Origin of the sequence: Streptomyces sp. AHU1, from assembly GCF_045343905.1 — a bacterium.
GTDB lineage: Bacteria > Actinomycetota > Actinomycetes > Streptomycetales > Streptomycetaceae > Streptomyces > Streptomyces triticiradicis.
Window position 1 is genome coordinate 7826903 of sequence record NZ_CP174283.1, and the last position, 56255, is coordinate 7883157.

The 56255-nt window shown below is 69.0% G+C and carries 54 protein-coding genes, 1 tRNA gene and 5 pseudogenes (1 of these 60 cut by a window edge); 34 read left to right on the forward strand and 26 right to left on the reverse strand.

What is annotated here, in order from left to right:
- Positions 1–48: 48 nt before the first annotated feature.
- Complete coding sequence (locus tag ACICHK_RS34540) at positions 49–1995, forward strand: AMP-binding protein (protein WP_406839977.1); 1947 nt, start codon at positions 49–51, stop codon at positions 1993–1995.
- Here ACICHK_RS34540 and ACICHK_RS34545 read toward each other — a convergent pair.
- Entirely contained in the window at positions 1922–3718 is a 1797-nt protein-coding gene (locus ACICHK_RS34545; RefSeq protein WP_406839978.1) for a GNAT family N-acetyltransferase, read from the reverse strand. The genes ACICHK_RS34540 and ACICHK_RS34545 overlap by 74 nt on opposite strands.
- A gap of 256 nt (positions 3719–3974) precedes the next feature.
- Between ACICHK_RS34545 and ACICHK_RS34550 the strand changes: the two genes are divergently transcribed.
- Positions 3975–4670 carry a hypothetical protein gene (locus ACICHK_RS34550; protein WP_406839979.1) on the forward strand — a complete coding sequence of 232 codons (696 nt, stop codon included), beginning with the start codon at positions 3975–3977 and terminating at the stop codon, positions 4668–4670.
- Between the two features lie 159 nt (positions 4671–4829).
- Positions 4830–5183: a hypothetical protein gene (locus ACICHK_RS34555; protein WP_406839980.1), complete on the forward strand. Its 354-nt coding sequence runs from the start codon at positions 4830–4832 to the stop codon at positions 5181–5183.
- A 28-nt stretch (positions 5184–5211) separates the two neighbouring features.
- Here ACICHK_RS34555 and ACICHK_RS34560 read toward each other — a convergent pair whose 3' ends face one another.
- On the reverse strand, positions 5212–5772 hold the full coding sequence (locus ACICHK_RS34560; protein ID WP_406839981.1) for a nitroreductase family protein: 561 nt from the start codon (positions 5770–5772) through the stop codon (positions 5212–5214).
- Positions 5773–6015: 243 nt separating this feature from the next.
- Between ACICHK_RS34560 and ACICHK_RS34565 the strand changes: the two genes are divergently transcribed.
- Positions 6016–9048: a BTAD domain-containing putative transcriptional regulator gene (locus ACICHK_RS34565; RefSeq protein ID WP_406839982.1), complete on the forward strand. Its 3033-nt coding sequence runs from the start codon at positions 6016–6018 to the stop codon at positions 9046–9048.
- Between the two features lie 179 nt (positions 9049–9227).
- Here ACICHK_RS34565 and ACICHK_RS34570 read toward each other — a convergent pair whose 3' ends face one another.
- The 4 genes from ACICHK_RS34570 to ACICHK_RS34585 all read right to left on the reverse strand — a co-directional run bounded on the left by ACICHK_RS34570 (position 9228) and on the right by ACICHK_RS34585 (position 13927).
- A complete protein-coding gene (locus ACICHK_RS34570; protein ID WP_406839983.1) occupies positions 9228–9653 on the reverse strand; it encodes a peptidoglycan-binding protein in 426 nt (141 codons plus the stop codon).
- Between the two features lie 428 nt (positions 9654–10081).
- The gene (locus ACICHK_RS34575; protein WP_406839984.1) at positions 10082–10534 is read right to left on the reverse strand and encodes a hypothetical protein; all 453 of its coding nucleotides are present in this window, start codon (positions 10532–10534) and stop codon (positions 10082–10084) included.
- 186 nt (positions 10535–10720) lie between these two features.
- On the reverse strand, positions 10721–11842 hold the full coding sequence (locus ACICHK_RS34580; RefSeq protein WP_406839985.1) for an aminotransferase class V-fold PLP-dependent enzyme: 1122 nt from the start codon (positions 11840–11842) through the stop codon (positions 10721–10723).
- 372 nt (positions 11843–12214) lie between these two features.
- Positions 12215–13927, reverse strand: coding sequence for an MFS transporter (locus ACICHK_RS34585; RefSeq protein WP_406839986.1), 1713 nt, complete (start codon positions 13925–13927; stop codon positions 12215–12217).
- A 270-nt stretch (positions 13928–14197) separates the two neighbouring features.
- Here ACICHK_RS34585 and ACICHK_RS34590 point away from each other — a divergent pair, with 270 nt between their 5' ends.
- Positions 14198–14968 carry a TetR/AcrR family transcriptional regulator gene (locus ACICHK_RS34590; RefSeq protein WP_406839987.1) on the forward strand — a complete coding sequence of 257 codons (771 nt, stop codon included), beginning with the start codon at positions 14198–14200 and terminating at the stop codon, positions 14966–14968.
- A gap of 42 nt (positions 14969–15010) precedes the next feature.
- Here the strand turns inward: ACICHK_RS34590 and ACICHK_RS34595 are convergent, their stop codons facing one another.
- A complete protein-coding gene (locus ACICHK_RS34595) occupies positions 15011–15757 on the reverse strand; it encodes a TIGR03943 family putative permease subunit (protein WP_406839988.1) in 747 nt (248 codons plus the stop codon).
- A complete protein-coding gene (locus tag ACICHK_RS34600; protein ID WP_406839989.1) occupies positions 15754–16773 on the reverse strand; it encodes a permease in 1020 nt (339 codons plus the stop codon). Before ACICHK_RS34600 ends, ACICHK_RS34595 begins: the two co-directional genes overlap by 4 nt.
- A gap of 477 nt (positions 16774–17250) precedes the next feature.
- Between ACICHK_RS34600 and ACICHK_RS34605 the strand changes: the two genes are divergently transcribed.
- From ACICHK_RS34605 to ACICHK_RS34635, 7 genes are all read left to right on the forward strand, one after another.
- A complete protein-coding gene (locus ACICHK_RS34605; RefSeq protein ID WP_406839990.1) occupies positions 17251–20220 on the forward strand; it encodes a carbohydrate binding domain-containing protein in 2970 nt (989 codons plus the stop codon).
- Between the two features lie 209 nt (positions 20221–20429).
- Positions 20430–20843, forward strand: a complete 414-nt coding sequence (locus ACICHK_RS34610; RefSeq protein ID WP_151468945.1) for an SseB family protein — start codon at positions 20430–20432, stop codon at positions 20841–20843.
- A gap of 195 nt (positions 20844–21038) precedes the next feature.
- Positions 21039–21914, forward strand: a complete 876-nt coding sequence (gene pqqB / locus ACICHK_RS34615) for a pyrroloquinoline quinone biosynthesis protein PqqB (RefSeq protein WP_406839991.1) — start codon at positions 21039–21041, stop codon at positions 21912–21914.
- Positions 21911–22378, forward strand: a complete 468-nt coding sequence (locus ACICHK_RS34620) for a hypothetical protein (protein ID WP_406839992.1) — start codon at positions 21911–21913, stop codon at positions 22376–22378. Before pqqB ends, ACICHK_RS34620 begins: the two co-directional genes overlap by 4 nt.
- Positions 22379–22541: 163 nt before the next feature.
- A complete protein-coding gene (locus tag ACICHK_RS34625; protein ID WP_406841396.1) occupies positions 22542–22715 on the forward strand; it encodes a hypothetical protein in 174 nt (57 codons plus the stop codon).
- A 9-nt stretch (positions 22716–22724) separates the two neighbouring features.
- On the forward strand, positions 22725–23351 hold the full coding sequence (locus ACICHK_RS34630) for a hypothetical protein (RefSeq protein ID WP_406839993.1): 627 nt from the start codon (positions 22725–22727) through the stop codon (positions 23349–23351).
- Between the two features lie 308 nt (positions 23352–23659).
- Positions 23660–24109 (forward strand): hypothetical protein, encoded by a 450-nt coding sequence (locus ACICHK_RS34635; protein ID WP_406839994.1) that lies wholly within the window; start codon positions 23660–23662, stop codon positions 24107–24109.
- Positions 24110–24445: 336 nt separating this feature from the next.
- On the opposite strand, the gene ACICHK_RS34640 is transcribed toward ACICHK_RS34635, so the two are convergent.
- The 3 genes from ACICHK_RS34640 to ACICHK_RS34650 form a co-directional block, all read right to left on the reverse strand.
- Complete coding sequence (locus ACICHK_RS34640) at positions 24446–24598, reverse strand: hypothetical protein (protein WP_406839995.1); 153 nt, start codon at positions 24596–24598, stop codon at positions 24446–24448.
- Between the two features lie 1596 nt (positions 24599–26194).
- Entirely contained in the window at positions 26195–26905 is a 711-nt protein-coding gene (gene lepB, locus ACICHK_RS34645; protein WP_406839996.1) for a signal peptidase I, read from the reverse strand.
- A gap of 235 nt (positions 26906–27140) precedes the next feature.
- On the reverse strand, positions 27141–27563 hold the full coding sequence (locus tag ACICHK_RS34650) for a hypothetical protein (protein ID WP_406839997.1): 423 nt from the start codon (positions 27561–27563) through the stop codon (positions 27141–27143).
- A 122-nt stretch (positions 27564–27685) separates the two neighbouring features.
- Between ACICHK_RS34650 and ACICHK_RS34655 the strand changes: the two genes are divergently transcribed.
- From ACICHK_RS34655 to ACICHK_RS34675, 5 genes and pseudogenes are all read left to right on the forward strand, one after another.
- On the forward strand, positions 27686–27913 hold the full coding sequence (locus ACICHK_RS34655) for a hypothetical protein (RefSeq protein ID WP_406839998.1): 228 nt from the start codon (positions 27686–27688) through the stop codon (positions 27911–27913).
- 827 nt (positions 27914–28740) lie between these two features.
- The gene (locus tag ACICHK_RS34660; RefSeq protein WP_406839999.1) at positions 28741–28947 is read left to right on the forward strand and encodes a phosphotransferase; all 207 of its coding nucleotides are present in this window, start codon (positions 28741–28743) and stop codon (positions 28945–28947) included.
- Between the two features lie 86 nt (positions 28948–29033).
- Positions 29034–29198 (forward strand): hypothetical protein, encoded by a 165-nt coding sequence (locus ACICHK_RS34665; protein WP_406840000.1) that lies wholly within the window; start codon positions 29034–29036, stop codon positions 29196–29198.
- A gap of 568 nt (positions 29199–29766) precedes the next feature.
- Positions 29767–30658 (forward strand): annotated as a pseudogene (locus tag ACICHK_RS34670) (IS3 family transposase).
- A gap of 686 nt (positions 30659–31344) precedes the next feature.
- Positions 31345–32112, forward strand: a complete 768-nt coding sequence (locus tag ACICHK_RS34675; protein WP_406840001.1) for a hypothetical protein — start codon at positions 31345–31347, stop codon at positions 32110–32112.
- Between the two features lie 250 nt (positions 32113–32362).
- Here the strand turns inward: ACICHK_RS34675 and ACICHK_RS34680 are convergent, their stop codons facing one another.
- Entirely contained in the window at positions 32363–32659 is a 297-nt protein-coding gene (locus tag ACICHK_RS34680; protein WP_406840002.1) for a hypothetical protein, read from the reverse strand.
- Positions 32660–32849: 190 nt separating this feature from the next.
- On the opposite strand from ACICHK_RS34680, the gene ACICHK_RS34685 reads away from it, so the two are divergent.
- On the forward strand, positions 32850–33113 hold the full coding sequence (locus tag ACICHK_RS34685) for a hypothetical protein (protein ID WP_406840003.1): 264 nt from the start codon (positions 32850–32852) through the stop codon (positions 33111–33113).
- A 311-nt stretch (positions 33114–33424) separates the two neighbouring features.
- Positions 33425–33694: a hypothetical protein gene (locus tag ACICHK_RS34690; RefSeq protein ID WP_406840004.1), complete on the forward strand. Its 270-nt coding sequence runs from the start codon at positions 33425–33427 to the stop codon at positions 33692–33694.
- Between the two features lie 108 nt (positions 33695–33802).
- Here the strand turns inward: ACICHK_RS34690 and ACICHK_RS34695 are convergent, their stop codons facing one another.
- Positions 33803–34471 (reverse strand): alpha/beta hydrolase, encoded by a 669-nt coding sequence (locus tag ACICHK_RS34695; protein ID WP_406840005.1) that lies wholly within the window; start codon positions 34469–34471, stop codon positions 33803–33805.
- Between the two features lie 337 nt (positions 34472–34808).
- Between ACICHK_RS34695 and ACICHK_RS34700 the strand changes: the two genes are divergently transcribed.
- Positions 34809–35105 carry a barstar family protein gene (locus ACICHK_RS34700; protein WP_406840006.1) on the forward strand — a complete coding sequence of 99 codons (297 nt, stop codon included), beginning with the start codon at positions 34809–34811 and terminating at the stop codon, positions 35103–35105.
- Positions 35106–35126: 21 nt separating this feature from the next.
- Here the strand turns inward: ACICHK_RS34700 and ACICHK_RS34705 are convergent.
- A pseudogene (locus tag ACICHK_RS34705) lies at positions 35127–35452 on the reverse strand (IS5/IS1182 family transposase); the annotation flags it as partial.
- 834 nt (positions 35453–36286) lie between these two features.
- Here ACICHK_RS34705 and ACICHK_RS34710 point away from each other — a divergent pair.
- The 3 genes and pseudogenes from ACICHK_RS34710 (at position 36287) to ACICHK_RS34720 (ending at position 38603) form a co-directional block, all read left to right on the forward strand.
- Positions 36287–36601 carry a hypothetical protein gene (locus ACICHK_RS34710; RefSeq protein WP_406840007.1) on the forward strand — a complete coding sequence of 105 codons (315 nt, stop codon included), beginning with the start codon at positions 36287–36289 and terminating at the stop codon, positions 36599–36601.
- Between the two features lie 73 nt (positions 36602–36674).
- A pseudogene (locus ACICHK_RS34715) lies at positions 36675–37672 on the forward strand (IS5 family transposase).
- A 79-nt stretch (positions 37673–37751) separates the two neighbouring features.
- Positions 37752–38603, forward strand: a complete 852-nt coding sequence (locus ACICHK_RS34720) for a DUF4253 domain-containing protein (protein ID WP_406840008.1) — start codon at positions 37752–37754, stop codon at positions 38601–38603.
- Between the two features lie 203 nt (positions 38604–38806).
- Here ACICHK_RS34720 and ACICHK_RS34725 read toward each other — a convergent pair whose 3' ends face one another.
- Positions 38807–38947, reverse strand: coding sequence for a hypothetical protein (locus tag ACICHK_RS34725; RefSeq protein ID WP_406840009.1), 141 nt, complete (start codon positions 38945–38947; stop codon positions 38807–38809).
- 106 nt (positions 38948–39053) lie between these two features.
- Between ACICHK_RS34725 and ACICHK_RS34730 the strand changes: the two are divergent.
- A pseudogene (locus ACICHK_RS34730) lies at positions 39054–39215 on the forward strand (conjugal transfer protein TraS); the annotation flags it as partial.
- Positions 39211–39642: pseudogene (locus ACICHK_RS34735) on the forward strand (tyrosine-type recombinase/integrase); the annotation flags it as partial. The pseudogenes ACICHK_RS34730 and ACICHK_RS34735, both read left to right, overlap by 5 nt.
- Before the next feature lie 55 nt (positions 39643–39697).
- On the opposite strand, the gene ACICHK_RS34740 reads toward ACICHK_RS34735, so the two are convergent.
- The 3 genes from ACICHK_RS34740 to ACICHK_RS34750 all read right to left on the reverse strand — a co-directional run bounded on the left by ACICHK_RS34740 (position 39698) and on the right by ACICHK_RS34750 (position 41263).
- Positions 39698–39771, reverse strand: a tRNA-Val gene (locus ACICHK_RS34740).
- A 212-nt stretch (positions 39772–39983) separates the two neighbouring features.
- Positions 39984–40289, reverse strand: coding sequence for a hypothetical protein (locus ACICHK_RS34745; protein ID WP_406840010.1), 306 nt, complete (start codon positions 40287–40289; stop codon positions 39984–39986).
- A 233-nt stretch (positions 40290–40522) separates the two neighbouring features.
- Entirely contained in the window at positions 40523–41263 is a 741-nt protein-coding gene (locus ACICHK_RS34750; protein ID WP_406840011.1) for a GAF and ANTAR domain-containing protein, read from the reverse strand.
- A gap of 265 nt (positions 41264–41528) precedes the next feature.
- Between ACICHK_RS34750 and ACICHK_RS34755 the strand changes: the two genes are divergently transcribed.
- From ACICHK_RS34755 to ACICHK_RS34785, 7 genes are all read left to right on the forward strand, one after another.
- The gene (locus ACICHK_RS34755; protein WP_406840012.1) at positions 41529–41753 is read left to right on the forward strand and encodes a hypothetical protein; all 225 of its coding nucleotides are present in this window, start codon (positions 41529–41531) and stop codon (positions 41751–41753) included.
- Between the two features lie 352 nt (positions 41754–42105).
- The gene (locus ACICHK_RS34760) at positions 42106–42249 is read left to right on the forward strand and encodes a hypothetical protein (protein ID WP_406841464.1); all 144 of its coding nucleotides are present in this window, start codon (positions 42106–42108) and stop codon (positions 42247–42249) included.
- Between the two features lie 9 nt (positions 42250–42258).
- The gene (locus tag ACICHK_RS34765; RefSeq protein ID WP_402258013.1) at positions 42259–42405 is read left to right on the forward strand and encodes a hypothetical protein; all 147 of its coding nucleotides are present in this window, start codon (positions 42259–42261) and stop codon (positions 42403–42405) included.
- Between the two features lie 36 nt (positions 42406–42441).
- Positions 42442–42834, forward strand: coding sequence for a peptidoglycan-binding protein (locus tag ACICHK_RS34770; RefSeq protein WP_225860375.1), 393 nt, complete (start codon positions 42442–42444; stop codon positions 42832–42834).
- 166 nt (positions 42835–43000) lie between these two features.
- Positions 43001–43860 (forward strand): IS5 family transposase gene (locus ACICHK_RS34775; RefSeq protein ID WP_406840013.1). Its coding sequence is split into 2 segments (ribosomal slippage): positions 43001–43361 and positions 43361–43860, totalling 861 coding nucleotides; the frame shifts between segments, so codons are not numbered across the junction.
- A 293-nt stretch (positions 43861–44153) separates the two neighbouring features.
- Complete coding sequence (locus ACICHK_RS34780; RefSeq protein ID WP_406840014.1) at positions 44154–44711, forward strand: hypothetical protein; 558 nt, start codon at positions 44154–44156, stop codon at positions 44709–44711.
- Between the two features lie 546 nt (positions 44712–45257).
- Positions 45258–45392: a hypothetical protein gene (locus ACICHK_RS34785; RefSeq protein WP_406840015.1), complete on the forward strand. Its 135-nt coding sequence runs from the start codon at positions 45258–45260 to the stop codon at positions 45390–45392.
- A gap of 957 nt (positions 45393–46349) precedes the next feature.
- Here ACICHK_RS34785 and ACICHK_RS34790 read toward each other — a convergent pair.
- Positions 46350–47033 carry a hypothetical protein gene (locus tag ACICHK_RS34790; RefSeq protein WP_406840016.1) on the reverse strand — a complete coding sequence of 228 codons (684 nt, stop codon included), beginning with the start codon at positions 47031–47033 and terminating at the stop codon, positions 46350–46352.
- Positions 47034–48326: 1293 nt separating this feature from the next.
- Here ACICHK_RS34790 and ACICHK_RS34795 point away from each other — a divergent pair.
- Positions 48327–48728: a DUF4234 domain-containing protein gene (locus ACICHK_RS34795; RefSeq protein ID WP_225860447.1), complete on the forward strand. Its 402-nt coding sequence runs from the start codon at positions 48327–48329 to the stop codon at positions 48726–48728.
- Positions 48729–49050: 322 nt separating this feature from the next.
- Here the strand turns inward: ACICHK_RS34795 and ACICHK_RS34800 are convergent, their stop codons facing one another.
- The 7 genes from ACICHK_RS34800 to ACICHK_RS34830 all read right to left on the reverse strand — a co-directional run bounded on the left by ACICHK_RS34800 (position 49051) and on the right by ACICHK_RS34830 (position 55745).
- Entirely contained in the window at positions 49051–50403 is a 1353-nt protein-coding gene (locus tag ACICHK_RS34800; RefSeq protein ID WP_406840017.1) for an SMI1/KNR4 family protein, read from the reverse strand.
- A 119-nt stretch (positions 50404–50522) separates the two neighbouring features.
- Positions 50523–50915 (reverse strand): MarR family winged helix-turn-helix transcriptional regulator, encoded by a 393-nt coding sequence (locus tag ACICHK_RS34805; RefSeq protein WP_151468935.1) that lies wholly within the window; start codon positions 50913–50915, stop codon positions 50523–50525.
- 143 nt (positions 50916–51058) lie between these two features.
- Positions 51059–51409, reverse strand: coding sequence for a VOC family protein (locus ACICHK_RS34810; protein WP_406840018.1), 351 nt, complete (start codon positions 51407–51409; stop codon positions 51059–51061).
- A gap of 163 nt (positions 51410–51572) precedes the next feature.
- A complete protein-coding gene (locus tag ACICHK_RS34815; protein WP_406840019.1) occupies positions 51573–52604 on the reverse strand; it encodes a LacI family DNA-binding transcriptional regulator in 1032 nt (343 codons plus the stop codon).
- A complete protein-coding gene (locus ACICHK_RS34820) occupies positions 52601–53506 on the reverse strand; it encodes a carbohydrate ABC transporter permease (RefSeq protein WP_406840020.1) in 906 nt (301 codons plus the stop codon). The genes ACICHK_RS34815 and ACICHK_RS34820 overlap by 4 nt, the downstream gene beginning before the upstream one ends.
- On the reverse strand, positions 53503–54426 hold the full coding sequence (locus ACICHK_RS34825; protein ID WP_406840021.1) for a carbohydrate ABC transporter permease: 924 nt from the start codon (positions 54424–54426) through the stop codon (positions 53503–53505). The genes ACICHK_RS34820 and ACICHK_RS34825 overlap by 4 nt, the downstream gene beginning before the upstream one ends.
- Positions 54423–55745: an extracellular solute-binding protein gene (locus ACICHK_RS34830; RefSeq protein ID WP_151468930.1), complete on the reverse strand. Its 1323-nt coding sequence runs from the start codon at positions 55743–55745 to the stop codon at positions 54423–54425. Before ACICHK_RS34830 ends, ACICHK_RS34825 begins: the two co-directional genes overlap by 4 nt.
- A 310-nt stretch (positions 55746–56055) precedes the next feature.
- Between ACICHK_RS34830 and ACICHK_RS34835 the strand changes: the two genes are divergently transcribed.
- Positions 56056–56255 carry the start of a beta-galactosidase gene (locus ACICHK_RS34835; RefSeq protein WP_406840022.1) on the forward strand. The gene runs 1822 nt beyond the window's last position, so the window shows 200 of its 2022 coding nt (coding positions 1–200); the start codon lies at positions 56056–56058; the stop codon falls past the right edge of the window.

The window sequence follows — 56255 nt, forward strand, 5'->3', positions numbered from 1 at the left end:
ACTTGTCAGCATAATTCTGCCAACGTGCTTGGTCACGAGGGGGGTTCGATGTCGGTGGAACATGTGCAGGTCGGCAAGCAGCGCGTGGACGGGCTGGTGGCCGGATGGGTGGACGCGACGCCGTCGGCCGAGGCGGTCGTGTGTGGTGTCGAGCGGATCACCTACGGGGAACTGGGCCGCCTCGTGGACATCGAGGCCGACCGTCTGCGCCGCGCGGGTCTGGGGGACGGCGGGCTGGCCGCCGTCGTGCTGGACCGGCCCGTCGCCGCTCTGGTCGCCATGCTGGGTGTCCTCAGGGCCGGGGGCGCCTACCTGCCGCTCGACCCGACCGTGCCCCAGGAGGAACTGCGGCGCGCCCTGGCGGACGCCGATCCGACCGTCGTGCTCACCCGTGAGCTGTACCGGGTGGCGGTCGAAGACGGTCCGCACCGGCGGGTGGTGTGCGTCGACGCCGAAGCGGGGCCGGCGGGCGAGGACGGGGCACGGCCGCACGCGGATGACGCACAGGACGTGCCGGCCGCCCGTGGCGCCACCGCGTGCGTGCTCCTCACCGCGGGGACGACGGGGCCGCCCGGGCTCGTCCCGGTCGGCCACCACGACCTCGTCACGGCCCGGAACGCCTGGGAACAGGTCTACGGCTCCGACGCCCACGACCGCCACGTGCACACGGCCCCGCCCGAATCCGCGGGGTTCACGGCGGGCTGGGTACGGGCTCTCGGTTCCGGTGGCACCTTGATCCTCCCCGACGGCGACGAACACCACGACCCCGCGGCCCGGGGCGCGGCCCTGCGACGGCTCATCACGGACGAGGAAGCGACCGTGCTCGCCTGCGGTGTGCCCACCGCGCGGCTGCTGACGGCCCAGGAGCCGCCCCGGACGACGCGGCTGCGCCTGGTGACCGTCACGGGCGACACCTGGTACCTCGACGAACAGCGCGCCCTGAAGGACAGGCTCGGCGGCGACGTGCGCGTGGTCAACGCCTACACCGTCACCGAGGCGTTCGGCGCCGGCGCCCGTTTCGAGCTGCCGGAGACGCGGCAGCCGTCGGAGTCCGGAAGCGAACCGGTCTCACTGATCGGCGTCCCGCTCCCCGGGACCTATCTCGCCGTCCGCGGATCCGCTCCCGGCGAGCGGGGGCCCATCGTCCTGAACGGCGTCGACACCGGCGACGACGGGCGGATCCGGGACGACGGCCTGCTGGAGTTCCTGGGCCGGCGGCAGGGTGCGTACGCCGCCGCCGAACGCGCCCTGCACGGCCACCCGGACGTGCGCGAGGGCCTGGTGGCCGAGGTCGAGACCGAACCCTCCCGGGACGTCGAGGTCGTGGCCTACGCGGTACCCGTCGAGGGCCGCGAGCTGGACCCCGTGGACGTCCACCGGCACGTGTGCCGCACGGTGCCAAGGGACGCGCAGCCTCATGCGGTGGTGTCCGTCAGGTCGCTGCCCCGCACCCGGGCCGACAAGGTCGACCGCAGGAATCTTCCCCTGCCCGTCGGCCCGGGGCCGCTCCTCGGCGGCAAGGGAGGGACCGCGGGCCCCGCGTCGCCGGAGATGCCGGCAGGGTGCGCGGTGGCCGGGATCCTGGTCCTCGTAGCGCTCTTCGCACTGCTGGCCTGGGTGTTCACCGACCTTCTGTGGCCGTACTCGACGGACCTGTCGGACGTGCCCGCTCCGTACGCGGACCGCTTCCGCTTCCTCTACTTCTGCGAGAACGTCGCCTTCGGCGCGGGCGTGGCCTTCCTGCTGGTGGGGCGGCCGGGCATGGCGCGGGTCGGGCACAGCGGCTGGTTCACCACGGCGGCACACCTGTCCGTGGTCTGGCTGCTGGCGGCGTGGTGGCCGCAGGACAACTCTTATCGGCTCACCGCCAAGACGGACTGGCCGGCGCAGGCCGTCCTCGTCTACGCCTTCAACGTGTCGCTCATGATCGCCGCAGTCGTGGTCGCCGCCTTCGTCGCCGTGACTCCCAAGTGGCGCCGGAGGCTGGGCCGGTGAACAGGCCGCCCAGCGCGCCGTTGCCGAACCGGACCAGTGCCTCGGCCTCGTCGAGTGCCTGACGCGACCGTGCGGCGAGGGCGACCCCGACGTACGGCACGGGATCCAGTCCCGCCGTGGGGATGGTGGTGAGCAGAAGGGCGCCCAGAGCTCCGCACCGGCGGGCCAGGCCGTCGCAGTGTTCGAGCAGGGCGGGGGCGGGCAGCCGTGCGCCCAGGGGGAGGCGGTCCAGGGTGCGCACCAGGTGGCGGCCTCCCCGCACGCCGTCGAGGCGGCTCTGCAGGACGAAGGCGACGGCGGGGCCGGTGAGCCGGAGATTGATCTCGGTGGGTGCCGGCCGTCCGGCCATGTCGGTGACGAAGTCCACGTCGTACCAACCCCGATAACCCTCCGCCGACAGGGCCTCTCCCACGGCCGTGCCGAACGCGGTCGCGGTCGCCGCCAGTGCCCCGGGCAGGACACCCGGGCCGACGGTGACCCCTTGGTAGGCCGTTCCGGTGACCTCCATCAGTCCTGTGCCGACGGCGTGGACGGTCCCGTCCCGCGCGACCACTCCGTCGAAAGTCGGGTTCCGGTACAGGTCGGCGCCGGGCACGTACTCCTCCACCAGCAGGCCTGCGCCGAAGAGCCGCCGCGCGGCAGCCCGCGTGCCGCCGCCCGACAGCACGTCCTCGGGTGTGAGGACGGCGGTGGCCGAACCGCCGACGCCGTACTCGCCCTTGACCACGCTCGTCAGCCCGGCCGCCGCCCGGTCCGCCAGCACCCGTGCCAGCTCGCGCCGTGAGCGGACCGGCTCCTGAGCGGGAACCCGGATGCCGGGGTGAGCGGCGGCGAGCCGTCGGAAGAGCCGGTGGGAGGCGGCTTTCGACTCGTGGCCGAGCCGGAGGGGCGGCCCCGGCACGAGCCGTTCGGACGCCTCGGTACGTCCCCAGGCCAGCACCGGCAGGCCGGAGTCCCGGATGCGCCGCGTCAGCGCCGGCCGGTCCAGGAGAGCCTGGGACAGGGTGCCGCCGGGGGCGTCCACGCAGTGCACCTCCACCTCGTCCCACTCCAGCTGCCGTGCCAGAGCACGCGTCCAGGCCGCTTCGACCGGCAGCGGCAGGACCACCAGCGCGGGATGCGGGCCGGCGAAGACGGAGAGGCAGGCATAGTGCGGGACACCGTCCGCGGGCGCGCCGCCGGGGAACTGGGCGTGGAACTCCGCCACGTTGCCGAGGTGGACGGAGCGTCCGCCTCCCGTCCACGCCCGCACCCAGGAGGAAGCGGCACCGGCCGGCCACGCCTCCATCCCGACCAGCCCTCCCGAGGACGGCGAGGTGCCGGTGCGGCGCGCGCCCATGGCCAGGTAGAAGGGCTCGGCGTGCGCGTCGGCGGTGATGGTCACCCTGTCGCAGCCGATCCGTCCGGCCTCCGCGAGCATGTGCCGGTAGAGCGACCGGCCCACTCCCCGGCCGATCGACGGCGGATCGACGAAGAGCATGCCGAGCTCCGCGCGGGGAGGCTCCCCGTCCAGAGCGGCGACCCCGAGGACCCGGCCGCCCGCCGTGGCCACCTTCACCCTGCGACCGGCCATGTCTCCCGGGGCCAGCCGGAGTTCGTCCGCGCAGGCCGCCAGGTACGCGTCGTCGTAACCCCAGTGGGCCTTGGAACGCAGCACCAGCGCGCTCAGCGCGGCGGCCTCCTCGGGCCGTCCCGCCCGGACGCGGATCCCGTCGGTGGTCATGGGGGGATTGTTCCAGCCCGACGAGGACGGGACGGGCGCTCGGAGGTCCCCCGCGGTGCCGGGTTCGCCGCCGTCGTCCGGAAGCCGTCCGGAAGCCGTCCGGAAGCCGTCCGGCCCACCCGCCGAGCGACGTGACGGCCTCCCCGCACGGACAGTCCGGGGAGGCGGGAACCGTGTGGCCGGAAAAGCTCGTCACTGATCGTGGTCGCCGCCCGGAGCGGCGACGAACATCGTGAGCTGAGCGGCAGGGAATTTCATGAAGCGTGCATCCGCGACAAGAGCGGGCCTGACGGCCGTTGTGGCACTGGCGATCCTGACGGTCGGTGGCTGCAGGACGGAGGAGGAGGGCCTGCCCGCCGCTTCTGCGAGCGGACGCGCCTCCGGTTCCCCGGCCGGCCACGCCTCCGGTTCCCCGGCCAGACACGCCTCCGGTTCCCCGGCCGGACACGCCTCCGAATCCGTGTCGCCGACGCCCACCACGGAGCCCAGTGGCCCGCGCACCTTGAAGGACGCGCCCACGGCGGGCGGTCTGGACAAGCTGACGGGCGGCAGGGCCCTGACGGACGTGCCTGTCGACCCGGGCGAGATGCGGGACGGCATGAAACTGGTCACCGGCAATTACGGCGACGCCGACGGGAAGGGCACGCCGGTGCTGTTCGAGGGCGTCGATCACGTGCCCGAGGACACCAACAAGCGCCGTGAGCACCTGTTCCGGGGCATGCTCGAGCACATCCAGTGGGATCCGGAGCTGGGGAACCCGCAGGCGGAGCCGGTGGAGGCGGGACCGCTCGGCGGCTCGGTGGAGTGTCTGCTCGCCTCGCTCAGCGAGGACGGCAATGTCATCTGCGGCTGGGCCGACGAGGGCACGGCAGCCGTCGCGCTCTTCGAGAACAGCACCCTCGCCGACGCGGGGAAGCTCTTCGTCGCGATGCGCGCGGACCTGGAGCACTGACCCCTTCCGCCGGACCGCCCGGCCGCATGTCTCCGAGGGGGCGGCGTCGGGCAGGTCACGGCCCGAACGGAAATCACGTAGCCGCCGAGTTCAGGGGGCCGGTATCGTCCGGCCTCCCGACCCGCCGTACCGGCGGCCCGTATCCAGAGAGTGACGCAGATGACCAGCCGGCAGGCAACGACGACCTTGTGGCGCCCCACCGGTCCCGAGGAGCTGGATCTGGTCCGGGAGCTGAACTGGCGTGCCTGGCCGCCCCGGCTGCCCGAGCAGCCGATCTTCTACCCGGTCCTCAACGAGGACTACGCGGTCAGGATCGCGCGGGACTGGAACGTGAAGCACAGCGGCGCCGGCTTCGTCACTCGTTTCGAGGTCGAGTCGGAGTTCTTGCGCCGGTACCCCGTCCAGCAGGCCGGTGGGCGGACGATCCTCGAGCTCTGGGTCCCGGCCGAGGAGTTGGACGACTTCAACGCCCATATCGTCGGCGAGATCCAGGTGGTCCACGAGTTCCGCTGAGGACACCGTGCTCGTCACGGCTCGGCTGCTACTCCGCCGGTGACCAGGGGGCGGAGCGCAAGTGCGCGACGCTGCGCCGGGCACGGCCCTCCGGAGGGCCGCCGACCGCCTTGCCCACCGCGACCATGGAGACGATCGTCCAGCCCGGGTTCGGGTCCAGCTCCTTGGCGAGCCCTTCCAGGTCGAAGGCCCGGAACTGGTGCGCGGCCAGCCCCATGGCCTGGGCCTGAACGGTCATGTGGGCGACGGCCTGGCCGAGGTCGTAGTCCGCGAACTCGGAGTAGAGCAACTGCGTGTCATCGACGTGCCGACGCGTCAGCGTGACGACGAGCAGGCCCGCGTCCGTCGCCCAGCGGGCAGAGCTCGGCGCGAGGTGAGGGAGCACCCGGTCGTGTTCCGGTTCGCCGGGCCTGCCGACGAAGAAGCCCCACGGCTGGGAGTTCCCCGCCGACGGTGCCCACCGCGCGGCTTCCAGCAGCAGCCCGAGGGCGTGGTCGTCGACAACCGCCGACGGGTCGAACCGGTAGGGGCTGAAGCGCTCGGCGAGCAGCGGGTGCATGCCGCTGGGCGGCTCCTGGGGATGACGCATGTTCCGCTGCAACCGGCGACCGTGAACGCGTATTCCAGCCGGTGCGAGGGTGAACACCGCCCACGCCGGACGATCTGCCGGAACGAAGAAACCGGGAGGCGAGCGTACGAGCGAAAGAGAGTGCTGACGTGCGGTGTTGACGGAGCGTGCGGCTTTGGGGCTGTATTCTGACGGTTGTGCCAAGTCGCCCGCGCCCCACCTCGGCGAGGGTGCGCCGCACGGGATGAGTGGCCGGGGGGCTCGTTGCAGTACGGAATTCTTGGCTCGCTGGAGCTGCGCGTCGAGGGGCGACGGGTCGAACCGACCCGCCCCAGGGTCCAGGCGGCACTCGCCTTCTTCCTGCTGAACTCGGGCGAGCTGGTCACCATCGACGCGTTGATCGACGGTCTGTGGGGTGAGAACCCGCCCAAGACGGCCCGGGCGCAGGTCCACACGGTCGTGTCCGAGGTCCGCCGTCTCCTGCCGGCGCCCGACCACGTGGCCCGGGAGTCGGCCGGCTACCGGCTGAACCTCCAGCAAGGAGTACTGGACTCCGCGCGGTTCGAGCTGCTGGTGACCGAGGCGCAACGGCACCTGTGCTCCGCGGAGCGCGAACGAGCCGTGGGACTGCTGCGCGAGGCCCTGGCCCTGTGGCGCGGTGAGGCCTTGTCGGGGATCGGCGCGCCCTTCGCGGACGCGGCCCGCGCCAGGCTGCGTGAGCAGCGGTTCCGGGCGCACATGATGGTCGCGGACGCGGAGCTGGCCGGGGGCGACTGCTCCGCTCTGATACCCGAACTGTCCGCCCTGTCCGCCGAGTTCCCGGAACGGGAGGACGTGGCCGAGCGGCTTGCCCGCGCCCTCTACTTCGCCGGCCGGCAGACGGAGGCGCTTGCCGTCCTGCGCACCGTACGAGCCCTGCTGGCCGAGGACTACGGGGTGGACCCCGGCCGGGAACTGGTCGCCCTGGAAGGCGCCATGCTTCGCGGTGACCTCGTCCGGGAGGCGCCGTCCGGCGTTCGGCCGTCGCCCGGCGCGCACCAGCCGTCCCGGGCCGTCACCCCGTCCGGCCCGGCGCCGTCCGGCCCGACCGGGGCCCCGCCGTCAGCACCGGCCGGACCCGCGCCGTCCGGACCCGTACCGGCCGGACCCACGCCTTCCGGTGCCGCAGCCGCACCGGGAGTCACGCGGGCCGTTCTCGCGCCGTCCGGTTCCGCGCCGCCCGCTTCGGCGGAGGACCAGGTCGCGTCGGCCCCGTCGCCGGGGAGTCCGATGCTCCGTCAACTTCCGCACGATCTGACCGACTTCATCGGCCGGGAGAAGGAGATGGCGACCCTCCTCGAGACAGGGACGGCCGACCGGTCGCCGTGCTCGGCTCCGAGAGTCGTCGTCGTGTCGGGGATGGGCGGGGTCGGCAAGACGGCGCTCGTGCTGCACGCCGCCCATCGTCTCGCCGCCGCCTTCCCCGGCGGTCAGTTGTACGCCGACCTGCGTGGATTCGGCGCGGGCGAACCCCGGACGCCGTTCGACGTCCTGGGCCGGTTCCTGATGGACCTGGGCGTCAGCGGACGTTCGCTGCCGGAGGACGTGGACGACCGCGCGGCGCTCTACCGGGCGGTCCTCGCCGATCGGCAGGTCCTCATCGTCCTCGACAACGCGCGCGACACCCACCAGATCGGTCCGCTGCTGCCGGGAAACGGCAGCAGCGCCGTGCTGGTCACGAGCCGCCGGGCACTGGCCGGTCCGCACGGAGCGACCCGCATAGCTCTGCATCCGATGGCCGAGGACGAGCAGCACCGAATGCTGGAACGGCTCTGCGGCGAGGACGCGCTGCGCACCGATCCCGAGTCGGCATCGCTCGTCCTCGACGCCTGTGCGGGTCTCCCGCTGGCCTTGCGCATCGCCGGGGCGCAGCTGGCCACCCGGCCCACCTGGTCGCTGGACACGCTGGCTCGGCGCCTCTCCGGCAGCGGCAGTCGCCTGCGAGCGCTCGCCGTCGACCACCTCGCGGTGCACGACACCTTCGTGCTCGGCTACAACGGCCTGCGCGACAGCCGGCACCCGATGGAACGAGAAGCCGCCCGGGCCTTCAGGCTCCTGGGACTGTGGCCCTCCCACCCCGTGGCCCCCGAGGCCGCGGCGGCGTTGCTCGGCGAGTCCCTCGCCGACACCGCCGACGTGCTCGATCTGCTGGCCGACACGCATCTGCTGCAGGCCACCGACACCGGCCGATACCGCTTCCACGACCTCCTCGGGGAATTCGCCGAACAGTGTGCCCTGACGGAGGAGCCCGAGGCCGAGCGCGAGGCCGCGCTTCTGCGGCTGGTGACGTGGTACAGCGCCGCCGCCCACAGGGCGAACAGTCTGACGGCGCCGCTCGCTCTGTTCGACCCCCCGCAGGCCTCGGCTCCCCTGCCGGACTTCCGGGACGGGCGGGACGCGCTCGCCTGGTTCGGGCAGGAGATGCCCTCTCTCAAGACGGTCATCGAACTGGCCGGCGACACCTCCGAACCCGAGATGTCCTGGCGGACCGCGTACGCGATGATCGGTTACGGGCACGCCTACTGGTGGGCCGGTGAATGGACGCAGTGCCTCACGGCGGCCATGAACAGTGCCCGCCGACGCGGGGACCTCGTGGGCCAGGCCCACATGCACAACGCGCTCGGGGCGGCCAACGGCATGGCCGACCGCAACGAGGAGTGCCTGGCGCACCTGCGGGCGGCGCTCGCCCTGCACCGGGAGACGGGGGACCGCGAGGGGCAGGCGAGCGTGCTGGGCAATCTGGCCCTGGTGCACCGGCAGGCGGGCCGGCTGGCGGAGGCGGTCGCCGTCCTGGAGGAGACCCAGCGGCTGCGCCGGCAACTGGGGCACACGGAGGACTCGGTGATCACCTTGTCGCTGAAGGGCAATGTCCTGCACGCGAGCGGTGACGCCGCGGCAGCCCTCGAGGCACACACCCAAGCCCTGGCGATCTTCCGTAGACAGGGGCTGGATCAGTACATCGCCGGATGCCTCTACAGCATCGGCGAATGCCACCGTGCCCTCGGACAAGCGGCAGAGGGGTTCGCGGCGTACGCGGACTCGCTGAAACTGGCCAGGAAGATCGACGATCAGGACGCCGTCGCCGACAGTCTGCACGGTGCCGCACAGATGCACCTGTGGGCCGGTGACGTCGAGCAGGCGCGTGCGTGCTGGGAAGAGGCTGTCGCGGTCGCGCGCGAGCACGGTCTGCAGAAGGTCCTGGAGGAGAGCGAGGAGGCGCTCGCTTCCCTCCGGGAGGGCATCGGATCCACGCCTTGAACAGGGCCGCGCCCGGGTGGACGAAAACCGTCGGGTGAGCGAGCGCGTCACCGGAGCGCCCGGCACCCTCCGGCGGGGCCGGGGACGCCGGGCGCCTCGCTGCCGGATCGGACGGGAGCCGTGCAGGCCCCGCCGAAGCGGGGCCTGCGGATTGTTGCGGTACGACTGTCGGCCGCCGACTACCAGCTGGTGGGGATGTAGCTGTAGCAGTAGGCGGACTTGGTCCCTTGGTGCCAGGCGTCGTTGGGCATGTTGGAGCCGGTGTAGTACGGGTCGCCGTGCGACATGATCGCGTTGCCGGTCTTCGGGCCGACGACGCCGTCCTGCGGCAGCCCCATCTCGCCCTGGAACTCCCTGATGGCCGCCTTGGTGGCAGTACCGAACTTGGAGTCCTCGCCGGTCGTCGGGGCGTCGGAGCCGGACGTGACGAGCCAGTAGTTGATGTTGTGCTGGACGCACCACACCGCGGCGCCGCTGTTCGGGTAGCCGGAGCCGATGTAGGAGGCATTCGTGCTGGCGCCGGCCGAGGTGGCGATGCTCATCAGCGCGGCACCGGTCATGGCGGCGGCTATACCGCCCTTGAGGATCGTGGAATTGAAGCTCATCAGGATTCCCCCGTGCGTGAGTCGTGAGTGTGCGGACATCGCACATCTCCTTGGGTGAGCAGTGGAGCGATGGAGCGGTGGGGCATCGGAGAACGGCTCACGCGGGAGGTCTTCGCCGCGTGAGCCACTCCGGTGACTCCCTCCACCCACTCTGGGCGGCTCGCCTATCCGGCCCCTGTCCCAGCGCTCTTCGTCCGCTACTCGGGGACCGCACACGCCGGACGAGCGGGATCCGGGACGGGGTGCGATCCGGGCGCGGGGGTGCGCCGATGGCGCGGGCGGGGATCGACCCGGGCACATGGCCGGCGGCGGCGCTGCCGACCGACAGGACGTGAACCCCCCGCCGCCCGGGGCCGCGCGGCATCCGCCCTCCGGCACACGCGACGGCTTCACGGCGGGCACCGGCCCGGCCCTTCACGGGCCCGGCGTCACCTCGACGAGCCGGAGCCGGTGACCGTGAACTCTCCGGTGGTAGGGGCCGCGCACACGGTCACGTCCGTCTCCTCGCCCGCGGCCCGGCCCGCCTCGCACAGCCGGCCGCCACTCTCGCGCAGGTCGAGGCGGAAGCGCGTGGCCTTGCCGTCCTGCTCGAGGCCGTGGATGCGTTCGTCGATGTACCCGAGGCCGTTGAGGGTCTTGCGGACCTTGGCGGGGGTGGGTTCCCGGACCGCCTGCAGCGCCTGGACGATGCGCTGTTCGTGCTGGACGCTCGCACACCAGTCGCGGGCGTTCAGCTCCGTCTCGGGTCCTGTCGGGGCGCCGGGTTCGATCGGATCGGTCGGAGGGGTCTCCCCGGGAGGGACGCTCCGCTCGTCGGCCGGAGTGTCATGCGCGCAGTCTCCGATCCGCCCTCCGCGTCTCGCATGAGTACACGTACTCATGCGGGATGAGCAGTCGGGAAGGTTTGTCCTGTCACACGGAAGTAGCCCAACTCCGCTTGTTCCAAACGTGGTTGTGGAACCGATCGGACCTGATTCACCGTCCGCATCGTTCCTTGCTGCTCCTGCAGGGGTGGCGGGGGCCGCGCCTTCGGTCGCATCGCCCGCCGCGCTCGTGCCCTGGTCGGCTCACCGACGTGCCCCTTGGAGCGACGACAAGGCCGCCGCCACCCGTTCCGTCGCCTCCGGAGGAGTGGAGGCGTGCGGGGAGAAGCGGAGTGAGTCGGCGCGCACCGTCGGGGTGACGCCCTCGGCGTGCAGCGCCTTCGCGACGACGGCCGGATCGTGGTCCGGCATGGTGAAGGACAGGATGCCCGCGCGGAGTGCCGGGTCGGTGGGGGAGAGGACGCGGCCGCCGTGTGCCATGACGGTCTCGGTGAGTCCGGTGATCCGCTCGGCGACGGCGGTCTCGATCGCGGCGACCGTGTACCGCTCCACGAGCTCCAGCGCGGACGCGAACGCGGCTGCCGTCACCGGGCTGAGATTGGTGATCGACCACCGCTGCGCGCCCGCGGCGGGCGGGTGCTCGGCGCCGTCGAACAGGCCGACGTCCTCGACGCCCGTCCAGCCGGTGAGGACCGGTTCCAGCGACTCCAGCGCGCGGTCGGACAGCGCCGCGAAGCCGGTGGACCAGCCCGCGCGCAGCCATTTCTGACCGCCCGCCACCACCACGTCGGCCGCGTCCCAGTCCATCGCGGCCACGCCGAACGCCTGGATGGCGTCCACGATCAGCAGCCGGTCCGGTCCGACCGCCTCGCGCAGCGCCGCCAGATCGGCACGGAATCCGGTGCGGAAGTCCACGGCGCTGACGGACAGGGCGACGGCGTCGTCGGTCAGGGCGGCACGCACCAGATCGGCGGTGACCCCGCCGCCGGGCTCCGGGTCGAGCCAGCGCGGTGTGGCCCGGCCCAGGCCGGCGGCGCGGCGCCACGGATAGTGGTTGGCCGGGAAGTCGGTGCGCGGCGCGAGGACCACGCCCTCCCGGATGCCGAGGGCTGCGTGGAACAGGCCGGTGGAGGCGTTGGGCAGCAGCACGGTGTGCCGGCTGTCGGTGCCCACGAGGCGAGCGGCCGTGTCCCGCGCGAGTGCCTCCGCGCGCATCAGGCCGTCCACGGTGGTGTGATCGGCGCGGGCGGATTCCTCCATGGCTCGCGCGGTGGCGGCCACGGCGTCCCGCGACGGGGGACCGAACCGTGCGAAGTCGAGGTACCCGGAGGGTGTGTCGAAGTGGGCTGCGTACGACGTGAGCACGGGGCTCGTCCTTCCGGGACGGGACGGGACGGGGCGGTACGGGTCGGGTCGGGCGGGGCGGCCGTGACGGCGGGCCCGCCGGGTGAGCGGGTGGTGCGGCGGAGCGACGGACCGCTTTTCGTCGTCCCGGGCGCGTCCTGCCCGCCTGCACGGTACGCGGCACGCTCCGCACGGACCGGCGCGGGGTGCCGGCTGGGGGTGTCGCGGTCCGGGGCTTCGGCCCGCACCGGGTCTCGGCTCGTATGGCGGCGGGCCCGCGCGGGGAACGGGACGGCCGGACACCCCTGAGGTGCCCGGCCGTCCCGTTCGCCGAAGCCGAAGCCGAAGCCGAAGCCGATGTCGATGTCGACGCGGCTCGTGAAGAAGCCGGGCTCAGTGGCCGGCGGATTCCTCGGGGCGGGCGTGGCGCGGCAGGAGGAACGCGAGCAGGAACGTCAGGGCCAGCATGCCGTCGACGACCCAGAGCAACGTCTGCATGACGGAGCCGAAACCGCTCCGGAAGGCGGACGACGCGGTGTCCTGCAGGGCGGCCGGTATCCGGGCGCCGGCCTCGGGCGAGGTCACGGCGGAGCGGGTCTCCTTCTCCAGGCGGGCGCAGGACGCCGGCGTCGCGGCGGGGTCCTTGGCCGTGGCGCGGTCAGAGGCGCAGGTGCGCAGGCCCGCGACGATGCGGTCCTGGGCCTCGGGCGCGACGTGCGCGGCGGTCAGCTGTTCCCGGAGGTGGTCCGAGCGGTGGTCGACGGCGGTGGCGATCCCGCCGCCCACCAGGCCGAAGAACACCGTGCCGAGGACGGCCACGCCGAAGGCGCCGCCGAGCTGCTGTATCGCGGTCATCGTGCCGGAGGCCGAACCCGTCTCGTGCTGCTCGACGCTGGCGAGCACGATGTCGAAGAACGGCGCCATGAGCAGGCCCATGCCGATGCCCGTGACCAGCAGGGACGGCAGGAGCTGCCAGGGGCCGACGCCGCTGCCGGTCATGTCCAGGGTCAGCCACACGCCGAACACGCCGAGCGCCATGACCAGGGTGCCGCCCTGGAGCACGGTCCGTCCGAACTTGGCGACGCCCTGGGCGATACCGAAGCCGACGATCATGCCGCCCGACCAGGGAACCATCACCAGGCCCGCCTTGAGCGGCGAGTAACCGAGGCCGATCTGGGTGTAGAGGTTGAAGACGAGCATGAAGCCCTGCATGGCCGAGAAGAAGACCAGTCCGAGGATCATGCCGCCGCTGAAGCCGCGCTTGCGGAAGAGGCTCGGGACGACCAGCGGGTCCTGGCCGGCCTTGCTGCGGCGCGATTCGTACAGGGCGAAGGCGACGAAGACGACGACGGAGGCGCCCATCATCAGGAACGTCCACACGGGCCAGTCGTACTCACGGCCCTGGACCAGCGGGAAGATGATGAGCAGCGCGGCCAGGGAGACCAGGATCATGCCGGGGATGTCCAGGCGCGGCTTGCTCTCGGACCGGCCCCTCGGCAGGTAGCGCACGGCACCGAGGATCGCGGCGGCACCCAGCGGCAGGTTGATGAGGAAGATCATGCGCCAGCCGGTGCCGAAGTAGTCGGCGTCCACCAGCCAGCCCGCCAGGATCGGCCCGCACACCGCGGACAGACCCATGACCGGGCCGAACATGCCGAAGGCCTTCTGCGACTCCTTCGGCGGGAACATCTCCTTGATCATGCCGAGGCCCTGCGGCAGCATCACCGCGCCGAACAGTCCCTGCACGACCCGCGCGCCGATCAGCATCCCGGGCGACACGGACACCGCGCACAGCAGTGAGCCCAGGGTGAAGCCGGCGGCGCCGACCAGGAACATCGTGCGGCGCCCGTGGATGTCCCCGAGCCGTCCTCCGGTGACGAGCCCGACGGCCATCGAGAGGGTGTAGGCGGCGGCGAGCCACTGCAGCGTGGAGGCGCCGCCGCCGAGGTCGGCCCGCATGGAGGGGCCGGCGATGTTCGTGACGACGGCGTCGAGGAGGTCCATCACCTCGGCCGCGAGGATCACGAACAACGCAGCCCAGCGCCACCGGTAGGGCGCTGGTGAGTCGATGGGCGTCCCGGCGGACGCGACACCGGTGGTGGACATCGGGAACTCCTCGGAAAGAGGCCGCGCCGGGTACGACCGGAGCGCGGTGCGGCGGATGTGTGACTGCCCGGTTTGCCGTCATGGAGGGAGGAACAGGGACCAGACGCTGGAGAACGTCGTTCACTTTAACAGAACACTGCTCACCACGAGAACGGCGTTCATTAAGATATAGCGCAACCTGGCGAGGGAGACAAGATATATCGCGTTGACGCCGGGTGAACGCCGCTCTCTCGGAGAGAACACTGCTCTCCACGCGCCTACACTGTGCTCATGAGCGACGCGGCCGCCGGCACCCCCGAATCACCCCCGCCGTCCCCCTGGGAGCGCGAGCGTCCCGTCCGTGCTCGCGTCACCCCGGCGCGCGAGCCGCTGTCGCGCGAGCGCATCGTCGAGGCGGCCTTCGTCGTGCTGGACCGGGCCGGTCTCGACAAGCTGTCGATGCGTCAGGTGGCGGCCGAACTGGAGGTCGCGGTCTCCGCCCTCTACGCCTACGTCCGCTCCAAGGACGACCTCCTGGAGCTGATGTACACCCGGCTCTTCGCCGGCTTCATGCTGCCCGAACCCGACCCGGAACGGTGGCAGGAGCAGGTGAGGGACTACGCGCGCTCCTGGCGGTGGCGGCTGCTGTCCCATCGCGACATGGCCAGGATCTCCATGGCACACGTCCCCTTCACCGCCGAACTGCTGCCGTACGTCGAGGCGTTGCTCGCCATCTTCCGTACCGCCGGGCTGCCCGACCGCATCGCCGCCGAGGCCGGTGACCTCATCTCCACCTACATCGACGGGTTCGTCCTGGAGGAGGGCATGTGGCAGGACCGGGCCGCCGAGCAGTCCGGGGGCGGCTCCCTGGCCCGCCCCGACTGGCGCGAGATGGCCGACGAGATGCAGAACTACTTCGCGTCCCTGCCCGAAGGGGACTTCCCGCATCTGCGGGCCCTGTCCGGGGTGATGGTGACGGACTCCTCCGACGAGCGGTTCGACATCGGCCTGGAGATCATCCTGCGGGGCCTCGCGAGCTATCTGCCGGACCGCGAGGCCTGAGCCCGGGGCAGACCGCAGTGGAACTGCCCCGCCGCCTTCGGCTCAGTTGTTCCAGCTCTCGTCGTACGGATCGTGCGGCGCCGGGACCGGCTTCGCCGTGCTGACCTCGAGGTAGGGGATGACGCCGCCGTTGACCGGGTCCGTCGTGCGCCTGGCGGTGTAGCGGCCGGTGACCTCGAGCCAGGTGTCGGGCCGCAGGACGGGCGGGATCCGCCCGGACAGGCCGACCTTGACCGGCTGGGCGTCGGCGGCACAGCAGTTGAGGGCCATGCGGACGAGATAGGGGGCACCGGCGCTGTCGAGCGCGACGAAGCCGGTGATCCTGACCTGCCGGCCGCCGAGGGAACGGCCGTGGCCGTACGCCGCCCTGCCCGCGTAGTCGACCAGGCCGAGGGGGACCGGATCACCGGCGGGCAGTTCGGCGTAGCCGAAGGGGGCCTGAAGTGCCGTACCGGTGCGCATCGCGCTGTAGGAGCCGAGGGCCGGCGGGGCGACCAGGATGAGCGCGAGCAGCGGGAGGACGAGGAGCCACGCGATACGCGGCTCACGATGCCCGTGACCATGCCCATACCCGTGTTCGTCGCCGGACCGGTCGGCGGAGGCCTTCCGGTGCTCGCGCATCTCGTACCAGACCGTGGCGAGGGCCGTGACGATCAGCACCACGCCGGCCGCGAGCAGCAGGGGCCGCAACCCGGCCTTGACGTACCGCAGATAGAGGTCCGTGACGCTCGCGTGCAGCACCGCGGCGCCGACGAGGAAGAGCACGGCGGCCTGTGCCTGCCGGTTCACAGCAGTACCGCCCCGGTCAGTACGGACAGGAGGATCGCGAGGGCGAAGGTGGCGGGCGCGAAGCGTGCCGCGAAGCCGCGGCCGAACGTGCCGACCTGCATGGCGAAGAGTTTCAGGTCGATCATCGGGCCGACGACGAGGAACGCGAGCCGGGCGGTGAGGGAGAACTGGGTCAGCGAGGCGACCACGAACGCGTCGGCCTCGGAGCAGATCGACAGCAGGACGGCGAGGACCGCGAGGGCCAGGACGGAGACCACCGGATTCCCGGCCGCGGCGTGCAGCCAGCTCGCGGGCACGACCGACTTGAGCGTGGCCGCCGCCATCGCGCCGAGCACGAGGAACCCGCCCGCGTGCATCACATCGTGCCGAACCGACCCCCAGAACGCCGCGCCCTTGCCGAGGCCGTCGTGCGCGGGGCGGTCCGGCGGGCGCAGCCAGTCGGTGCGGCCGAGGCGCTGCCACAGCCAGCCCATCGCGCAGGCCACGAGGAGGCTGGCCACGAAACGGGCGAGGACCATCTCCGGGTTCCGGGGGAAGGCGACGGCGGTCGCGGTCAGCACGATCGGGTTGATCGCCGGGGCGGACAGCAGGAAGGCGAGGGCGGCGGCCGGGGTGACGCCGCGGCGCACCAGCGCCCCGGCGACCGGTACGGAGGCGCACTCGCAGCCGGGCAGGACCGCCCCGGCCATCCCGGCGACCGGCACCGCGAGCGCCGGCCGCTTCGGCAGCGCGCGGGCGAAGAACGTCGGCGGGACGAACACCGCGATGACCGCGGACAGCAGGACGCCGAGCACGAGGAAGGGCAGGGCCTGGACCACCACCGCGACGAACACGGTCATCCAGCTCTGCATCACCGGCGCGGACAGCGCCCCGCGGATCGGCCCCTGTGCCGCGATGACCAGCAGGAGGAGCATGGTCAGGGCGAGCGGGGAGTCGAAGTTCCAGCCCTGCCGGCCCTGACGGCCGTCCTCGTCCCGCGGCCGGACCGGCGGTGGGGCTTCTTTGGTGGTGGTCACGCTCGAGGTACCTCCGGTCGGGGAAGGGCGTGGCTGCGGATGCCCTTCCGCCTTGGATACGCCGGTCCGGCCACAGCTTCTCACCAGGCGTCGGAGGGTTTGCCCGCGCCCGGGGGATTCTTGACCTTCGAGGGACCGCCCGTCGTGACCGAGGGGCGTCGGCTCGCGCTCCCGGCCGCCGTGAGCGGCGGATCCATCTTCCACGGAGCCCGTCGGGACGGCGCGGGCGGGTCCCTTGGCCGTCGGCGCGGCAAGGGCGTTCACTCCGGCGCCCCGGTGCCCCGCCGAGGCGAACGGAAGTGCACCGGCCCGATCCCGCCCGGCGCGACGGCCGTTCCTCGCGCGGCGGTCGTTGTCACATCTCTTTACGTCGCTGTCATGTACCTGTAGCTTCCCGGGCTGCAAAGGCTTTCAGGAATTTACCGGTTCTTCTTGCAAGTCAACTCCCCCTCCCCGCACCCGTATTGGAGCCTCCCCATGAACCGAAGACGTCGACGCCCGCCGCTGAGAGCCCTGGTGGCGCTCCTGGCGGTGACCGGACTGTTCGGACTGAACCCGCCGGACACGGGGTCCGTCCCCCTGGAGAACACGGCCGCCACCTCCACGACGGCGACCGTCTTCTACTACACGAAGACCAAGAACTGGCCGACCACCTACCTGCACTACGCCCCGGACGGCGGCTCCTGGACCACCGTGCCCGGCGTCCGGATGGAGGCGGCCTGCACGGACTGGGTGAAGAAGACCGTCGACCTCGGCTCGGCCACCGGACTGCAGGCCACCTTCAACAACGGAAGCGGCACCTGGGACAACAACGGCGGCAACAACTACGCGCTGGGAACCGGCACCATCACCGTCAAGGACGGTGTCATCGCCCACAGCGACCCGTGCGCCGACACCGGTACGGGCAGCGGCAACCGGGCGACCGTGTACTACTCGACCGCGACCTCCGGCTGGACCACGGCCAACATCCACTACGCGCCCACGGGCGGCTCCTGGACGACGGTCCCCGGCGTCGGCATGGAAAGCGCCTGCACCGGATGGTGGAAGAGGACCCTCGACATCGGGACGGCGACCTCGCTCAAGGCGGCCTTCAACAACGGGAACGGCGTCTGGGACAACAACAACAGCGCCGACTACACGATCCCGTCCGGCACCACGACCGTGAAGGACCGGACCGTCACCGCCGACGCCAAGGACCCCTGCGCGGCCCAGGCACCCGACACCCAGGCGCCCACCACACCCACCGGGATCACCGCGAGCGCCACCAACACCTCGGTGGTGGTGAGCTGGAACCCGGCGACAGACGACACCGCCGTGACGAAGTACCAGCTCACGCGGACGGGCGGTACGAAGGGCACGGTCGTCACCGACGTCGGCTCGACGGTGTACTCCGACACGGGACTCGAGGAGAAGACCGAGTACGCCTACACGGTGAAGGCCGTCGACGCGGCCGGGAACACCTCGCCCGCCTCCGCCGCGGCCACCGTCACGACCGGGCAGAAGGCTCCCGCGCCGGCCGCGGGGACACCGCTCGGCACCGACCCGCGCAAGGACCCCATCTACTTCGTCCTCACCGCCCGCTTCTACGACGGTGACAGCTCCAACGACCGCGGCGGCAGCCAGGACGTCAAGTCGGGCAACGCGGCCAACAAGGACCCCATGTTCCGCGGTGACTTCAAGGGCCTGGTCGACAAGCTCGACTACATCAAGGCGCTCGGCTTCTCGGCCGTCTGGATCACCCCGGTCGTCCTCAACCGCTCGGACTACGACTACCACGGCTATCACGGCTACGACTTCTACAAGGTCGACCCGCGCCTGGAGTCGGCCGGCGCCTCCTACCAGGACCTGATCAACGCGGCCCACGCCAAGGGCATGAAGATCTACCAGGACGTCGTGTACAACCACAGCTCCCGCTGGGGCGCCAAGGGCCTGTTCACCCCCACGGTCTACGGCGTGCGCGACGCGCAGTGGAGCTGGTACTACGACGAGAAGAACGACGGCTTCGAGTACGACGGCCTGACCGTCGAACCCAAGTCGGGGAAGTCGTACTACAACGGCGACCTGTGGTCGACCGCCGAACCCTCCGGCAACACCTGCCTCAACTGGGGCAAGCCCACCGGGGGCAAGAGCGCCGAGGGCTACACCCTCTACAACTGCCAGTGGCCGAGCCCCACTTCGGGCATGTTCCCGAAGGCGTACTACCACCAGTGCTGGATCGGCAACTGGGAGGGCGAGGACTCGCGTTCGTGCTGGCTGCACGAGGACCTCGCCGACTTCGACACCGAGAACGCCACCGTCCAGAACTACCTGATCGGCGCGTACGACAAGTACATCGACATGGGTGTCGACGGGTTCCGCGTCGACACGGCCGTCCACATCCCGCGCGTCACCTGGAACCGCCGCTTCCTGCCCGCCATCCACGACCGGGTCACCCAGCGGTTCGGCACGGACGCCGCGAAGAACTTCTTCGTCTTCGGCGAGGTCGGCGCGTTCGTCAACGACAAGTGGAACCGCGGCTCGGTGAACCACTCCGCGCAGTTCTACACCTGGAAGGAACGCAAGGACTACAGCGCCGACGACGAGACCGCCGCCATCGAGCAGTACGACTACGAGGAGCAGCTCGGCACCGGCGACCAGCCCACCTCCACCAACGCCTTCCTGAGCGGGAACAGCTATCACACCCCGGACCGCAGCCAGTTCTCCGGGATGAACATCATCGACATGCGCATGCACATGAACTTCGGTGACGCGCAGAACGCCTACAGCAACGGCAAGGACTCCGACGACTCCGTCAACGACGCCACGTACAACGTCGTCTACGTCGACAGCCACGACTACGGCCCCAACAAGTCGAGCACCCGCTACGCCGGCGGCACCGACGCCTGGGCCGAGAACATGTCCCTGATGTGGACCTTCCGCGGCATCCCCACGCTCTACTACGGATCGGAGATCGAGTTCCAGAAGGGCAAGCAGATCGACTGCGGGCCGACCTGCCCGCTGGCGACCACCGGACGCGCGTACTACGGCGACCATCTCGCCGGCAGCGTCACGGCCTCCGACTTCGGCAAGGCCGACTCCGCGAGCGGCGAGGTCGCCACGACCCTCGCGCAGCCGCTGGTCAAGCACCTCCAGCGGCTCAACCTGATCCGCCGGGCGATCCCGGCCCTGCAGTCGGGCCAGTACTCGACGGACGGCATCAGCGGCTCGATGGCCTTCAAGCGCCGCTACACCAGCGGGTCGACCGACAGCTTCGCCCTCGTCACGGTCACCGGCGACGCGACGTTCACCGGCATCCCGAACGGCACCTACACGGACGCCGTCACCGGTGACGTGAAGACCGTCTCCGGCGGCACCCTGGCGGTGGCCGCGCCCGGGAAGGGCAACCTGCGGGTCTACGTCCTCAACGGCCCCGGCAAGATCGGCACCGACGGCCCTTACCTGAAGTAACCGGGGGCCGGCGGACGGCTACGCGAGCGGCGGTCACCGCGGTCCCGCCCGGGCGCCCCACGCCCGGGCGGGACACCGTGACCGCCGCCACCGCACCTGGCGGGACCCAGGATGAATGGCGGGATGAGCGTTGGGTACGTGACCGTCGACACGCCCGGGAGCGGGACCGGCCCGGGTGTCCGACGCCCGCCACGACCCGGGAATCTGCCATGGACACGCCCTTGAACAACAACCATCCGACCGCGCCCGCGGCGACGCCCGCCCAGGAGGCACTGGACACCCTCGTCGTGAACACCGACGACGCCGCCGCGCTGGACACGCTCGCCGGAAGCGACGTACTGGTGCCCGTGCCGGACGACGCCACGGACGAGGACATCGCCGATCCCCATGCCGTCGCCCTGCCCGTCCTGGACGATCCCGAGGGCGGACAGGTGGTTCCGGTGTTCACCTCGGAACAGGAGCTGACCGAGCTCCTGCCCTCCGTCTCCCGCTACCGGCTCGTGCCGCTCGCCGCGCTCGCCTCCCAGTGGCCCCCGGGCGATCTGGACCTCATCATCGACGCCGCCTCACCGCACGGTCTGACCCTCACCTCCGAGGGCGTACGCACTCTGCTGGTGAGGTAAGGGCGTACGCACTCTGCTGGTGAGGCAGCGGACCGCCGGCCGTCCGGCGCGGGCCCCGCCCACGGCTCCGTACCGGGACCGGTGAGGCCGGTCCGCGGGCGAAGGATGTCCGGATCCGCTCCTCGTCCGGGGGTGGCCCGGGCCGTCCGTAAGGGGAAGATCCCTGGAAAGCCGCCGCGGAGGAGTGGGGTTCCCTTGAAAGTCGTCCTGCTGGGTACCGCCGCCGGCGGCGGTTTCCCCCGCTGGAACTGCGCCTGCGCGCGGTGCTCGGCCGCCCGCGACGGGAAACTGCCCGCCCGCACCCAGGAGTGCGCCGCCGTCAGCGGCAACTCCCGCGACTGGTGGCTGCTCAACGCCTCACCCGACCTCCGTACGCAGCTGAACGCCACCCCCGCGCTCGCACCCGGCCCCGGCGGCACGCCCGTACGAGGCGTCCTCCTGACGGACGCCGAGCCCCATCACGTGACGGGGCTGACCGGGCTGTACGGCGCCCAGGGACTGAAGATCTACGCCTCGCCCCCCGTCCTCGCCGCGCTCTCGCCCCTGCATCCCCTTCTCGAACGCCATGCCCCGTGGGAGTGGGAGGACAGCTTCACCGAGGGCGGCTTCGTTCTGGCCGGAGGGCTGGTCGTCAGCGCCCGCGCGCTCGGTTCCAGGGCCCCCGGCCACATCCCGGGGGCCGCCGACGACCGCTGGGTGACGGCGTACCGGATCGAGGACCTGGCCAGCGGCGGCGTGCTCGTCTACGCACCCCGCCTGGGGGAGTGGACACCCGCGCTGGACGAACTGATCGCCGGGGCGACCCGTGTCCTGCTCGGCGGCACCCTCTACGCGGCCGGCGAGACGGACACCCCGGTGCGGGCGGCCCGGGGACGGACGGCCTCGTGGCACCTTCCGGTCTCCGGCGCGGACGGCAGCCTGGCCGCACTGACCCGGCACCCGGGCCCGCGCGTGGTCTACACCCACTTCGCCAGCGCGAACCCACTGCTCGACCCGGCCACGGACGCCTACGCGTCGGTGACCGCGGCCGGAGCCGAGATCCCTCTGGACGGAGCGGAATTCGTCCTGTGAATCAGATCTGGGCATCGCTGATCGGTGTCGTACTCGGCGGAAGCATGTCCTACCTGGCCCAGTTCACCACCGCACGCCAGGCCGCCCGCACCGAGGACAAGCGCCAGGCCACGCAGCTGGCCGAGGCCCGCCGTGCCGAACGCCTCGACGCGATAAGGGAGTTCATCCAGCTCGCACAGCAGGGCATACGCCTCGCCGAGGACCGCTACGAGGCGTCCGACTGGTCCTCCGGCTGCACGCCCGAGTGGCTCGCCGCCGCGCGGGGCCTCATCGAACGCCTCTGGATCTGCGAGCGGATGATCCTGGTCCTCGTCGGCCCGGAGCTCCACCGGCTCGCCTGGGACTACGCGGGTGCGGTGAACCACGTCCTGTGGGAGGACCTCGGCGCCCCCGAAGCCGCGTGGGACCACCTGCGCGCCCCCATGAACACCTTCCTCGCCGCCGCCCACGGGAAGCTGGGCTGACCCGGCTCCGGAGGCCCCTGACAGCGGAGTGACGCGGCAGGCCACGGCGTCCTTCCCGTTCCGCCGGACGGGCGGGGCCCGCGGACGGTCAGCCGCCCTGCGCTCACCGACCGCCCACGACCACCCCCCCTCGGAACCGATCATCCAGTCTCCGCCCATGAGCATGATCGGTGAGTACCTACGTGTCACGGCCGCTGAGCTCGACCGGGCGACCCAGGACCCCGACCGGGCGTCGGACCTCGTCGAAGAGGTGCGGGACGCCATCGGCTGTTCCCATGGCTCCCCGCACGATCCAGCACGCGTCCGGCGCGGTCAGGGCGCCCGTGGGCCACGTTAGTCTCCGGTCATGGCCTTGCGACCTGATGAGTTCTACGACCACGCACGCGCTGCCGCGGACGGTGAGCTTCGGCTTCCGTTGGCGCGGATGACCGGCTGGGAGATAAGCCCGTTCGAACCTGAAGGACTTCGCGTCGCGCCGCTGCGTCCGCCCACTCTGCCCGAGCCGGAGCGGCACGGCGAGGATCCGGCGAACTGCGACCCGTGCCGCGACCGGGACGAAGGCATCTGGTTCGGCGAACGCTGGCGACTGGCCCGGATCACGGGCGTCGGCGTGCCCTTGGTGCTGATGCTGTTCCCCCGGGACCACTACGACATGGCGGACCTGCCCGACGAAATGGCCGCCGAACTGGGGGTGCTCACCACTCACATCGTCCGCCATGTGCAGGCACTTCCGCATGTCTCCCGAGCCCACGTCTACCGGATCGGGGACGGAGCCGCGCACCTGCACGTCTGGTTCTTCGCCCGGCCCGAGGGGCAGGCCCAGCTGTACGGGTCATGGTTGCCCGTCTGGGACGACCTCCTGCCGGAGTATCCGGCGGACGTGGCCGACGCGGACGCGGTGGCCGTCGCCGACGCACTGGTCACCTCGTACGGAGGCCGTCGCCGGGCCACCGACGAACAGACGCACGTCTGAGCCTTCCGCGCGATCTCGTCGGCCCGTGTGCTGATCACCGGTCCAGCCGGCCGGCGACGCCGAACAAGCCCACAGCTCTGACCGGTTCAGACGCTGTGGGCTGGGTCTGCCGCAGGTTGGGGTGACAGGGCGAACTGGAACCCGAGAGGCAGGACAGCTCACCGTGACGGACCGCCACGTGGCGGTTGAGGCCATCCTTTTGTTGCGCAAAGGATCTCATTCTGTCAAGAAATCATCTGTTGTGATCGTCTTTCGCTCGTTAATGATGTCTCTGCTTCAACATCAACACCTAGCGAAGCGGGGACACCATGAGCAAGACACGTAAAGGCATGAGGGTGGCGTCCATCGGAGCCGCCGCCTCGGCATTGGCCGCGGGGCTCCTGCTCGGCGCCGCCGCGCCTCAGGCGAGCGCCGCGAGCTTCAATTTCTTCACCGTCGAGATGTCGAACGGCTCCGCCGTCATAACGGTGAGCAACGGCAGCGGTACCGCCATCGGGTCCGGAGCGTGGGCCTCCGACCCCGGCCAGGTCGGCTCCTCCACCGGCGACACCCTCATCGCCAACGACACGTTCGATGACGGCTACGGCATCGAAGCCCACCTCAGCACCGGCAGGGTCGCCTCGACCCGCGGGCACGCCTCGCCGTACACCGACAAGGCGACGGGCAACCTTCCCGAGGGCAACACCTATTACATGACGGTTTGCGTCGTGAAGGGCACGTTCAAGGACTGTTCCGGCAGCGCCACCGTCAGGTCGTGAGCTGAACACCAGGGGCCGGGCCCGGTGATCCGGCTGGGCCCGGCCCTGCCCGCGCTGGGGCCGGGTGCCGTGGAACGGGGCGTGGCTGTGGCCGACTTCGGTTCGGGGCCTTTGCCGTCGCGCTTCCGATCGGGTCGGGCGTGTTCCCGGTGCGGGCGGCCTGACCGCACCGGGTCGGCTCGGAACGGGTGCCCGAAGTCCGGGCGTACAGGCGCTCGTCCACCCCGTGGCCCGTCCGGACGCGGCCGCTCGGTACGCCGCCCCTCACCGGGGCTCGCCGCAAAGGCGTGCGAGCAGACGCCCGGGCCTCGTTCGGTGCGGTCATGACGTGCCCCGTCACAGGCCGTCGTCGGACGGGGCGACGGGGTGTTGACCCGCGGCTCTGACCAGCTCGGACGCCGTGGGCTTCTTCACGGGGCCCTGGACGCCTTTGCCGCCAGGTGCGAGGTGCTGAGGACGGAGCGTCCACTCGACTTCGTATGCGGCCATGACGAGTACTGGGTCGGCTTCTGCTCATGAGGGTGTACCAGCGACTGATCAGGCTCGGCATCAAGAGCACTCGGTTTGGGAGGCTGCGATCATTTGCATGCAACTTGGGTGCTGGCCTGGGTAAACGGTTGCGCTGGGGGATCGACGGTTGCGGCTGCTCTCACCGTGATTCCCCGCTGTATCCACAGGCCCGGCACCTGCGGACGCCGCAGATGGGTGCGGTGCACCCAACTCCGCATCAGTTTTTGGTGAGTTCACGAAGTATGTGACCGAGAGCGCCAGCCGGGTGGCATCGAGGTATCAGCATGCCTGAAAGTGTGAAGAAGGCCATTGCTCGAACCCGAGTGGGATTCACTGGTGAGCCCGAAGAGGGAGCGTTCGCAGGGGTTCCACGGGATGGGTCACTCGGTCTTGACACCTGCTTGAGCGAACAACGCACCCTTCGTGCTCTGTTGACACTTGGCCTTTTCGATCGATTGGGACTCGGGGAAGCTCGGCCGCCTGCTCGGTGGGGTTTGCACACGCTCGTGGCTTACGACATCACGGTGTCGCCTCGCTACAACCGGCTCGTCCTCATCACGGACGTTCCGCACAACGTGGCACCGTACCTCCTGCCCAGCCGCGTATGCGGTTGATGAGCCGCTGACCACGTCGGAGCAGACACAGCTGGACGAAGTACCCGGCATGGGCGCAGACGCTGAATGCCTGCTGGCCGGTCTCGCCACCAGAATCGCGACTCAGGACCCTCGGGGCAGATGGGCGATCGGCAACTGGTTCTCTGACCCCCTACAACGTTCCGGTTGGCTCAACGACGGGAGCGAAGAACGATACGGGAAGCAACTGTGGGGCTCGGCGAACCGATGGATTTTTCGATGGAACGGCTTTCCTTACGTCGAAGACGTCGCGACATCACTGACAGCTCCTCAGGTTGGTATCCCCGGTGCCACGATGCACGATGCCGGCGACCGCGTGGAGGTGCGGTCGGGGGCCGCGACACTCAGCCTGCACGGACGTCGAGCACCGTTCCAGCGGACATCGGGACAGTTCTCATGAGCTGGGACAACGTGACGCTGGTGATTCTGGCTGCTTTTGGCTGCGTCATGCTGCTACTGACGCAGATCGCCGAGGTGCTGTCCAAGGTTCCTGAGATCATCCGCGTTTGGCATGAGGTACGACGCGCTCTTCAAGCGGGGCCGGACGATCTCCCTGAAGTCCGGGGCGCGAGAGAGGCTGACGATTCCGCCCCTGCCGCCGGTGGGGGAAACGCCCCGAGAGCCGTCACTGTGCCTGCCACGCCGAATCGAGGGCGCCACTTGAGCGCCCGGTGCCAGGCGGAACACAGGCGGGTCCGCTGACTCTGCCGCGCGCTGAGACGCAGGGCGCAAGCCCTCGGCCCACGATCCCCGCTTCAGGAGCGAGGCCGGGGGATCGCAGGCGTGACCTGGAAGTCCCGGCCTTGTGCAGCGTGGGATGGTCCACCCCCTGGCCGACCTCGACTTCCCGTGAGTTCCTGTCCGTTCTGTCGCGGAAGTGGCGTGCCCCCGCGGCCCGGTGGGGCGCGCAGGGGCGAGGCTGACGTCTCGATGGACGGGCTCGCTACCGCGACACCGGCAGCGAGGCCCACCGGCTGACGGGCCATGCGACGACCAGAGCCCGGCCGATGACTTGGTCCTCGTCGATCGTGCCACCGCCGGGCCGGTCCTGGTGGTACCGGGAGTCCTGAGAGTCCTGGCGGTGGTCGCCCATCACCCAGAGCTTCCCTTTCGGCACCTTGATCGGCCCGAACGGCTTGTCGCCGCAGGGGGTGTTGCCGGGGTAGATGAATGGTTCACCCATGGCCTTCCCGTTGACCTTCACCGGGCCGCTCCCGGAGCATTCCACCGTGTCGCCGCCCACCGCGATCACTCGTTTGATCAGGTCCTTCTCGTCCGCCGACGGCATCAGGCCGACGAAGCTGAGAGCCTTCTGCACCGCGTTCGGCTTCTCGGCTTTCTCAGGGAGCCAGCCCCCAGGGTCGTGGAAGACGACCACCTCTCCGCGCTGCGGTTTGGATCCGAACCACGGCGTCAACTTGTCGACCAGCACGCGGTCGCCCGGCTGCAACGTGTTCTGCATCGATTCGGACGGGATCGAGAACGCCTGCACGAAGAAGGTCTTGATGACCAGCGCGAGCACCAACGCGATCCCGACGAGGATCGGCAACTCCTTCCAGAAGGAGCGCGCTTTCCGCCGGCCGTCGACCGCCGCTTCGCCGTCGGCATCGGCGTCCCCGGTTCTCGACCGTTCGCCGGCGACAAGATCTTCCATAACCACGCCTCCCACCCCCGCGCCCCGCTCCGGGCGCACCGTGTCCGTAGTGGTCCCTCGTGCGCACGGCACCGGGCCCACCACAGTCACAACGAGCGGGAGTTCCCGGAACGCCGGAGCTCCCGACTCGGTTCTGGGTCGGGTGCGGATCTCCTCCGTCCCAACCCGTCCACCGTGCCGTCCGAGGCCCCTCGGCAACCGATGCGATCGCTTCGACGACGGAACCGGTTGTGGATCAACAAGGGCGAGTCAGGACCCTGACCGCGAAGGGCCGGTGCGAAGCATTGCTCTGCTCGGCCCCGTAGCCGAGGGCGTTGAGCATGCAGACGATCGCTTCTGCTGTCCGTTCGTGCACGTCGACCGAAGCTTGGATCACCGAGGCACTGGTCCGGCCCTGCTGTACGGCCTCACGCACGGATCGCCGTACGTCGGGGTGGAGCTCCCAGGTGAGCCAGAGGCCGCCTGCTTCGTCGTCGACCTGGTCCAGGTCGATCTCCAACCCGCCGGGTGCCGTTTGCCGGTCGGGTTCCTCCCCGGCGTCACGAACGACGAGTCCGGATCGGGACAGGTCCGCTTTCACCGCGGTGGCAAGCTGTCGGAGGCGGCCGATCTCGTGGGCGTCAAGCAACTTCGGTCCGACCTCTTTCTCTTCGTCCACGGCGTGCACGTTACAGCGCGGTCTGTGGGCAGGAACTGTTGCGCGAGTACGAGTGATCGACCGGGGCTGCCCCGGCCGACTTCGGCCGGGAGTTTGATCGTTGAAACGTGTACTGTCGCGGTGTGGCTGACGACTCTCAGAAGGCCCCGCTCGGGGATCAGATCAAGAGTGCCGGGGTTCTTGCAGGTTTTGCCGCTTGGGCACTGACGATGGGCGCGCTGGGGCTCGTCCTCCTCATTGTCGGGGCGGTCCTGTACGTGGCCTGGCAGGTGTCATGGGCGATAGGGCTGGGGGTGACGCTGGTCGTCCTGTACGTGATTGGCTTGTTCGTCACGGGCGAGAAGATCTGACCCTCGTGTTTGTGGGGGCTGACCAGGGAAGACACCCCAAGATCCTGTCCGCGAACAGTCCACGGACCGCGTCACGGTGCTGCTCCGGGCGACATCCGCCTGCACATACGCCAAGACCCCGTCCCCAGCGTTCTCGCTGACGGCGGGGTCTTTGGGCACCTCGTGCAAGGTGCCCCCGGCAGGATTCGAACCTGCGCACACGGCTCCGGAGCCCAGGTGAGTGCGACGGCCTCCAAGGCCTCTGACCTGCGAAGGAGTAGTTCCCGGAGGCGCCCCAGGTGAAGATCATTACGCCCCTGTTACGTGGGCGCCCTGTCGGGCCGTGAGGCTCCGCCGTATGGCCGGAGACATGATCTCGGGCAGCGGCGGGGAAGTGGACGGCGGCGGTACGGAGTTCACAGTGGAGGGGATGGAAGTCGTCCTCCGTGAGGCGTGCGAGGCGGCTGGCCTGGACTCGACCGGGGCAGAGCTGCTGCGCCTGGGATCCAACGCGGTCTACCGGCTGGCATCCTTACCGGTCATCGTCCGCATCGCGCGTGACCCGGCCGTTCTCGCCGAGATGGAACGCGCCGTGGGGGTTGCCCGGTGGTTGGAGACGGTCGACTTCCCGGCGACGCGTGTCCTGGCCGGCGTCGCTCAGCCCATCGCCGTGCGCGGACTGGTGGTGACCTTCTGGGAGAGCGTCCAGGAGCGCGAGGAGTACGCGACGACCGGCGAACTGGCCGACCTGCTCCGCCGGTTCCACTGGCTCGAAGAACCCGAGCCGCTATGCCTCCCGTCCTTCGACCCCTTGGCCAAGCTGTCGGCCTCGCTGGACGGTCTGGCCGATGTCTCCGAGGGGGACCGGTCCTTCCTGGAGGAGCGGGCGGCCAAGCTCGCCGCTCGCCAAGGAGTACGACCGACTGGACTTCGTCCTTCCCTTCGGCCTGATCCACGGGGATGCCAACATCGGGAACGTGCTTCGTCACCGGGACGGCCATGCGGTCCTCATCGACCTCGATGGACTTGCCCTCGCCCCGCGCGAGCGGGCCTGATCCTGACCGCGATCTACTACGACCGGTACGGCTGGCACACCGAGGCGCAGTACGCCGAGTTCGTCCACCGGTACGGCTTCGACCTCATGAACTGGCCCGGATACGAGACGCTGGCCGACTTGCGCGAACTGATGATGGTCGCGTGGATCGGCCACCAGGTGGGCACCAGCGAGCGTTTCGCCGCGGAGTTCACGCGACGCATGCGGTCTCTGCGAACGGGTGAGGGCCGCAACACGTGGGGTGCCTTCTAGCGGTTCCTCGTGGCAAAGGGTGATCCGAGCCGCGTACGCGTCGCACGGCCCTGAGGCTGCGAGGTAGTCCGTGCCTGCTTCCTTCGCCGTCGCAGGCTAAGGGGGTGCTGGGTGTCGAGGAGCAGGGGAGGGGGTCCCTGGCGACGGGGGACGCACCAGGGAACCGCCCCTGATCAGCGCTTGCGCCTCACCTCGTCCTTAACGGCACGAACCGAGCGCACAGCTTTGATCATTTTGTTCGACAGTCCTGGGACTTGATCGGCGAGGTAGCCGAGAACGGTCACACCTCCCGCGATCGAGCCGACAGCCACTGCCGCCCAACCCGCCACTTCCATATGCCCTCCGAGGGTGTCGTGATGACGGGCCGGAAGACCGGAGCCTTCCGACGCCCCCGAGAGCCCTCGACTACGAGGACTACGGACGTAACAGGAAAATCCACTGTAGCCACTGGAATGGTGACGGCATAGACCGTCGGACAAGCCGTAGGCGCGGCGAGTGGGTCTGCCGCACGATCGGATGACATCTGAACTGGCTTGCCCTGTGGGGCAGGTGGAAAAAGGACGTCACTGTGCCCAAGCCAGATCCGGAGGAGTTCCGCCAGGACGTCGTGCGGGTCGCGAGGAACCGCGGCCCGGATGTGACGGTGGAGCAGGTGGCCACCGACTTCGGGGGCCACCCGATGACGTTGTGGAAGTGGATGCGCCGGGCGGATGTCGACGACGGGACCAAGCCTGGGGTGACCGGCCAGGAGAGCGCGGAACCGCGGGAAGCTCGTCGGCGGATCAAGTTGTTGGAGCAGGAGAACGAGGTCCTGCGCCGGGCCACGGCCTGTCTGTCGCAGGCGCATCTGCCGGGACAACCGCTGGTGGGGTGTCTTCGGCAAGAAGCGCGGCCGGGGCAGGAAGGCCGGCCCGCCGGTGCACGACGATCTCGTGAGCCGCAACTTCACCGCGACCGGCCCGAACCGGCTGTGGCTCGCCGACATCACCGAACACGCCACCGGCCAGGGCAAGTCGTACCTCTGCGCGATCAAGGATGTCTTCAGCAACAGGATCGTGGGCTACTCCATCGACGCGCGGATGAAGTCCCGCCTCGCCGTGACCGCCCTGGACAACGCCGTGGCCCGACGCGAACACGTTGCCGGATGCATTCTGCACAGTGATCGCGGCTCGCAGTTCCGGTCCCGGAAATTCGTCCGGGCACTCGACCGCCACCGGATGGCCGGCTCGACAGGGAGGGTCGGGGCGGCCGGCGACAACGCGGCCATGGAGTCGTTCTTCAGCCTGCTGCAGAAGAACGTCCTCGACCGCCGGAGCTGGACCACCCGCGAGGAGCTGCGGATCGCGATCGTGACCTGGATCGAGCGGACCTACCACCGGCGCCGCAGACAAGCCGCACTCGGTCGGCTGACACCTGTCGAATTCGAGACCGTCATGACGAAACCGGCCTTCCAGGCGTGACCGAACCTGTCGTCCGAACTTACATCGGACCCGTCTGGAGTGTGTCCGATGACGGTTGGCTTCCAGCAAGATTGCACAGCCGTCAAGGGCGAAGTCGGGTTACCCGCGACCTTCCAGGGAAAGACCTCGAGTGCATCTCAGTGATTCGGAGGGGGCCGCTCATGAGCGATACATCACGGGCGCGGCACGACAGGACAGAACCGGGGCCGCCGCCCGAGCGCGGCTCCGATCGCTTCAGCGATGGTCCCCCTGATCCCCTCGCCTCCCTGCTGGCCAAGGTCAACAAGGGGGAACACATCTCAACTCCTGGAGACAATGCGGGCGCCGAAGACCGTGACCCTCATGACGAGGAATGGCGGGAGCATGATCGCCACGGCCCCTACGCACAGGGGCGTCGCCGGAGAAACTGACTCCCAAAGCAGAGTCCCCGTCTGCGGCAGCGCGAGCGGGGACTTGGCGTGGGGGCTACTCACGCGGGCGGGGAGCAAGCTCACCTGCGGCCAGACCGAGCGACAGGGCTCACGACTTCTTCGTCCCGAGGCAAGCACAGGCGGGCTTGCCGCCTCGGACTGGATTCGGGTGAGAGGTCCGGACATCCGCATCATTGCTCGCGCTGTCCTCACCCGGTAAGGTACCGATCTTCGGCCGGCGGAAGCCGTACGGAGTTCTCGAAGGCCAGGCACATCATGCATCTCGCCGACCACCCCGCACGCCGCCGTCTCAGTGCCGCGCTGGACAACCTCGCCATCACCTTCCGTGATACGAACGCGCATCCGGACGAGCACAACTGCGAATGTCACTGGGGAAGTTCGGAAGAACTCTCCCTTCTGAAGACGCCGAACGTGGAGCTGGAGCCGGACCTCCTGCGCCGGACCTGGCAGTCCTGGTCCTGGACCGATCACGCGGCCGTGCTGCGCCGCATACTGCCGCAGTTCGCCACAGCACTGGTCGCCGGTCGCGCACAGCCCCTGTTCGGTCTGGAAGAGGCCGGGTACTGCTTCGCCCACGGTTGCTGGCAGCAGTGGCCCGACGATCAGGCCGGTCCGGTACGCGAGTTCCTGCACGCCTGGTGGGTGCAGAGCCTCACCGACCCGGATGCGATCGTCCCGGCGCACCAGGTCTTCGCGATGTGCGCCGAGGCCTCCGGAACGCTCGGGCCCTGGCTCGCCGACTGGGAGGAGCAGACCGGTCCTCTCAGCGACCGCCGTCTCGCCGAGGCGGTGGCGGAATGGGAGCGCGACCTCCTGGGGGACAGCCTGCCGTGGAGCGTGAGCTGGTACGAACACGACGAAGAGGAGATGCGCGCCGAACTGGTCGCGTGGCTCCTCGGACACGCTGCGGCACGGCTCCGCGAGTCGGGCGCCCCGACGGACCTGCAGCACCGGATACGGCTGCTCGGTCTCACCGGGCCGGACCGCTGGTCGGATCCGCACTGGCCCGACCACAGTTACTGACAACCAGCCGACGCGACCACCTCGCCGCGAAGCGTCGGTCGCAGTGATCGGATCAGTAGCCGAAGAAGTGCGGGACCGGATCTCCGACCCGCACCCCTGCAATCGATCAACGCTGCGACCTGCGACTCAGCCGTCGACGGTTGTCAGTGTTGGTCGACGTTGAGCACCCTCGGACGGCCCACAGACGGCCCCAGGGATAACCCCGGGACCGTCGCCCAGGTCGCCGAGATCAGGATTTCCGGCCAGAGAGTCAGCCCTTAAGCAGGTTGTAGGCGAGACCCGCGACGAGGAAGTAACCCAGGTAAGAGGCGAGTACCACGCCCAGCATCGCCAGGAGCTTGACCGGCGTCCCGAACGGCTTGCGGGCGAGGGAGAGGTTCGCGAAGAGACCCGCCGCCCCGATGAGCCCGCCTATCGCTCCGCCGATCGGCATCAGGAGGATCGGCACGATCGAGAGGACCAACTGCCACCAAGCGAGACCGCGGAACTTGGCCCATGGATCCGGCTTGCCAAGCGAGTTCTTTCCGAGGTCGGGGATCTGCTGCATGTGCGGGAAACCTTCGTTCTTTTCATCATGATCGTGCTGAACCGTCAGGATGCGGGTGGCGGGCCCGCCGGGCAATGACGTGTCGACAACGGTTTGCCTACGAAAATCGACTCTCAGCTGTCGGATGCCACAGGAGCTGGCGGCGAGTGTGAGCCGCCTGTCAGGCCCGTTGAGAGCGGAGAACGAAGGCGTGGCAGATCACCTGCGCTCGGAAGACGGCTGGCTGATCCATGGTGATCAGCAGATCGCCGTGGAGGTCGACCTGGGTCTGTTCCTCCCTGTCTCGGGGTTGTGGGGCGGCGTGCTGTGCAGCCTTCCACAAGGGCTGGCGGGCACTTTGAGGGACGCTGAGGTTCGGTTGCGACTGGAAAACGGCGAGGTGCGTCAGATCCGCCTTCTGGCTGGCCTTCATGAGTCTGTGGCCTTCCTCGGCGGAGGAACCGCACCGTTCTGAGCTGCTGACCGCTACAGGCGGAAAGTCTATAAATCTGCCGGCTTCGCCTTCCCAGGTTCGAATCCTGGCGCCGCCACCCTAACGGGAATCGGCCCCTGACCAGCAAGTTTGGTCGGGGCCGTTCTCGTTCCCGGATCACGCCAGTGTCCGCCACTCCCCGGGGTTCCCCGCCCGTTCTGGCACGGCCGTGGCATACGCCGTGAGCTTGATCATGCGGTCGGCGGAGTTTTACGGCTGGATAGTCACGCTCACGGCCGATGGCGACGACTGTGAGCCGCCCGCCAGGTTCGCCGCGGGTGAAGGATGAAGGCATGGCAGACCACCTGCGCTCCGAGGACGGCTGGCTGATCCTTGACGATCAGCAGATCGCCGTGGAGGTCGACCTGGGTCTGTTCCTGCCTGTCACGGGATCGTGGGGCGGCGTGCTGTGCAATCTTCCGCCAGGGCTGGCGGGCGCCATAAGAGGTACTGAGGTTCGCTTGCGTCTGGAGAACGGCCAGGTGCGCCGGATCCGTCTTCTGGCCGGCCCCCACGATGAAACCTCGGTGTCCTTCGTCGGTGAAGGAACCGCACCGTTCTGAACTGCTGACCGTGCCTGCGTTCGGTCGAGGCTCCTGGCTCGTCGCAGGATCGCCCGAGGATGATCACCAGTGGGCGCAGCTGTCCCACACCGGTCTTGACCGGTGAGATCACGATCGACGGCTGGAGTGCTGAGCGGTGATTCCAGCGGCGCGGGCCAGTACGTCGGCGGTCCGCGATCCCGCCTCGACGGCGTGGGCGGCGGTGCTGGGAAGGCAGCGGTGGTACTCGGGGACGAACTCGGTCATGATGACGCCGGCGTGATCGGTCGCGACCTCGTTGAGCGATGCCGGCCAGCCCTGTTCCATGAGAGCCGAGCGCAGCTCGCGTGAACGCTCGATGTCCACCACCGAATCGGCGGTGCCATGCACCAGCCACACCGGTATAGGCGGCAGCAGGCTGCCGCCCCGGCGGAGGTCGTCGATCGGGACGGTGCCGGTGGTCGGTGCCGCCGATGCGTACGAACCCGCGATTCCCACGATCGCTTGCGGCCTCCAGTCGCCAAATGCTGCGGGATTCAGGGCGACACCTACCGCGGCCTTGCCGCCCAGCGACCAACCGGCGAGCGCGATCCGTTCGGGATCCCCGCCGAAGTCGGACACGTTCTGCCGCACGAAGACAGCCGACTCCCTCAGGTGCGTTCGCCCGCCGTCCGGCGCGTCGGGACGCCAGTCCGGCACCAGGACGATGACGCCCAGCTTTGCCGCAGCGCGGGCGACCGGCGCGAGGACGTCCCGTTCGTCCGGGCCCCGGCCGTGCCAGAGCAGCACCGCGGGCACAGGACCCGACGCGCCCGCAGGCTGATAGACGTCCAGGAGCTTGCCACTGGCCCCGTACCTGAGCCCAGTCTTGACGACAACCTCTGTGGCCACCCCGGCACCCCCGACTGATCACACCACGAACCACGTCACGCTACCAACGTAAGTCAGCTGGCCTGACGCCAGGTCAACCGGCGGAAGTAAGCCACTGCTGGTCAGGACCGGTTGGGCAACCGGATCAAGCCGAGCAAGCCGAGAGGGACCCTCACCAGCGGAGTCACGATCTACGGCTGGAGTACTAGAGCACGTCTCTTTGCCCCGTGAGCACCTTGTCGTGGAGCCTGGTTAGGCTGCTGCGATGACGGATAGCGAGTTGATTGTTGACCTACGCGGTCGGCTGATCGAGACACTTGACGACTTCTGGGACGCGGTGAGCGAGCCGTGCGGGCTGCCGGAGTGGTTCGGCCGAAATCTGAACGCGTGGTCGGACACCATCGAGACCCGAGGCATCTCTGAGGTGATCGACAGCCACGATCTTTTGACCGTGCACGTTGACAAGTTGGGTCTCTTCGGCGGGCATCAGCAGGAGGCCGACATCCTGGCCGGCATTTTTGACGGAGAGCAGAACCGGCTCGTCGTCCACGGACCGGCCTAACGAATCCTTCGGACGCCTTGTTCATCGCCGGGTCCAGACGAGGACAGCGGCAAGGTGAAGTGCGGCCTGGTAGGCGATGGCGAGCTTGTCCGTCCGCATGGCGAAGCCGCGCCACTGCTTGAGTCGGGCGATGCACCGCTCGACGGCATTGCGCTCCTTGTATGTATCGGCGTCGAAGCTGGGTGGACGCCCCCCAGTGCGGCCTTGCCACAGCCGGTGGCCGATCTGGTCGGCGGGCTGGAGGATGACCGCACGGATGTCGCGTCGGCGTAGGTGCGATCCGCGAGGACAGCCGCCGGGCGGGTTCTTGGCTTGCCGAGTCCGTTCCGCGGGACGCCCTGTCGTGCGGGCGTTCCTGGCGTGGTTGCAGATACTGTCTGGACGGGAAGCCCCAAGATCTTCTCCCAGATTTCTCCCAGGAGACCCGGAAACCACTCAGGGGCCTGACTCGCTATACGAGTCAGGCCCCTGACCTGGTACTTCTCTGTCGGGGTGGCGGGATTTGAACCCACGACCTCTTCGTCCCGAAGCAAGTTGGGCAAGGGTGCTTCTTTGGACTGGTGTGGTTCTCACCTGCGCCGATGGTCCACAGACGTTCGCGGACGTCCGCCGGTGTTCGTCGGCGTTGTCACGCAGCTAGACACTCACCCAGGTTCGCTGGGTGGGATCACCAGCTGATCTCTCAACGCCGCGTGTGCACGCTCGACCTCGCCCAGGTACTGCTCCAAGCGAAAGCGAACCTCCTCGACGACCCTCCCTTCGAGGCCCGGGTACATCAGGTCGGACCAGACAACCCTCTCGCCCCGGAGCCGGACCCGGATGGTCGGCCTGCCTGGCCCCGGCATCGCGGCGATCACGTCCGGGTGGCTGCTCCCCAACGCCCGACCGAGGAACGCGCGCCCTCGTCAGCACGGCTAGGGGGCGCTGCTGATGGCCCTCGGCTCATGCTTGGCGGGAGGCGCCATCGAGCTGTTCACCGATCCAATCCCGGGACTGCTGCCGGTGTTTCTCGGTGTCCGGGTGATCCGATCGAGCCGACACCCAGAAGCCGCCGTGCTGCCGGACCTGGGCAAGCTGTAGCCCGGGACCGCGTATAAAGCAGGCGATGCGTGGACGCGCGGCGCGAGGGGTGACATGATCACGCGGCTGTCCGGCATGGATCCGGCGCGCAGGGAGGAAGCATGCTCGTCTACTTCGCGATACCCGTTGCTCTGGCGGCGTTGGTGACCGCCGGCGGCGGCATCGCGGCGCTCACTCGCGGCTGGGTGCTTCCGAGGGTTCGGCCGGTGATCGAGCGCCCTCGCGTCTACGGCTGGGGGGTGCTGCTGCTCGCCCTCGGCATGTGTTTGCTGGCGGTCAGCATGATGGTGTTCACCGACATGATGCTGACGGCGGGAAGAACGATTGCCGTCGCGATCATGTTCGTCGGTTCCCAGGTGGTTCTGAAGAGCCGACGTCCTAGAGTCGCCGATCCGCAGGTCCTGAGCGGGTCCTAGGGCGTGTATCGAGTTGTGATCAATCTGCGGGGTTCGCTCTCGCGGCGGGGTCTGGTCCGGTAGACCTTCTTGTGTGACGCGAGGGCAACTGACGGACGCAGAGTGGGAGTTCATCGGGCCGTACCTGCCGATCGGCGAGTACGGCCCGTACCCCGAGCGGCTGCGGCAGCAGTTCGAGGGTGTGATCTGGCGGTTTCGGACCAGCGGGCAGTGGCGGGAGATGCCACAGGAGTTCGGCGCCTGGTCGACCGTGCACAACCGCTTCCGGCAGTGGCGTGACGCCGGCGTCTTCGAGGCCCTGCTGGAGGGCCTGATCGCGGAAGCGGCGAAGCGGGGCGAGGTGGACCTGTCCCTGGTCAGTATCGACTCCACCACCGTGCGGGGACACCACGATGCCGCCGGGATGCACCTGGGCGAGGACGTCGTCACCGCCCTGGAGAAGGCGGCTGCCGAGGAGGAGAAGGCCAGGTCAAAGGGGGCAGCCTCGAAGAACAAAGCGGGCAGGACGCCGATCCCGAAAGGCAGGAGCGGCGACGCGTCCGGCGTCGGCGAAGAGTCCGCCTGAAGGCCGCTCTCCTGGGACGTTCCAGGGGCGGGCAGACCAGCAAGGTCCATCTGGCCGCCGACCGCAAGTGCCGCCCGCTGGCGTTCGTGCTGACCGCGGGCCAGGCTGCGGACAGTCCACAGTTCATCCCGGTGCTCAGGAAGTTACGGGTCCGCGGCCCCGCCGGCCGCCCCCGCACCCGGCCGGACGCGGTTGCCGGGGACAAGGCCTATTCGTCCCGCGGCAACCGGGCCCACCTGCGCAAGCGCGGCATCAAGGCAGTGATCCCGGAGAAGAGGGACCAGGCCTCCAACCGGAAGAAGAAGGGGTCCAGGGGCGGTCGGCCCGTCAGCCACGACGCCGCCCTCTACAAGGAGAGGAACACCGTCGAGCGCCTGATCAACAAGCTCAAGGCCTGGCGAGGCATCGCCACCCGATACGACAAGACCCCGGACAGCTACCTGGCCGGCCTCCACCTCCGAGCCTCGATGATCTGGATCAAAGACCTCACCCGAACCACCAATTGATCACGACTCGATACGCGCCCTAGAGCGTGTCTCTTTATCGGGTGCGTGGTGAGTGAGCGGATCGTAGGGTCCAGACATCATGAACACGTTCCTCCACCAGCCGCGCCTTGCTGCGGACGATCTGTTTTCCGCTCTACGGATGCTCTTTCCCCGGACGCAGCCGATGCGGTCCACCACAACTGCAGGCGTCGAGGTGGTGAGCGTGCTTGTGGCGTCGGACAGGGTGCGTGACGTATGGGGTGAGTGGCGCGGGAAGCACGGTGAGACCGGCTGGTGGCCCTACGTCAGCGAGATGTCACCGGAGGGTCTGACCAGTGGTGGCCGTCTCCACGAGGGCGTGGACGCTGCGTTCCTGGAGAACATGGTGGCCGAGGTCGTGTGCCGGGACCACGATGCGCGCGCGGCATCCATCGTGCTGTCGAGTTTCCTATGGATCAGGGGCTCCGCCTGTCTGGAGGAAGGGGAGCTCGAGGAATGGCTTGACGAATATGACCCCGATCGCCTGGCACCGCGGTTGAGTCCTGCGATCGCGGAGCCGCTGCCAGGGGTGTCACGCTGGGTCCCCGAAGATCGGAACGCCTTGTACTGGAGGGATCAGTGGTGGCTCCACTTCGTTCCGGCGCGAGGAGGCTACGAGGTACCCGTCATGCTGCCCGGTCTCATCATGACGGGCAACGGCAGCACCCACTACCTCCACCCAGCCGACGATGCGGCGCTGCTCAGACGCTGGCATGAGCAGTGGGGGGCCGAACTCTTCTTCGCCTCGGGCCCACGCCTGGAACTCGTCGTCGACAGGCCGCCCTTGGGCCCCCGGTCCGCCGCACAGGCCGCCACGGAACTGACGGGCTACTGCGAGGACACCGTGGATGACGCTCGGGTCGCCGGCGACGGCATGGCCCGTTCGACGGTGTGGTCCCTGTGGTGGGACTGAACCACGCCGTCATCGTCAGCGTCGGGCCCAGATGAAGACGGCGGCGAGGTGGAGTGCGGCCCGGTAGGCCATGGCGAGTTTGCCTGTCCGCATGGCCAGGCCGCGCCACTGCTTGAGCCGATTGATACAACGTTCGACCGTGTTGCGCTGCTCGTAGGCCTCGGCATCGAACGTGGGCGGTCGACCGCCGGCCCGGTTCTTTATCAGTGAACGATCGTGCCGCCCAGCGCGAAGAACAACATGACCAGAGCCATCATGAGCACGAACGGCACGATGATGATCAGCAGCGTGATCCCTAGGACGCGCAGCAGGCTGGTTACTGCCCTGGTGAGTGCGTCCTGCATCGGATCTTGATTAGTCATGAGCCCCCTGGCCGCACTGTACAGCGGAGGTCGGTGGAGCGGCTTTGGGCGGGAGCTGCCGGGCCTCTGAACTGGTGCCCTGGCAGGATTCGAAGTCGCCACCCGCAAGGACGAGGAACGGCGCGACGAGATGGTCACCCAGCTCATCCGCCTCGCCCAGCTCGGCCGCGCCGCCGGGATCTACCTGGAGGTCTGCGGGCAGCGCTTCGGCGCCGAACTCGGCAAGGGCGCGACCATGCTCCGGGCCCAAGGGGCGACGTCGTCGGCAGGTGCTTCCGCTGCCAGCCATGTGCGTGGCACCTCTGTGGTACCAGCGGATGCGCCGGGCCGCGATGCGCGAGCGGGCGGGTGATCGCTGGGAGGACAGTGACTACGTCTTCACCACGCGTACGGGGCGGCCGATCGAGCCGCGCAACGTGTACCGCTCCTTCACCCGGGGCGCCGGGAACGCGGGGTTGCGGGTCATCCGGCTGCACGACGCCCGGCACGGCTGCGCGACCCTGCTCACCGCGGCCGGCGTGGCGCCCCGCGTCGTGATGGAGATCCTGGGGCACAGCCAGATCGCCGTGACGATGAACGTCTACGCGCACGTCGTCCAGGACACCCAACGCGAGGCTGTCAGTCACATGGATCGGCTGCTCACGCGGCGGCTGCAGCGTGAGCAGCGACTGCACTGATGTCAGATCTGGATGTCAAAGGCCCCCAGCCATGATCGGCTGGGGGCCTTTTTCCTGGTGGGCGCGGACGGTTTCGAACCGCCGACATCCGCCTTGTAAGGGCGGACGTGTCCGGTGGTGAAGGCGCCCAGGTCAGTCCGGCTGTAGCGGCAGTCCAAGCGAACGGCGCATCTCGACCGCGGCAAGCCGTCGTTGACCGTGGTTGACCGCACGATGTGGCACGGCTGTGGCACGGCGACCGTTTCCTCCCGGAGTAACAAGGGCTGTTCCTATTGCGGTGCCCTGTGAGTGCCCGTGGTTCACCGTTGTTCCCCGCTCTTTCGGGCACGCTGTGGGCATGCTTACAGCCGCTTTGCCCGGTAGATCATGCGGCCGTACGACCTCAGCGCCGTCATGTCCGGCTCGCCCACATGGATGGTGGCCTCAATCAGTGGATGGTCTTCGGAGAGCACATCCAGCTCAAAGATCGCGTCATCGACATCTTCCTCAAGCTCGGGACTCTGTCGGCGGGCCCAGAAGGTGAGCACCACTTTTTCTTCCTCGACACGCACAGCCACGGCTACTACGTCTGCAGAGATCAACCCCAGCATGGCCTGCACCGCCAACGCGGTGATCTCGTTTTCGCGCTCCAGGGTGACAGCCTTCATGGTCCAGATGATGCCCCAGACAGACCGCGGGCGGGTACGTAGGTTGGCGGAGTCCCAATGGCTCAAGTCAGCGGTCCGCAGTTGACGGGCCGACGCGTCCGCGACCCTCTCGATGCGAACTATGGACATGCTGGTCGCTGAGGTTTGTCGGGTATGTCAGTTGCTCGCTTAGGGCCGGTGACGGTCGGGGGTGGGTGCGGTGGTTGCTGTACTTCGCTGCTGTACAGCAGGCCCTAGCTCCGGTGGTCGCCGTGGTCGTGGAACGGATGTTCGCCAGGCGGGATCCGCGGGACGCCACACGAGTCGCACACCTGGCGGGCGACCTCACGAAGCTTGACGTTGGTCTCTTGGGAGTAACGACGCAACACGTCAAACGCTTGTTCTTCGGTGAGGTCGTGGCGGCCCATGAGGATGCCCATGGCCTCGCCGATGGCGTGGCGGGTGCCGATGGCATGCTCCATCTGGGCATGGGTGCGGGCGCTCGAAAACGCGATCGCCGCATGGGAGGCAAGCAGCAGGCCGGCCTGTTCGCTGTCATCGGTGAACGAGCCGGTCTTGCGTGAGTAGAAGTTCAGCGCCCCGAATTCCTCGGCATCGGTGAACAGCAGGAATCCCATCATGCTTCCCACGCCCAGCTCGAAGGCCCGCGGGGCGAAGAGCGGCCAGCGCGACCCCTCCTCGGTGAGGTCAGCGATCCGAAAGACCCGCTCCCCCTGCGCGCTGTGAGCCGTGTCGAAGCACGGGCCTTGCCCCAGCTCCGCCTGGAGTCGATCGCTGTCGACCACCAGAGGGTCGGTGGGAGCGAGGGTTTCCACCTCGTGGTCATGCAGCACGAGGATGCCCGCCGCATCGCAGCCCTCGACCAGCTCCACGGCTGATTCCGTGATCCGCCGCAGGGTGGCATCGAACGAATCCTGCGCCAGGAGGTCCCGTGCCATCGCCGCCAGCTTCTGCCCGAACTGTCCCCAGTCCACTTCGTCCTCCGCTTCGCATCAGGTCAGGCAAAACTGATACCCGCGGTTGACAGACTCACAGCCGGATTGCCAATAAGTGCAGGTGACAGCGCCGCGAGGAGGCTGCACCCGCGCTACGTGCCAGTGAGCCCTCCGACAGAGATTCGAACAAGCGTATGGACTTGGAGGGTCCCGGTACCTGCTATTCCATACAAGCACCCCGGATCGTCGCTCGCAGAGTGGCCTCTTGCCAGCAAGGGGCGCACCGGGGGTGAAGGATGGGGGTATGGCGGATCATCTGCGCTCCGAGGATGGCTGGCTGATCCTTGATGATCAGCAGATTGCCGTGGAGGTCGACCTGGGTCTGTTCCTGCCTGTCACGGGATCGTGGGGCGGCGTGCTGTGCAATCTTCCGCCAGGGCTGGCAGGTGCCATAAGGGGTATGGGTTCGCTTGCGTCTGGAGAACGGCCAGGTGCGCCGGATCCGTCTTCTGGCCGGCCCCCACGATGAAACCTCTGTGTCCTTCGTTGGTGAAGGAGCCGCACCGTTCTGAACTGCTGACCGTGCCTGCGTTCGGTCGAGGCTCCTGGCTCGTCGCAGAATTGCCCTAGCGCGTGTCTCTTTGGTCGGTAAGTCAGTTGATCGGATATGCCTGTCCGATTAGTGATCACTGATGCGATGTGGGACCGGTTCGAGCCGTTGATGTCGGCTGATCCGGTCCGTGGCCGGCGGACCCGGCCCTGCCGCGGCGTGGCACTGCCTTCACAGACAACGCGCGGTGTTGGTGTGTTGTTGGTGGCACCGGTGATGATCGATCCATGCGAACCCGAGAAGCTTCAAGTCCGAGGTCGTCAAGGGTGCCGTGGCTGCCGCCGTGACCGCCGCCGCGCTGCACAACATCAACTACTGGCTCGTCACATCCGGTCCAGACGCACCGAGGGTCGCCGAGAACTCCGACTTCGGTCCCGCCGTCCAGGCGGCCATCAGGAGTTCCAGGGCGAGTTGAGGCTGACGCATGACGGCGCCGCCGGCCCCGAGGACCGGCACCACGATCATGTCGCACGGTGACCCGTACTACACCGGCTCCAACATGCCCAACGACGCCTGGCACCAGGGAGCCAAGTCCGCCCACTGCTACAACTACCCGTCCCGCACCTCGTAGTCGCACGTGCGGGCGCAACTGAGAAAGTCAGAGAAATTGCTTTTCACGAAGAAGGCGGCCGCCGCGAGGCGCATCGTCACGGTCGCCGCGCTCGCCTGCGCGACCTCCCTCGCCTGCGGCACTCCCGGGCACGCCACCTCGGGTGCGCCCTACATCCGCTACGGAGCCCAGGGGGAGAACGTCAAGTGTGTGCAGCGAGCGGTCAAATGGGCCGGCATGGGAACCGTCGGTGACCTCGTGAAGGTCGACGGTGTGTGGGGTCCGCGAACGCAGGACGCGGTCGTGGAGTTCCAGCAGCGCAGCCAGATCTCCGCTGACGGCATCGTCGGCCGGGAGACCGGCCAGCGCATGTGGAACGTCATCACCGCCGAGAGCGAGGGATTCGACTACTGCTTCAAGCTCCTGCCGACGATGACCGTCTGGCCCTGAGTGCACCGTTGGCGATCGGCGCCGACGGTCGCCGGATCCGATCGCGACGGAGACCTTTCGTGGTGCCGGAGACGCCGAGTCTCCGGCACCACGGGGGTCTTTGTGTCCCTGTCCACCGTCATGCCCTAGCGCGTGTCTCTTTGGTCGGTAAGTCAGTTGATCGGATATGCCTGTCCGATTAGTGATCACTGATGCGATGTGGGGCCGGATCGAGCCGCTGATGCCGGCGGATCCGGTCCGCGGACGGCGTTGGGCCGACCACCGCCGCACTCTTGAGGCCATCGCGTGGAAGTACCGGACCAACTCACCCTGGCGGGACCTCCCAGGGGAACTCGGCTCGTTCCAGACCGCGCGCAAGCGGCTGATCAGGTGGGCCGTCGACGGCACGTGGGAGAAGATCTTCGCTGCCGTCCTCGCGGCAGCGGATGCCGCCGACGACATCGGCTGGAACGTGTCGGTCGACTCCACCGCCGTCCGGGCCCACCAGTACGCCGCCGGAGCACTCAAAAGGGGGCCGCAGGGCCGAATGAGCCGGCCGATCACGCGCTCGGACGCTCCCGCGGCGGGCTGAGCACCAAGATCCACCTGGCCGCGGACAGTCACGCGCGACCCCTGGCTCTGGCCGTCACAGCCGGCCAGGCCGGTGACGCGCCCGCCTTCGAGACGGTCATGGCCCGCATCCGGGTGCCGAGAACCGGCCCCGGCCGCCCCCGAACCCGCCCCACCGTGGTCCTGGCCGACCGCGCGTATTCATCCCGAGCGATCCGCGGCCATTTGCGCCGCCGACAGATCCGCTCGGTCATCCCACAGCCGTCCGACCAGGTCGGCCACCGTCTGCGGCGGGGCCGCCGAGGCGGACGCCCACCCGGCTTCGATGCGGATGCCTACAAGCAGCGCAACACCGTCGAGCGGTGCATCAACCGCCTCAAACAGTGGCGCGGCCTGGCCACACGAACCGACAAACTCGCGATCGCCTACCAGGCCGCACTCCACCTCGCCGCCATCCTCATCTGGGCACGACGCTAACCAAAGAGACAGAACCTAGCGGCCTCATCCTTATCAGGTCGATCACAGAGCGCTGTCGACAGCGGTCAACCAGCTTGGTGCTTGGGGCGAGCCTCCGCCAAGACTCGGCGCAGACCGCCGTTGTTCGCGCTCGTTGGTGTCAGTCGCTGATGTCAGCCCACTGCGACGGCCTTCTGTCCCGGGTTCTCTCGGGCTGGCCTCTGACAGTCCCGGCCGACGAGGGCCCGGTTTCATATCCGAGGCGCGTGGAAACTGGGGTGCTCCGGCCGTGCGCCGCTGCGAAACTGGCCGCCGTGACGCGACCTGAACTCTCCGAACTCGACCACCTGCGAGAAATAGAACGGCTCGCCGGCGTGATCGCGGGCGCCGCCTCGGCCGAGGGCTGGCTCTCGTATCAACCCGAAGCAGGCGACGCGACGCCCCTGCAGCGGGCGGTGAACGCGCTGGCCCGGGGGCTTCGCCACTACCACTTCCCCGGGGACGGCTGCCTCGACGATGAGGCGGATCGCCCCGAGCTGAAGCTCGCGGGCGTGGTGATTCTGCGTCCCGGGTCGATGCCGGATGGCATGGAGGAGACCTATGAGGAGGCGTGCGCCCGTCTCGGGGTCGAGGCCCGGCCCGAGGGGTGGGCCCTGTGGAACACGTGGGGCGACGGGAAGCTCCAGGTGACGATGGTCGTCTCCGCGGTCGACACCACCGAGGGCCTGCTCGCGAACTGGTCGCGGGGCAAGGCCATCTATCCGCTGACGCCAGTGCCGTCCCAGATCGCTCTCATCCACCACGGCTGGGCTGCCCATATGGTCTTCTCCCCGTTCGGGGTGAAGAAGCTCGGGCTCGGCGGACAACCGTGACATCGCGTCACCTCGACCACCTATCCTCCGCCCCGGCTCGGCTGGTGCTCGGCTTTCACTGCTGCGCAAACCCCTCTTGCTCAACCCACCACAGTCCCCAGCTCCCATCCCGTCTGCCGTCGACTCACACACCGTGGAGCGGGCGTGGTTCAGGGCGTCAAGGTGGAGCGCCCTGCCGGACGAACGACCTGGACGCCCTGGGCCGCGACTGCTCGGCTCTGCCTGGGTCGACGGCAGACGGGATGGGAGCACCCCGCGCACGCCACACTCGGTCGGCACCCGCGAACGGCGCCCCCGCCATCTCGGAGCCTGAGCGCCCCCGTCGGAGGCTGCTTTGAAGCTGCCGCAGTATGCGGTGATCGACTCATGGCCTCGGCCCTATCCACACGTGGGCGCGCGTCGGCGCAGCCGGGGCGGAGCGGGCCGAAGGCAGGAGCGGCGCCCGCAGCGGAGCCGGGAGCGCGCCCGGCGGAGCGGAGCGCGGCCGGCACGGTCATGGTCTGCCGCCAGGTCGTGGCCCTGGGCCGCCCGTACGCAGGTCGGACCGTGACCGTGCACGTCTCGGACTCCACGTTCACCGTCGAGCTGGACGGCCAGATCCGGGTGATCCGCCGCACGACCGACGTCCCGGTCCGTAACGTGAAAGCGAACAAGCCCCACGGGGCTTCCCATGTTGTCTAGGCCCACCGTCAAGCATCACCTGGGACCAGAACGTCAGGCATCAGCTGGGATCCGACATCGTGATCGTGCGGCAGACCCAATCGGCTCATGGATGAACTGACCGAGCAGTGGGAGGAGTCGTTGGCGGCGCGGTCCGCCGTGCACTCGCGGTCACCGGTGCGCGCACTTGATGTCTTGTTGAGAGCGCGCCAGGGGGAAGCCCGGGGAGTGGGATTCCTTGATCCACTCCCCGTTCACTCCCCAGGGGCCCCGAGAAACGAGTCAGGGCCGGTTCTCCGTGAAGGAAGACCGGCCCTGACCTGGTGTTTCAGCTGTCGGGGTGGCGGGATTTGAACCCACGGCCTCTTCGTCCCGAAGCAACTTGGGCGGGAGTGCTGCCTTGGGCCGGTGTGGTTCTCACCTGCGCCGAGGGTCCACAGACGTCCGCGCTCGTTCGCCGTTGTTCGTCGGCGTTGTCACGCAGTTAGACACTCACCCCGCGCCTCCAGCTCATTTCTTGCGGCGCTTGCTCGCCCTTTTCTTCAGCTCGGCTTGACCGCGCTTGGTCCAGTCACCTTGGTGGAGGTGGCAGCGCGATGTGCCCTTCACTGTCTTGTTCTGGCAACGACGGCTGGCCGCCGTTGGCCAACCACACTTCCCTTGCTTCCACTCGCCCACCGTCAACCCCCGGTAGTCCAGCTCCCTCTGCCGACAACCAGCGTGCGCGGCGGTGCAGACGTAGGGGAGGGCGCATGGCAGGTGGTATCCGGGCCCACGCGCACGCGGGCAGTACGCCCGGCGCATCTCCTCGATGCGCATGCTTTCCAACTGTGTTGGAGGAGCTGTGGGCTGTGTACAGGGGCGTTCACCTGCGTTCATCGGCGCCTGGGCTTCCGGTGGCCTTCGGGCTTTGGTTCTGTCTGAACGACCGCGATCGGGCTGGATGAGACGGAAACCGCGAGGCGGCCGAACACGGTTCTAGGCTGCCTCCCAGCTGAAGCGGCCCTCCAGGCGGTCGGGGCTGAGATAGGCGAATCCGTTGCCGTACGCGAAGTTCAGGAAGTACGGTCCGTCGTCCTCCATTCCGCCGAGGCAGAAGAAGAAGCGCCACGGCGCCTCCACCCCGGCCCGGTCCGGATAGACGGGCTTGCCTCCCAGGTAGTCGCGGACATCGACCGTGCTGTCCTCTTCCAGGTTGCGTTCCACCGTCTCCGGGACGGCCGTGGTCTGGATCCGGAACTGGACGGATACCTGCTCCTCGTCGGGACCGAACCGCCAAAGGGAACGCCCCTTCGTCCCGGCCGGCCCGATGGTGGCGAACTCGGGGACCCGGCCGCCGGGTTGGACGAGCAGGACGGCCTCGCCGTCTTCCGGGTCCGTCCCGCCGGTCTCATAGTCGTCGTAGGACAGGAAGAGATACGCCATGCGCCGCTCCTGGCCCGGTTCCGCGGGGATGGGGAACTGTCCGATGAAGTCCAGTGGCTCCGCGGTGCTGGGGTGCACCGGCCAGCAGGGCCCATCCAGCCATACGGGCTCACCGCCCAGTTTGGCGACGGGCTCGGTGATGGGCTCCTCGGCAGGGTGGAACGTCATCTCCAACCGGGGGAGGTACCCGGCGTCGTACGGGCCTTCGGCCTCCTCGACCGGGCGTGGCAGCAGCATGCCCGGACTGTAGTCGTCGGCTCCGACGAACCGGGTCACCAGCCGAGCCCGCAGTCGAGGGCGTCTCAGCTTGGGAAGCTGAGGGTATCTAGGGGTGGTTAGGGCGCTGGCCTGGGCGAATGCCTGGAGCTAGGGCTCATCTGTTTTGACCGCATTCACCGTGACTCCCTGCTGTTCCCCGCTCTATCTGGTGCACCAGTGGTGCGGTCTGCTTCAGCACGGAGCTCGGGTACTAGCTCGATGACATCCGCCCAGACACGGTCGGTCCACGGGTTGCCCTCCACGCCCAGGCGTGCTGCAACGACGTCGTCAAGGAAGTGCGCCCGAGCAATCTCGATCGCCTCGTCGGGCTACCACAGCGAGTCGCACTCAGTGCACAACAAGAAGAAGGCTCCATCGGCTTTGAAGCGATACCGATGAACCCAGTACGGCTCACAGCGTGGACAGACGCGCTTGACTGACATGACCAGAAGGTACCTCGGCATGAAGCGCACGCTTTCCAACTGCGGTGGTGGGGCCGAAGGCCTCGGACGGGTCTGTTCACCTGCGTTCATGTGCGGCCGGACGCGTGCTCCGCCTCCGCGATCGGTCTCGTCTGAACGGTCGGCTTCGCAACGGCCTTCGGGTAACAGAGCACCGGTCGTCAGCCAAGTGCCGCGGTAGGCTCGAACCTACGACAACCGCTTTAGGAGTTCGCTCCAACTAGACCTTGGCCGGGCCCAGCTGCGCACAGAAGTGCCGTCTGCAGCCGCTCAATACCGCAACCGTCTGTGGTCGTTGATGTCAGCGTTGGATGTCACCGAAACAACTGCGGCACCGGGCAGATCTCCAGGGGGTCGCCCGGCCGATCCGCCCAGCTCCACCAGACGTGCCGACTGGCACACCTCCACAGCGCTCGGCAGGTCCGCCGGCCGTCGTCCTCTCGCTTGGAGAGCACGAGGCCGCCGGATTTCATGAGCTGACTGCACTCGGGACAGGCAGGGGCGTCGCTAGTCATGCGCCGCACCCTAACCGAGCGACCTCTTCGTCCCGAGGCAAGTCGGGCGGGGGTGCTGCCTCGGGCTGGTGTGCCCCTCGCCTGTGCTGATGGGCCGCAGGCGTTCGCGCTCGTCCGCCGTTGTTCGTCGGCGTTGTCACGCAGATAGATACTCACCCCTCTGGTCCAGGGCGAGGGTGCCTTGTGGCGGGGTCCCGAACGAGGCCCGTCTCGTGGCCGTCAGGGGTGCCTGCCTCACGCGCACGACGCGCGCGTGGCGGCTGGTCGTGATGCACTGGGTTTATGGGAGGTGCGTCATGTCAGGTCGCGCTGGCAAGACCCGCAACATCTTTCTCGTTTGGCTGATCTGGCCGCTGATTACGCTGGGTATCTATCACCTGGTCTGGTATTACAAAGTGAATCGCGAAGCTCGGGATTTTGATCAGCGGATCGAGGTCAATCCGGTGTTGGCCCTTTTGGCTATCACCGTCGGCTGGCTGGTGATTGTTCCCCCCTTCGTGTCGGTCTACAACACCGGTCTGCGCATTGCCCGTATGCAGCAGTCGGCCGGGATGCAGCGGAACTGCAATCCCTGGATCGGACTCATCCTTTCCATCGTGGCCGGCCTGTACTCGCTCTACTACCAGAACGAGTTGAACCAGATCTGGGCTCGCTACCAGATCCCGGAAGAGGGCGAGCAGGTTCCTCTTGCAGCCTGACGTGTGCCGTGTCGCGGCTCCGGAGCCCGTCCACGCTTCTGCCTCGTCCCGGGCGGCCGACCGTCAGCGGCGCAGACTGCCCCGGTCTCTCACCGCACCGGGCCGACTCCGCGTCAAGGGTCGTACGAAGTGCCATTCCATCGACGTCGGGTAGCGCTTGCGGGGCGTGGCCGACGGTGAGCGTGGATGACACGCGGCCGACCTCCCGGGCCCTGCCCGCCCGAACACGACCTGCCGGACAGGATCCGGTCATCGGTCGGTGGCCGAGCGTTGTTGTCGGCCTGTCCGGCCGACTGCCGTGCTCGGCGGTGCGGTCCGCCGGTCAGGCCGTGGGGCCGAGGTTTCCCCGGATGAGCGTCTGCTGGATCCGGGGCCGGTCCCAGAGGGCCAGGATCTCGTTGGCGAGGTCCACGACGGGCAGGTGGTCCTGGTCGTGGACCTTGACGGCCGCGGCTTTCAGGGTGCGCGGGACGGCTCCCGCGTCCAGGAGGACGCGCCAGTCCCGCGCACCGAGTTCCAGGAACTCCAGCCCGGTGAGCCCGGAGACCTCCAGGACGTCCGCCAGTGCGCCGGGCGAGGCGGTGAGAGTGCGCAGGCGGGGCAGGCCGGCGACGGGCGCGATGCTGAACGGGGTGCCGTACCGGTGGCCGATAGACAGCACCTCCAGGTCGGAGTGGGCCGCGGCCTCGACGCTCTCGAGGAATCCGGTGCCGACCCTGGCCACGGCCGGAAGCCTGTTTCCGTGGTGATCACGGCGTTCCTCGTGCACTTGGCCCAGGACGAAGTCGGTGAGGGAATCGGCCACGAGCTCGGCACCCAGGCTCTGCTCGTGATCGACCAGGATGACCTGCCCGAGGTGCCCGCCCGGGCCGGGAGTCAGGTCGACCGCGAACTCGTCACCGCCGTTGCTCCCGAAGCTGATCCAGCCGGGTGAGCCGGCCAGGCCCTGCACCGCGGCGTCGGGCGCGCCGCCGACCGCACGCGTCGCGCCGATGCCCCAGCCGGGGTGACGTGCTGCGCCGTCGACCGTGTTCAGGTCGTCCAGACCCCCGAGCTCGCAGCCGACCGCGTCACCGGCGCGGCACGCCGCCTCGAAGTCGTCGCGCCAATCCACCCGCGTCACCCGGTAGAGCACCTTGAGTTCGTCGGACAGCGTGATGCCCAGGCGTGCCTCGGCAGCGGCTATCTCCTCGTCCGTCGCGCCGACGGCGTCGGGCAGCCGTTCCCGGAGCGTCCGCTCCAGCAGCTCCAGGTCCGCCGACGGCGCAGGCACCGCCGCGGGCACCGGCTCGGGACGGCGGAGCCACGGATCGGGGAGGGATCCCTCGACCAGTACGAGCACCCCCAGGTCCGGATAGCCGTGGGCCGGTTCCACGACCGGGCTCGGCCGGACGACGCCGAGCGTGGTCCTTCCGTCGGGCCGGACCTCCGCCCTGAACGCGACCTCCGGGACTCCGTCGCGCGCCAGCGCCCTCTGTACGCCCTTCACCGCGGTCCGCGCCGTCGACGGCGCGGATCCCCGGTGCGCAAGACTCCAGCCGTGCCGGCTGATCCGTCCCGCCACACGGGTCGGCCGGGCGGCACCCCGCTCCGCGTCACCGGCCGACATGAGCCGCAGCACGGGCTCCCAGGTTCCGAAATCGTCCAGCGACGAAGGAGGTTTGCGATCTTCCATGCGCAGACCGTACGCGGAGCCAAGGACAGTGAGGACGGTGCGGGCAGTGAGGCGGTCGGCCGTCCCGTCCGATCACGGGTGTGCCGCTGTGACCCGGCGGGCCGCCCGGCCCGGACGGATCAGTCCCGCAGCATGCGGGCGAGCACGGACCGCTGCAGGGGGAGCACCTCGGTGTGCAGCGCGCGGCCCTTCCGGGTGAGCGCGACCCACACTCCGCGGCGGTCCTCCTGGCAGACGGTACGTTCCACCAGGCCCTCCTTCTCCAGCCTGCCGATGAGCCGGGACAGCGCGCTCTGGCTCAGATGGACCCGGTCCGCGATGTTCTGCACCCGGCAGTGCTCACCGGGCTCCGTGACGGTCTCCGAGACGAGGATGTCCAGGACCTCGAAATCACTGGCTCCCAGGCCGTGCGGATGCAGTACGCGGTCGATCTCGCACATCGTGCGCGCGTGCACCGAGAGGATGTCCCGCCACTGGTCCTCCAGCCGGGAACCGGACGTCTTCGTTGCCATAATTGAACGGTAACAGAGATCCGGCCATTGATTGAGTATGCAACTAGTGTGCGCGCATCCAGTTGCCCGTGCCCGCCCGTGTCGCCGCCCTGCGGCCCGTGCCGTCACCGTCCCGCTCGTGCCGCCCCGCCGGGAGGCCCCTGTCAGGTGGTGGGGTCCTCGATGAGCCCGTACTGGTTGCCCTCCGCGTCCTTCACCGACGCGACCACCCTGCCGTTGCCCACGTCCTGGGGCTCCTGGAGGATTTCGGCGCCCGCGCCGAGCAGGGCCGACAGGGTCGCCTTGATGTCGTCGACGTGCCAGAAGGGGACCGGCCCGGTCAGCCCCTTGGAGTGGCCGTTCGGGTCGAGACCGATGTCCTGGCCCGCGTCCTTGAAACCGACGTAGTACGGCTCGTCCACATAGGGCTCGACCCCGAGCAGCTCGGTGAACAGGGCCTTCGCCTTCTCGATGTCCTTGACGGGGTAGATGATGGTCCTGGCTCCGGCGGTCATCCCGACTCCTGTGCGGTGCGTGCGGCCGTGTCGGCCGGCTGTTCTGCCGTCGGCGTTCCGGCGGCGCTTTCACGCTAAGCCGGGGAAGCCGGGTACGGCTTCTCGAATCCTGACCGGTGCGCGGCCCCCGCCCCCCGCCCCCCGGTCCGTTTCCGCGCGGTCCTCAGGCGGACTCGCGGCGCACCAGCTCCGTCGGCAGGATCACCGCCGCCGGGTCCTCGCCGCCGATCTGGGCCAGCAGGACCCGGACCATCTCGGAGCTGATGCGGTCCCAGGGCTGGCGGATGGTGGTGAGGGCCGGGGTGGCGGCCGTGGCGGCGGGGGAGTCGTCGAAGCCGCCGACCGCGACGTCCTCCGGGACCCGGCGGCCCGCCTTGCGCAGCGCGGTCAGCACGCCCTGGGCCATCAGGTCCGAGGCGACGAACACGGCGTCCATGTCCGGGGCGCGGTCGAGGAGCCGTTCGGCGCCCGCCTCACCGCTGGCGCGGCTGTAGTCGCCGGAGGTGACCAGACGGTCGTCGGCCTCGACACCCGCCTCGGCGAGCACCTCCCGGTAACCCGCCAGCCGCTCGACACCGCCGGGGGTGTCCAGCGGTCCGGTGACCATGCCGATCCTGCGCCGCCCGAGGGAGAGCAGGTGCGTGACCATGTCCCGGGCGCCGTCGCGGTCGTCGGCGGCCACGTAACTCACCTTGGAACCGAGGCCGATGGGCTTGCCGCAGGCGACGAGCGGCACTCCCGCCTCGCGCAGTTCCTCGGCGACCGGATCGCCGGAGTGGCTGGAGACCAGCAGCACCCCGTCGACGTGGCCGGCCGTGATGTAGCGCGTGATGCGCCGCCGCTCGTCCTGGGTGCCGGCGAGCATCAGCAGGAGGGGGACGTCGTGCGCGGCGAGCGCCTGGGTGCAGCCGCGCAGCAGGACGTTGAAGTTCGGGTCCTCGAAGAACCGCTCCTGCGGCTCGGTCAGCAGGAAGCCGACCGAGTCGGACCGTCCGGTGATCAGCGAACGGGCGTGCCGGTTCACGACGTAGCCCGTCCTGCGGATGGCGGCGTTGACGGCCTCCTGGGCCGCGGGGCTCACGTAGTGCCCGCCGTTGAGCACGCGGGAGACGGTGCCCCGCGAGACACCCGCCTCACGCGCGACGTCGTGGATCGTCGGCGGCCTGCGCCGGCCCCCCGTGTTGCTCATGGTCACGACTTTACGGCTCCGGACAACAGGTCGAGGCTCCAGAAGCGCTGGATGACCAGGAACAGCGCGATCAGCGGGACGATCGCGAGCAGGGCGCCGGTGATGACCAGGGTGTACAGGGCCGGGGTGTTGGAGCCCTGTTCGAGGAGCGTGAACAGGCCGAGGGTGATCGGGAACTTCTCGTCGTCGCTGAGCATGATGTAGGGGAGCAGGAAGTTGTTCCACACGGCGACGAACTGGAACAGGAACACCGTCACCAGGCCGGGCACCATCATGGGCAGCGCGATCCGGGTGAAGATCCGCCACTCGCCGGCGCCGTCCATCCGGCCGGCCTCGACCACGTCACCGGGGACGGCCGCGGCGGCGTAGATCCGGGCCAGGTAGACGCCGTACGGGGACAGGACGAGCGGCAGCAGCACGGAGGCGTACGAATCCGTCAGGTCCGCCTTCGCGAGGAGCAGGTACTGCGGGATCGCGAGGATCACCGGCGGCATCAGCACGCCCGCCATGAGAACGCTGAACACGGTCTCACGGCCCCGGAAGCGGTAGACCGCCAGCGCGTAACCGCTGACCGCCGAGACGCCCGTCGACAGCAGGGCGCCGAGACCGGCGTAGAGCGCGGAGTTGCCCATCCACTTCCAGTAGATGCCCTCGCGGTAGGCGGTGAGGTCCTCGATGTTCTGGGTGAACCCGGTGCCGGGCAGGAAGGTGAACGTCGAGAACAGCTCGCGGCCCGACTTGGTGGCCGCGATCACCACCCAGGCGACGGGCAGCAGGCAGTAGAGCGCGCCGAGCAGCAGGGTGAGGGTCGGGACCAGGGCGATCCGGCCGCGCGGGGGCGTCCCCCGGGCGGTTCCGGGGGCCGTGTCCACGGCCGGGGCGGCCTTGCGGACGGCAAGAGAACTCATCGTGCTTCCTCCTGCTTGGTACGGGAGTTCGCGGCGCGCAGGAAACCGAAGGACAGGACCAGCGTGGCCACGGCGATGATCACTGCCTCGGCGGCGGCCGCGTGGATGTCACCGGTGTTGAACGCGTCCCGGTAGACCTTCATCAGCGGACTCCAGGTCGTGGAGACGGAGTTGGTGAGGGGCTTGAGGGTGGTCGGCTCGCTGAACACCTGGAGCGTGGCGATGATCGAGAAGAAGAAGGTGAGCACCAGGGAGGGCGCCACCATCGGGATCTTGACCCGCAGGGCGGTCTGCAGGGGACCGGCCCCGTCCAGCTTCGCCGCTTCGAGCACCTCGGCCGGGATGGCCCGGAGCGAGGTGTAGATGACGATCATGTTGAAACCGGTGCCGCCCCAGACCGCGATGTTCGACAGGGCGAGGTAGAGGGGGCCGCCGTCCAGCAGGTTCGGCTGCGGAAGGCCCAGCTTGTCGAGGACGAAGTAGAAGGGGCTGACGTCCGGGAGGTACAGGAAGCCCCACAGCAGGGCGGCCACGACGCCGGGGATGGCGTACGGCAGGAAGATCGCGAGCCGGGTGAAGGGGGCCAGACGTACCTTCTCCGCGTCGAGCATGAGGGCGAAGAGGAGCGCGAGGCCGAGCATGACCGGGACCACGATGACGCCGTAACCGGCCACGCGCAGCGCGCCGTCGACGAGTTCGCCGTCGGTCAGCGCGTCGGTGTAGTTCCCGATGCCCGCCCAGACCTCCTTGCGGGCACCGGCGCCCAGGCCGAGGCCCTTGACCCGGACCTTGTGCAGGCTCAGCCAGATCGCGTAGCCGATGGGCAGCGCGAAGAAGAGGACGAAGAGGACCGTCGCGGGGAGGAGGAAACCGTACGGGGCCCCCTTGACCCCGTACGGCTTCCGGCGTGCGCTGGTCACCGAGCGACCCCGAAGCCCTGCTTCTTCAGGTCGGCGACGGTGGTGTCCTGCATGGTCCTCAGGGCGGCACCGAAGTCCGACTTGTTCTTGGCGGCGGCGCCGAAGGCGTCGTTGAAGGACGTGTAGGCGACGTTCACGTTCGGGCCCCACGCGGACGGGGCGGTGGTCTTCGCGATCTCCGCGGCCTTGGTGTAGAAGTCCGGCTGGTTGGAGAAGAAGGCCGGCGGCTGCGCGAACGCGTCACCGGTCTGGGCGCTCGTGGACGCCGGGTAGATGCCGCTCTCCTTGGCCAGCGCGGCCACCGCCTGCGGGTCCGTGTTCAGCCAGGCGGCGAACTTCGCGGCGGCCGCCTTGTGCGGGGAGTCCGTGGTGACGGCCGTCGAGGAGCCGCCCCAGCTGCCGGTGACGTTCTCGCCCGCGGACCACTGCGGCAGCGGGGCCATGGCCCACTTGCCCTTGGTCTGCGGGGCGGCCGTGGTCAGGGTGCCGGGTGCCCACACCGCGCTGACCCAGGCGATCTGCTTGCCGGTGTTCAGTGCCTTGTTCCAGGCGGGCTGGTACATCGGCTGGTTGTCGATCGCGCCCTCCTTGACGAGGCCGCCCCAGAAGTCGGCGACCTTGCGGGTGGCCGTGTCGTCGATGCCGACCTTCCACTTGTCGCCGGAGGCGGTCCACCACTTGGCGCCGGCCTGCTGCGCGAGGCCCGCGAAGAGGCCGGAGTCGTTGGCGGAGAAGGTGGTCAGCGCCTTGTCGGGCGCCTTCTTCTTCAGCGCGCGGGCGGTCTCGGCGAACTGCTCCCAGGTCGTGGGGACCGTCAGGCCGTACTTCTTGAACAGGTCCGCGCGGTAGTAGAACATCATCGGGCCGATGTCCTGAGGGATCGCGTAGACCGCGTCCGTCCCCAGCGTCGTCTGCTGCCACACGCCGTCGGCGAACTTGGACCTGGCCTCCTTCGACTCCGCGGCTATGTCGGCGAGCGCGTCATTGCTGACCAGCGTCGGGAGTGCCTGGTACTCGGCCTGGACCAGGTCGGGTGCCTTCTTCGCCTTGTGCGCGGTGAGGATCTTGGTGACGAGCGTGTCGCCGGACGCCTGCTTCTTCACCGTGACGGTGATCTGCTGCTGCTTGCCCGGCCCCTTGTTCCAGAGGTCGACGACCTTGTCCATGCCCGGCGCCCAGGTCCAGAACGTCAGTGTCGCGGGTCCGGACCGGGACGTGCTCTTGTCGTCGTCCGACGAGCCGCAGGCGACGAGCGAGGTGGCGCCGAGGACGACGGCGATGGTGCTGGCCACGAGGCGGTCGTGCTTCGTGATGGGCATGGAACGTTCTCCCCTGACCTGGGCCCCCGCCTGCTGCGGGGGCCTGCCCTGTTCTTGCGCGGTTCGCTTCCGGGGGTGCGCCGGCCGTCGCCGGGGCCACGAGCGTGCGCGGCGCTCTCCGGGCCTTCGCGCGCTCGCCCGCCGACACCTGAGCATCCCTTCGGCTCACTTGCCGTGCTTCTGTGAGCGTTCACAGTAGAGAAACATCCCGGACACTTGTCAATGGTTGTTGCTGTGCGGTTATGTTGGGCTCACGCCGCTGGCGTTGTGTGTGCACGTTCCCAAATGATCGATTACATGGGAGAGATCCATGCCGGAGACCAACCCCAGGGGCCTCACCGGGCTCGCCTTCGGTGGGGACTACAACCCCGAGCAGTGGCCGGAAAGCGTCTGGCCCGAGGACGTCCGGCTGATGCGCGAGGCGGGCGTCACGATGGTGAGCGTCGGGATCTTCTCCTGGGCCCTGATCGAACCGGTCCGGGGCACCTACGAGTTCGGCTGGCTCGACCG

Coding starts and splice junctions, on each gene's coding strand:
- ACICHK_RS34540 (WP_406839977.1), top strand. CDS start 49: ATGTCGGTGGAACATGTGCAGGTCGGCAAGCAGCGCGTGGACGGGCTG.
- ACICHK_RS34545 (WP_406839978.1), bottom strand. CDS start 3,718: ATGACCACCGACGGGATCCGCGTCCGGGCGGGACGGCCCGAGGAGGCC.
- ACICHK_RS34550 (WP_406839979.1), top strand. CDS start 3,975: ATGAAGCGTGCATCCGCGACAAGAGCGGGCCTGACGGCCGTTGTGGCA.
- ACICHK_RS34555 (WP_406839980.1), top strand. CDS start 4,830: ATGACCAGCCGGCAGGCAACGACGACCTTGTGGCGCCCCACCGGTCCC.
- ACICHK_RS34560 (WP_406839981.1), bottom strand. CDS start 5,772: ATGCGTCATCCCCAGGAGCCGCCCAGCGGCATGCACCCGCTGCTCGCC.
- ACICHK_RS34570 (WP_406839983.1), bottom strand. CDS start 9,653: ATGAGCTTCAATTCCACGATCCTCAAGGGCGGTATAGCCGCCGCCATG.
- ACICHK_RS34575 (WP_406839984.1), bottom strand. CDS start 10,534: ATGAGTACGTGTACTCATGCGAGACGCGGAGGGCGGATCGGAGACTGC.
- ACICHK_RS34585 (WP_406839986.1), bottom strand. CDS start 13,927: ATGTCCACCACCGGTGTCGCGTCCGCCGGGACGCCCATCGACTCACCA.
- ACICHK_RS34590 (WP_406839987.1), top strand. CDS start 14,198: ATGAGCGACGCGGCCGCCGGCACCCCCGAATCACCCCCGCCGTCCCCC.
- ACICHK_RS34605 (WP_406839990.1), top strand. CDS start 17,251: ATGAACCGAAGACGTCGACGCCCGCCGCTGAGAGCCCTGGTGGCGCTC.
- ACICHK_RS34610 (WP_151468945.1), top strand. CDS start 20,430: ATGGACACGCCCTTGAACAACAACCATCCGACCGCGCCCGCGGCGACG.
- ACICHK_RS34625 (WP_406841396.1), top strand. CDS start 22,542: ATGATCGGTGAGTACCTACGTGTCACGGCCGCTGAGCTCGACCGGGCG.
- ACICHK_RS34630 (WP_406839993.1), top strand. CDS start 22,725: ATGGCCTTGCGACCTGATGAGTTCTACGACCACGCACGCGCTGCCGCG.
- ACICHK_RS34635 (WP_406839994.1), top strand. CDS start 23,660: ATGAGCAAGACACGTAAAGGCATGAGGGTGGCGTCCATCGGAGCCGCC.
- ACICHK_RS34640 (WP_406839995.1), bottom strand. CDS start 24,598: ATGGCCGCATACGAAGTCGAGTGGACGCTCCGTCCTCAGCACCTCGCA.
- lepB (WP_406839996.1), bottom strand. CDS start 26,905: ATGGAAGATCTTGTCGCCGGCGAACGGTCGAGAACCGGGGACGCCGAT.
- ACICHK_RS34660 (WP_406839999.1), top strand. CDS start 28,741: ATGTCTCCGAGGGGGACCGGTCCTTCCTGGAGGAGCGGGCGGCCAAGC.
- ACICHK_RS34665 (WP_406840000.1), top strand. CDS start 29,034: ATGAACTGGCCCGGATACGAGACGCTGGCCGACTTGCGCGAACTGATG.
- ACICHK_RS34675 (WP_406840001.1), top strand. CDS start 31,345: ATGCATCTCGCCGACCACCCCGCACGCCGCCGTCTCAGTGCCGCGCTG.
- ACICHK_RS34680 (WP_406840002.1), bottom strand. CDS start 32,659: ATGCAGCAGATCCCCGACCTCGGAAAGAACTCGCTTGGCAAGCCGGAT.
- ACICHK_RS34690 (WP_406840004.1), top strand. CDS start 33,425: ATGGCAGACCACCTGCGCTCCGAGGACGGCTGGCTGATCCTTGACGAT.
- ACICHK_RS34700 (WP_406840006.1), top strand. CDS start 34,809: ATGACGGATAGCGAGTTGATTGTTGACCTACGCGGTCGGCTGATCGAG.
- ACICHK_RS34710 (WP_406840007.1), top strand. CDS start 36,287: ATGCTCGTCTACTTCGCGATACCCGTTGCTCTGGCGGCGTTGGTGACC.
- ACICHK_RS34720 (WP_406840008.1), top strand. CDS start 37,752: ATGAACACGTTCCTCCACCAGCCGCGCCTTGCTGCGGACGATCTGTTT.
- ACICHK_RS34725 (WP_406840009.1), bottom strand. CDS start 38,947: ATGCAGGACGCACTCACCAGGGCAGTAACCAGCCTGCTGCGCGTCCTA.
- ACICHK_RS34745 (WP_406840010.1), bottom strand. CDS start 40,289: ATGAAGGCTGTCACCCTGGAGCGCGAAAACGAGATCACCGCGTTGGCG.
- ACICHK_RS34755 (WP_406840012.1), top strand. CDS start 41,529: ATGGCGGATCATCTGCGCTCCGAGGATGGCTGGCTGATCCTTGATGAT.
- ACICHK_RS34765 (WP_402258013.1), top strand. CDS start 42,259: ATGACGGCGCCGCCGGCCCCGAGGACCGGCACCACGATCATGTCGCAC.
- ACICHK_RS34790 (WP_406840016.1), bottom strand. CDS start 47,033: ATGCTGCTGCCACGCCCGGTCGAGGAGGCCGAAGGCCCGTACGACGCC.
- ACICHK_RS34795 (WP_225860447.1), top strand. CDS start 48,327: ATGTCAGGTCGCGCTGGCAAGACCCGCAACATCTTTCTCGTTTGGCTG.
- ACICHK_RS34800 (WP_406840017.1), bottom strand. CDS start 50,403: ATGGAAGATCGCAAACCTCCTTCGTCGCTGGACGATTTCGGAACCTGG.
- ACICHK_RS34805 (WP_151468935.1), bottom strand. CDS start 50,915: ATGGCAACGAAGACGTCCGGTTCCCGGCTGGAGGACCAGTGGCGGGAC.
- ACICHK_RS34810 (WP_406840018.1), bottom strand. CDS start 51,409: ATGACCGCCGGAGCCAGGACCATCATCTACCCCGTCAAGGACATCGAG.
- ACICHK_RS34820 (WP_406840020.1), bottom strand. CDS start 53,506: ATGAGTTCTCTTGCCGTCCGCAAGGCCGCCCCGGCCGTGGACACGGCC.
- ACICHK_RS34830 (WP_151468930.1), bottom strand. CDS start 55,745: ATGCCCATCACGAAGCACGACCGCCTCGTGGCCAGCACCATCGCCGTC.